Raw genomic sequence first — 57,671 nt, 5'->3', positions numbered from 1 at the left:
TTGTAACCTTCCTTTTGGGTGTGAGTAAGATATTACTGCAGAAACATTTGAAAAAGAAAGCAAGTTTGTAGCCTGTCCTTTGGAGATTGAGAGAGGTAGGAGTTTTCTTTCTGAATTTTTTATAAAAAACGTGGTCACCAAAGCTGCAAAAGGATGTTGCAGCCCTGATGCCACATGCAAAATGAATTATTTGCCCTACTCTAAACTAAAGACATTTTCAAGCTCACACTCTTCTTTTATTGTACACACTCCTTTTGCCCACATTGAAGAGAAATAGTCGCTGATTATGCTTGCAGCTGTTATCCTTCTTTTAAAATACTTTGCAGAGCCAAAACACTGCAAAACTGCTCCGCACTTGAATAAAATCTCAAAACCTTCTTTCTTTTCATCTATTTTAAAAACCTGAGACAAGTTCACATAGCCAAAGATAGGGTCTGTTGCTACTTTTGCCTTTCTGGTCTTGACAGGGATAAATGTAACATCTGGAAGAACAATTGGAAGAAGGTTCTTCTGCCCTATCTTCTTTGAGATGAGCTTTTTTATAGTCAAAGGATCAATTGCATACATAGAATAGAGCTTTTTTGTAAAGCTTCTGATTGACATATGACAGACTTTCTTTTCACCGTTTAAAAGAAGAAGCATAACTCCATCGCCGCTATCAAGATACTGTGGCACAAAGTATATAATATCTCTTGGAATCTTGTCCATTTAAAATCACCATCCTTCTGATACTTCACCAGATTTTACAACTTTTATATTTATTATAACGAACAATTGTTTGCAAGTCAATTGCTTTTAATCTGTATTATTTTTTCTGAGAGCTTGTCTATGGTGTCAGAAAGCTTGTCAATTTTGCTTTCAAACCTTGTTAAAAGATATACGCAAAGTACAATGGGAAAACCTATGTTAGCAATGTTTGTTATAATCTCCTGCACTGATATCACCTCCTGTTAATTTAAATTATCATGTGCTTTTATTAAGACATATCGGGGCTGCCTTCTGTTTAGCTTTTAAGAAGACAGCCCCACCAATTTTTAGCCAATGAGCTGATTTACATTTCTGTCTATAATTCTCGCTGAAACCTTCTCAACAATTGGTGCAGACACTGAAAAAATGTTCTTCTGGATTATCAAATTCATTACATTTTCAACTTCTTGTGCTGTCAAATTGCTCTTGGGGTCTGGGATTGAAAGCCTGAATGTTTTGCCATTTTGAAGCCTGAATGTCAAAACCAAAGTGAGCACTGCTTCTCACCTCCTTTCTTGCTAAAAGACTTTTTAGGCATTAAAGCCTCAAGATCTCAAGTGTATCAGTACACAAGCTCAAAGTTGTTCTGCCTGATGATTGCGTAAAGTGGCTTTGTCTGAAGGCTTGCTATAGCTTGAGCAACCTGATAAACATCCAAATCCTGCGCATCTGGTCGGATGTCATAAGAGAGTGTTTTGACTCTGATTTTGCCAGTTGAAGTTGTTCCATTTTGAAGTTTAATTAAAAGATTTCCTGTAAGTGGATTTGCTGCCATCTTTGCCTCACCTCCTTTCTACAGCTTCTATTTTATCGGGTAGCTGTGCCACTTTCAAAAATTATACGAATGTTTGTTTGGTTATTCTGAGTGAGATTTGCTATCAAATGTCGCTCAGATGACTGCAAATCTCATTTGGATGTGCATAAATCTCAAAAAAACTTAAAATAATATCTTTTTGAAATCCATTTTTTAAGGAGGAATCTATAGAGGTGAACCTTAAAGAAAAGAAGGCAAAAGAGTATCAAGATATGGTAAAAGCCCATGAGCTAAAAACAAACCTTCTCAAAAACTGCATATTTGCCTTTGTTGTCGGTGGAATTATTTGTGATATTGGTCAAGCCTTTTTAAACCTATATTCAATGTACTTTCCAAAAGATGAGGCACAGACACTTACATCCATCACAATGATTTTCCTTGGCGCGTTTTTGACAGGAATTGGCGTGTATGACAAAATAGGCAGGTTTGCAGGGGCTGGCAGCATTGTTCCAATCACCGGGTTTGCAAACTCAATTGTCTCACCTGCTGTTGAGTACAAAAAGGAAGGATTTGTGTTTGGAGTTGGTAGCAAAATGTTTTTGATTGCAGGACCTGTATTGGTCTATGGAATATCTACCTCAATACTAATTGGTCTTGTGTACTATTTTGTCAAAATTTTTCCAAAGATTTAATTGGCCTCAAGGCTGAACTAAGAAGCCAGCAAAGGGGGCTTTGGCAGATTGAAAAAGGTTGGAAAATCTACTTTCAAGTTTGAAAACTGCCCTATAATCTCAGACTGTTTTACCATTGTTGGTAAAAAGGAAGGAGAAGGTCCGCTTGGGCTCTTCTTTGACATGGTAGTTGAAGATGAGTATGCCGGGCAAAAATCTTGGGAGCTTGCGGAAGGAAAGCTTCTGAACATAGCAATTTCAAAACTTATTCAAAAAAGTGGTTTTCCTCCTGATGAGGTTGACCTGATCTTAAGCGGCGACCTTTTGAACCAGCTCACAAGCTCTCACTTTGCCATAAGAGATTTGGATATTCCATTTATAGGGCTTTATGGCGCATGTTCAACTTTTGCACTCTCTGTTGGGCTTGCGTGTGTGTTTGTTGACGCTGGGTTTGCAAAAAACGTAATTGCTGCAACATCATCTCACTTTTGCTCTGCTGAAAAGCAGTTCAGATACCCTTTGGAGCTTGGTTGCCAGCGCCCCCCGACAGCACAGTGGACTGTCACAGGCGCAGCGTCGTTTTTGATAAAGCCTGAGGATGGCACTCAAAAGCCTAAAATCACTCACTTTACAGTTGGAAAAATCTTGGACTATGGTATAAAAGACTCGAACAACATGGGTGCGTGTATGGCACCTGCTGCGTTTGACACAATCACAACGCACCTTGAGGATACAAAAAGAGATTTTACCTACTACGACATAATTGTCACAGGTGATTTAGGATACGTGGGAAGAAAGCTTCTTGAAGAGCTTTTCAAAAAAGAAGGAAAAACCTTGTCATTTGAGCTTTTGGACTGTGGGATTTTGATGTTCGACCAAAAGACACAAGACACAGGAGCTGGAGCAAGCGGCTGTGCCGCCTCTGCGTGCGTATTTGGTGGATACTTTTACAAGCTCATGCTTCAAAAAACTTTCAAAAGAATTCTCATTGTACCAACTGGTGCTCTTTTGTCTTCTTCAACAGTCCAGCTTGGTGAAAGTATCCCTGTGATTGCTCATGCACTTTCAATTGAGATTGAGTAAATCCTTTGATGTATCTGCTTTTGTAGAGGTGATGATGACAAATGGATTATTTAATGGCATTTGTAGTTGGCGGGCTTATCTGTGTTGCTGGTCAGATTTTGATTGACAAGACAAAGCTGACATCCGCAAGAGTGCTTGTGCTCTTTGTAACCCTTGGCGCAATGTTGCAAGGTCTTGGGCTTTACCAAAAGCTTATTGATATTGCAGGTGCTGGGGCAACAGTCCCTCTTCCTGGCTTTGGATATTCTTTAGCAAAAGGTGCTATTGAAGAGGTGAAGAAAATTGGGCTAATAGGAGCCTTCACAGGGGGAGTGTCAAGGACAGCTGGCGGTATTGCCGCAGCTGTGTTTTTTGGGTATGTAATAGCGCTTATTTTTAATCCTAAGAGTAAGTAGAATTTCGGAAATGTAATTCATGGAACACTTGCAGATAAGGTCATGCAAGAGGGAGAAGGCATTCAGAATAATGAGGATTTTGGCAAAAAACGGCTCGGTTTGTAGCCTGCCCTTTGGGGATTGAAATTTTTCCAAATAGTAAGCTACTCAAAAAACAACCCTGAGAAAGAAAAGACAGAAAATTTTCTTTTACATAAATGTCTAAAAAATTCCAAAGCAGACGCAGCCAAATAAAAAAGGCTTGCGGGAAGATTTGCCAAGCTGCCCGCAAGCCTTACAATTTTACTGTGATAAATCAACATATTTCACACTCTTTCTTTCAACCAGCAGTCTATCATGCCCTGTGGAAGTCCCTGAATATATCTAACATACACTTTGAGGCCGTCGTACTTGACTTCTGTGACATTGCCTTCAAGCCCTGAATGTGCAAAGAAATTTCTCTTGTCTGGCTCATCGGCAATTGGTTTTGTTGGGTCGACAATTTTTCTAAGCCTTGTCCACTGCTGAGTCTCACCATACGCCTGTATCTTTTCAGTGTCGTTTGAAATCTCATTGCCAAGCATTGTCCAGTTCATCGGAATACCAAATATTGTATAAATCTCTGCAAAAGTCTTCCCAAGATTCTCCAAATCAAACCCAGTCTCTTGGCAAAACATTGTGATGTTGTATTTCTCTAAAACCTCAACAATGCCCATGTAAAATCCCAAACTCAAAATTGCATCTAAGTATGCTTTTTTGTTGAGCTTTGGAGAGCTTTTAAAGTCTTTTAAAAGCTGGTCTTTTGCATGGCTGATGAGATTTTTAAGTTCATTTTTAATCTCATCTATAGAATGGTATGGATGGTAGTACAAATACAGTGGAACGTTATTTTTGATTGCTGAAAATAAAATGGTAAACATTTCTATCTTTTCTTTCAAAGACTTTCTCTTCTGTCGTATTTGTTGCTTTTGCAAAACTTTATTGTTACCTTTCTGGTCATCTTGTGGCTCTTGATAGATATTTCTCAAAAACGAAAAGTTGTGGTCGCAGGCTTCTTTTTTGCTGATCGGGGATGAGAAAAAAGCTGTATAGCTCTGTGGCTGAATATGTATCTCAAAAGATTCTGCTGTGCTTCCTATAATAGGGTCTGAAAACGTAAGGTATATCTTTGGACGCTTTTCTTCATGAATCCAGTGCATAAGTCTTGTAAAAACCGCAAAATGCCTTGATGCCTCTATCATTGCTGATATGTATATGTTGTGCCCACTTGAGATGTCAAGATAAATCTCATCCACATCTTCATTCATATACCTTTCTATCATGTCAAACAGAATCTCAAGGACTATATCGTCATAGCTACCATCAAGCTCTATATTTTTAAGATATGTCCCAAGCGAATGAATCACAACTGTTTCATCTCTCAGCCTCTCAAGAGGAAGCCTGTCTATTATTCCAAAAGGAGATTTGAGATATTCTGAAGGATTTTCATATATCCTTTCCAGTTCCTCTTTTAATGAGTCATCTTCTACCCAATCTTTGAGCCTTTCATTTAGAACAATGCTGACAGGATAAATCACGGCTGCTTTTGCCTCTTGCCCTTGCTGTCTTAAAAAATCCCTTAAAACAAAGCTGGAAAGCTCTGAAACTTTTGAAAAGTTTACAACCTCATCATTAAATTTGGTTATAAAAAAGTCTTTTAGCGCAGCTTTGGGATTGTCAAATCGCCCAATTTGGTAAATAATCTTCATATAAAAACCCCTTTCTTCAAAAAAGGTTTGCAGACAAAATTTTTTTAGCTGCAAAGGATATATCTTCTGAATCTCTCATGCTTGAAGATCTTTATTAATTCAACAGAACCGTCTGGCTTTATAACTTCTTGAGCTGTTCTTTTAGTTGTGGCATAAATAGGAATAAAACCATTTTTGAAGCACCAGCTGACAAGATATACTGTTGCGCCAAAATCTCCTTGAATGAGGCAGTAGTTGAGGTTTTGGCTTTTGTTTCTACTCAAAAATGAAACAATAGGCTTGAACATTTCCTCATTTAAATCAACATCCGGCGGTATGTTGCTCCAAAAATTCTGCAAATCTTGAGGAAGTGAAATTATCTCCTCAACCCCAAGCACCTCTCTTGCTTCTTTTTCCTGTTCTTCTGTGAGAATGTGACTAAATATCAAAAACAGCCTATTCAAAACTTTTCACTCCTTTAATTCAAATTATATACTACTTTGCCAAAAAGTTGAATATTGATTTCATAAAAAAGGCGGGAAAGAGGAGTAAAAAACAATCCTCTTTTCCTGTTCAAATCTGTATATACTTAGTTTTCTTTATAAAAATCAGTATATCACATTTTAAAGCACCTTGAAGTTCTTTTCTTAATCCCTCTCAAAAGCCCTTTAACAACTAAAGAACAGAACCAAAACTGTTGCAAATACAAGAGGTTTTTTAAAGTATCTTTAAAAACTCTTTCCACCTGTTGACTTTTGATTTATCCATATACTGTCGTCAATAAAATGCAATCTTTTTATCACAACATTTGAAATTTTACCCACAGAAGAATATTTCGACAAATCCCATAATGTCATGTAGTTGTCAAGCGCAGGTATGCAAATGTTTTGTTTTATTCCTGTATACTGCATTGAGCCACTGCTGTCTTTTGCCGGCTGACCAAAAATTGTTAAACACGAAAACGAAAGTTCTATCGCATCAACAGGAGTTAAAGAAAGATTAAAAAGTTCAATTTTAGCAACTGGAAAATTGTAAGTCTTGGTGTCTACTTCGGTGCTATTTACATATATTGGACAGTTGTTGTTAGCCTTTTGATACAATCCAAATATAAATCTTAACTTGTTGATATATTCTTGAGTAGTGTAGTATTTTATCAGGTCAACACAATCTTCAAAAACGTAAACTTGCTTATCATAGTCACTGTCGTAATAAGTACAGCCAAGAACATAGTATTGTAATAGAGTATAATCATTTTTTTCCATTTCATCAAATAACTCGTCGATATCCTCACTTGTTCCTAAATAGCTTTTCCTCTTTTTTGGGTCATAATATGCATAAGCTATTGTATATTCCACTATTTTGGTATCATTCTTTAGTATTTTCAACAAAAAATTTAACTGGTCATAATACTCAGAAGTTTTTTGCTCTCCATCCAAGATTCCTAAAACAATATCTACCCTTTTGCCATTCATTTTTACACCGTTTTTCCTGTAAAGTTCATTTAGAAATATAAAAGGTTGTTTATTCAAATACAATACCGGTACCTGCTGACCATTTAAAATGCACCAGTTTTTAGGTTTGATGTTAACTGTATTAATTTTTTCGTTCCATTTGCTGCGAGGTACACCAACTACTGACTCTCCAAGCTGTCTGAAACAATAAACTCCATTTTCAGAACTTAGAATTTTGTAGCCATAGTAATCTAAATGAAAAACATTGACCATCAAGTTACCATTAACACTGTAAACAGGCAACTGAACGCCATCTATATAAACTTTATAGTCTGAAAGCTTAACCGTCACAGGCGAAGTCAACGCATATGAAATGGTATGACTAAAAAGGCAAATCAAAGCCAATGTTAAAGTTAAACTCAACACCTTTACAAATTTCTTCTTCATTTTCCCAACTCCCCTAAATTTTACCTACAATTTGTATTTTATTTATTATTTTGGTTTTTTCAGTTCAAAAAATATGCGAAGTTGATTTCATGTTAAATTCTTTTACTGGGCTGCTTCAATTAAACTCATACTTGGTTACCTATAACTACTCCGCAAAATCACAAGATGGGTGATTAACAATTTGTATTTTTAAAACACACAAATAGAATATAATTTCATTTTGACCAAAAGTCACATCTGTCGACCTCAGGTAGTAAAATTTTAAGATTTGATCTGTATGCGGTTTCATAAAGATTTGACATGGTTTTTGCAAAGTTTCTGGCAGCAGCTGGATAGACGGAAGACTTTGAGGTGGCTATATAGCTTGATTTTTCTGGCTTGATGTGAGTTTCCCACAGATGTTTTGATATAAAAACATTGACAGGGGTGTATAATCTTGATATAATAAAATCAAGCTTTTTGACGTGTTTGTAGCCTACCCTTTGGGGATTGAAACAGGTCATCAAGCCATTTCTCGCCATATTCAACCGAGTTTGTAGCCTACCCTTTGGGGATTGAAACGCCGCCAACGTGTAACGCTCGCTTTTGGGGAACTGGGTTTGTAGCCTGCCCTTTGGGGATTGAAACGCTGTGGTTGAGATTGCAAAATTCCTGTATCTATAGTATCAATAAAATTAAGTGTTCTTCTTGGTTTGTTTGATTGAACACTTTTTTCCGATATGTTAAAATTTATTGTTAGAAGTAGTTTTATTAAAAGGTGACTAAAATGATAATTAGGAAAATAGTAAATGGCTATCAACTTGAGAAAATAGTGGACATTCCAGAAGCAGCAAAAAATATGCCTGTTGAACTGATAGTCAGAATACCTTCAAATAAAAGAAAAAAAAGTAAAAAAGGTGATGAAATTCTAAACGAATTGTCTGGTGTGTTTGGCAAATATAAAAACCCTAATTTAATCCCCAGTGAAGAAGAAGCATGGAAGAATACTGTGAGGGAAATATATGAGAAAGAACAAGAAGAAAATTTTAAAACTAATTGATGCCAATGTGATTCTGCGTTTTTTACTAAATGACATTGCTGAGCTTAATCAAATTGCCAAGGAAATTATCAAAAACAATGAAGTATTAATTTTGAATGAAGTAGTTGCCGAAATTGTTTACGTGTTAGAAAAAGTTTACAAAGTAGAAAGGAAAGACATTTGCAACACGTTGATAAAATTATTTAATCATCCAAATATCTTTGTTCAAGACTTAGAAGTGTTAACTGAGGCGCTAAAAGTTTATGTAGATAAAAGCATTGATTTTGTTGATGCTATATTAGTTGCCCAAAACAAATGCAAAGGTTATACAGTCTATACATTTGATAAAAGACTCGAAAAACTTTTGTATTCATAATAAAATACACTCCTATGGCAACAAAAATTCTGTAGCCTTTACTTTGGGGATTTAAATGCTCTTTATCCCTCTTGACCGCTATCGAACCTTGTGATTTGTAGCCTGCCCTTTGGGGATTGATGCGGAAGAAGAGGATAAGAAAATATGTTTGATATTTCCCTTCCCATCTGCTATAATGTTTTCAGAATAACTCCTCAGGTGAAAACAATGAATAATAACCAGCTCCCTCATAACATAAACGACCTTGAGTACAAATACATATTCTCTAACAAAAGCATTTTCCTCAGGCTTTTGAAAAGGCTTGATGAGATTGGAATATTCAAAAACCTCACAGAAGACCAGCTTGAAAGAATTGACAAAAGCTATGTGCTACCTGATTTTTCTCAAGAAGAAAGTGATTTGCTTTACAAAGTAAGCCTAAAAGAAAAAGAAATTATCTTTTACATTTTGTTTGAACACCAGTCTTCAGTTGACCATTCAATGCCCTTGAGGCTTTTGTTTTACATCACAGATATATACAGAGACTATATCAAGGATTTTGACAGAGGGGAAATAAAGAAAAAGGGATTTACATTGCCGGCAGTTGTGCCGATAGTATTTTACGACGGGGAAGACAGGTGGACAGCCGCAAGAAGACTTAAGGAAAAGATTTTAGGATTTGAGGAGTTTGGAAATTGCGTAATTGATTTTGAGTATATATTGATTGACTTAAACCAAGCAGAAAGCATTTTGCAGGTAAAAGACATACTGAGCTTAATATTGAAGCTCAGCAGGATAAAAAGGTATGAGGAGTTAGAGAGACTAATTTTAGAGCTTGGAGAATATTTATTGGGTGCAGAGGAGAAGGAGATAGAGGTATTGAAGGTATGTTTGCCAGCTGCTTTGAAGGAGCTTGATGAGATAGAAGTTGAGGCTGCTAAAAGAGCGATTGATGAGAGTGTAAGAGGGGGTGAAAAAGTTATGCCACTATTTCAGAATTTGAGAAAGATAAGAGAAGAGTTGATTTTTGAAGGACTGCAGCAAGGGCTTCAGCAAGGACTTCAGCAAGGTTTTGAGCAGAGCAGAATAGAGACAGCTGAGAGGATGATTTTAAAAGGTTACAAAGATGAGGAGATAGCAGAGATTACAGGGCTTTCGCTTGAGAGAATAAAAGAACTTCGTGCAAAGCATAGAAATTGATTGAAATTTTGAAAAATATCCTTTTGCCACAAGCATTTTTTGGTGCTGCTTGTGGCTTTTATTGTTTTAGCAAGCAGCAGAATAGAGATTTCAACTTTTGAGTTATTATTCGAAAGACAATTTATATTATTTCATTTTGACCAAAAGTCACATCTGTCGACCTCAGGTAGTAAAATTTTAAGGTTTGATTTGTATGCGGTTTCATAAAGATTTGACATGGTTTTTGCAAAGTTTCTGGCAGCAGCTGGATAGACGGAAGACTTTGAGGTGGCTATATAGCTTGATTTTTCTGGCTTGATGTGAGTTTTCCACAGATGTTTTGATATAAAAACATTGACAGGGATGCATAATCTTGATATAATAAAATCAAGCTTTTTTACGTGTTTGTAGCCTGCCCTTTGGGGATTGAAACATATATGAGTTTTCTAACTTCCATGCTGTCAACTGCGTTTGTAGCCTGCCCTTTGGGGATTGAAACCACTCTATCAACAATAAAAAAAGCCCCTCAAATGTGGAGCTTTGTATTCGGTTTTGCTGCTGCACTGCGTCAGCGAATAACATCGCTGCGTGCAACGTAGCATATCAACACACTACTATGATATCATATAAAGCTAAAAAATTTTTCCTGAAATTTTTTAAAAGCCTATTGACACGTGTAATTAACACGTGTTATAATATAGCTGTAAGGAGGAGGTGAATTTGAAACCCAAAGAATTAATAAAAATACTTGAAGAAGACGGATGGTATGAAGTTAGACAAAAAGGTTCACACAAACAGTTTAGGCACCCTGTTAAAAAAGGATTAGTGACAGTTCCATATCACAACAAGGACCTTGACCCAAAGACACTAAACAGTATTCTTAAGCAAGCAGGGTTAAAATAAAACCCTGTTGCTTAAGATATTAACATAGAGTTTAACTTTCTGGAAGTTAACTGTTTTGAGGTACACCATAAAAGAAAGGAGGTTTATTATGGCAGACAAATATATTTTCCCAGCAGTTTTTGAGCCAGGTGAAAACGGTGGATATTGTGTTACTTTCCCTGATTTGCCTGGATGTATAACAGAAGGAGAAACACTTGAAGAAGCTCTATATATGGCTAAAGAGGCATTAGAACTACACCTTTATGGTTTAGAAGAAGATAATGAAGAAATCCCCGAACCCACACCACCAGAAAAATTAGATATTCCGAGAGGAGCTTTTGTCGTTCCAATTATTGTCTATATGCCACCAGTGAGGGAAGAAATGGCAAATAAAAGTGTAAACAAAACTGTAACATTACCAAGGTGGTTAAATAAAGCTGCTGAAGAAGCTCACATTAATTTTTCTCAAGTTCTTCAAGAAGCCTTAAAAGTAAAGCTTGGCATAAAAGAACGTTTACAAGCTTAAAGGGAGAGAATGTTTCCTCTCCCTTTTTATATTTTAATCTCAATTATTTATTTTCTTGCCTCAAATTTTCTTGACTTTGTCAGTTTAAAACCCAAAAAGCTTGAGAGGGCTGGGATTGACAAAATATGGACCTCAATTTTGTCACTACATCATTTCCTTATACCAATAAATTCTAAGCCTTCCTCATATGTGATGAAATTTTTCGGCCCCTTTATCTTCATCACATTCAGTATTTCTCCAGCTTACTTTTATCCTTTGTTTTTTAAAATATTTCTTCCCTTTTATCTCTATTTAAGTACAATTTAATTCAATAAGCTTTTTTCTTGCCCATGCTCATTTTACACAAAACGTTTGACAAAACATTTCCAGAAGTTCTTTTGAGGCAAAAATTTCATACTTACCAAAATACTCAATTCTCGATTCAATCAAATGCTGTTTCTTCAGACCATCTTTTATGACAAAGAAAAACCTCTTATCTTCCGGGTATGCTCCAAACTTTTGAAAGTATATGCTCAAAAGCTGTCTTCTTAGCATCTCTGAAAAAATCTCCGGCTGCCTGTCATATTCTAAGCAAGCACCGTCTTTTTGAGCAAACACACCGCTGAGCAAAATTCCGCTTGCCTTTGGCTGCTTGGTTCTGCATGAAATTTTTTTCAAGCAAATGCTATCAAACAGGCTATTTAAACCATCATAAATCTTTAATATGTTCTGTGTAACCAGCTCTAAAAAAGGTGTGGCAAGGTATATTCTAAAATCTTCGAACACCCATATGCCATCTTCAACCTCTTTTTTGTTTTTTGTTCTAATGGGTGAGATGGTAAATTGCTCTGTAGCAAGAAGACTTTTCAAAGCTTCATACACCTCAGAGTAATAAGAGGATGGCAAAAATACGCCATCCTCCCTTGCCCAGAAATGAAATGTAAAGTATTTTACCACTTTTTCATCACAGCCTGTTTATTTTATAGTTACTTTTATCCACCCGGGGACTGTCCAAACCTGACCGTCCTTAAACAAAAGCCGTCGTGACTTTGGAAAAAGGTTTGGATAAATTTTTGACTGAGTATCAACTTTTGAAAGCTGAGTAAAATGATTACTGTTAAAGAATATTCCTACAGTCTTTGACAAATACCCTGTTGAAAATCCTATCTGGAGCAAAAACTGATTTTTGTCAAGAGAATTCAAAATACTCAAGAGTTTTTGATACTCAGAAACAATCTGATTTTGATTATATTTTGAGTAAAAGCTTATTTCTTTCTGGATATAATCCTTTGCAACAGAACTTAAAATCCGGGCAACAAACTCATGTGGTGAAGATGTTTCTCCACTTGTCAAAAGCTTTTCTTTTAACCCTTTAACTGCGCTGTTGCCTTCAATTAAATCTTCTTCAACTTTGATAGTTCCATAAAGCTTTACACCAGGTTTCAATCCTTCAGCAACAATAGCAGTTGCCTGCCTTGGGTCATCACTATTACCATTTCTCGAAAACCATTTCGCCTGATTTGAACATATGTTCAAAACTTTTATTTCAAAAATCCCTGCGCTCTCTTGATCTGCAAAGCTGCTGTCGCTTACCTTTAGGTATTTGAATGGCGATTCATAAGGAGTTCCAAAAATCCTCTCATCTGCATCACGGCTTACAAACTTGGGATCAACTCTGCTATTGTTCAACGCCTTCTGGTAAGCATTTGAGAGCGCATTCCCATAAAGCTGCAAAAGGTTTTTCGAAAGAGCTTTTGTTATAGAAGATCTCATTGCCCCTTTTAGAGAAGAGCCCGGAATGTAAAACCTGCCCGCACTTTTTACAAAAGCAACTACTTCTCTGTAAGGGCTTGTAACACCCTCAAGTCTAAGCCTGTACTTTACCACCTTTTTAAAATCTATGCTATATTTTTTCAAAATATCTTTTATATTGAAATCTCTTTCACCTGACGAAAGCCCTCTTGAAAGCTCTTCAATAAAGCTATCTTTAAAAAGGTTTTGCTCAAAGAGCTTATCAAAGTTCAAAAAGTACAAGTACTCTCCTTCTCTTACAAACTCAAAACTCTGAATTTTATCCTGTCCGCCTATGATTGTGGGTGTCAGAACTTCAATCTCGTATGTTTTGCTTTCAAAGCTATCTGCTGCCAAAAAGCATCACCCCTTCCGGCAGAGGAACCAAAAAGGCAAGCCCAAAACAGTACACCTTGTGACTTAAAAACTTCTCGGGTGTGACATCAACCACTCTGCCACATATTTTACTGGAAAACACTGTACCCTCGCCAAACACTCTGACAGTTTTTTTCTTTATCCCAAGCCCTGCTTTTGAGTAGACATATCCGCTTCGCGTCAAAATCTCGTAAAACACAACGCTTTTTATCTCATCTTCATCTTTTGGATTAACTAAAGACAAACTCATGTAATATTTTGATTTATTGCTTTTCAACTGCGGCACATCATCTTTAAAATCAACTTCAAAACTTCCAAGCCCGCAGGTTCTATCGCCGCCAAGTCCTTCATCGCCCAAAAGCCTTATTGCTGCTTTGATTTTATTTTCCTGCTCTTCGTTGTTAATCTTAAGATAGAACCACAAACCTGATTCTTTTTCAAACTCATAATGAGAAAAGTAATATATGTTAGAAGATGATGTTTGCCTGTCGATAGAAACTCTTGCCCTTTCCTTTGTCCTGCCAAGAGAAAAAGCCTTTTTGCTACCATTTTCAAACTCACTTTGCGGTATTAGAAAGCTTCCTGCCGGCTTGTATTTGAATGGAAAGCCTTCAAACAAATCCTTTTCTCTTACAAACTTTATTTTCTTGAGCTCCTTTTGATGTTCGGCATTTATTATTTCTTTATTTTTGTACTCCTCCATGTTCAAGCCAAGAGGAACAGGTACAAAATACTGAAAGTTGACATACGGCATTGTAGATGAAACCTCAAAAGGTGGTGTGCCGTTTATGAATTCACCAATCAGCTTTTCAGTTTCATCTTTGCCGTAAAGCAGCGAATATGCATTAATTATGCCAGACATAAGCGTGTCTGAATGCGCAAACGCTCTGGTGATGTTGTATAGTTTTTCCTTTTCGCCAATGTGCACAGGTGCTTTAAAGCTCATAACAGCTCTGCAAATTTTGTTTTTGTCCATTTCTATCACCTTTTAAAGAACAGATTTGTTAAGAAAGCTTTAGCTCATCAAGGCTTTTTGCCGTCGCTATTGGCTGAAGCTTATTTGAGTCTTTTTCATAATCGCTTGAATCCTTGTAGAATATCTCTATATCAACAAATTTTACTTTTCCATTTCCTCTTGAACCCTGCCCGCCAAGGTAATCATCTTCTAATAGCTTCATTGCTTTGATAAACTTTTCAAGGTAGTATTTCTGGTCATCTTTGCTGTCAACTTGAAATCTGTTTATGACAAACTCTGCTGAAAACTGTGCACCTGCAGGAACTCTTTCACTCTGTCTTGGATTTGCCTTTGATGTTATTCTGTCTATATTATTTTCAAACTTCACTTCTGTCCACTCAAGGTCAAGGTTCTCCTTCATCTCTTCTGTGATGGAACTTTCTATCAGCTTTGCATCGCGAACAATGAGCCTTGTGGGGATAACTGCGTCAGAAAAATCTCTTCCTTCTGCGTTAGGGTCTTTCAAAAATTCTTTTTTGGTAACATGCTTACCATGGTTTCGACCAAAAAGTCCACAAACTGGACATTCTTTGTCATCGCACATGTGAAGGCATATCTCTGGTTTGCCTTCCCTTTTGACCGACACAACAAGCAAATTATCTCTTACCTTCCCCTCAGCAAACTCCATCAATGCCCTCATCTTACCCTTGAGAGAAGAACCTGGAATGTAAGGCTTGCCTTCTGCATCTTTTACAACTGCATTGTCAATTCCACCAATCTCAAGGCTGTTGTTGCCCTCACCAATGTGAAGACCTGTTTGAGCTTCTATCTTGCACTTTATGATGTACTTTCCTTTTAAGATTACATCCATGGCAATAGTCTCCTCCTTTTGTGATTATTATTCTCTTCCACCAAAATACTTGTGATATGCAACAGCGCCTTCAAAAAAGTCTTTAAACCTGCTCAAAGCACCAGGGCTTTGCAAAGCCACAGGAATTGCTTTGTTAACTATCTCATGGAAATCTTTTATTTTTGGAAACCTTCCTGCTGTGTATGCAAGCTTTGCTTTCAAAAGATTTAATTTGTATTTATAATTTTCATCATCAGCAGAAAGTCTTTTTACTTCTGTAAACACTTTTCTCAGCTGAGTAACAGTAACACCACAATCTTTCAAAAGCCGACCTGTCTTTTCTGAAACTTCAGCTAAAACAGTACCATCTTTGTCCTTTGAAGGGTCAATCGCAGTTTGGATCTTGCTTAAAATATCATTTTTCAAGCTAACAATCGGATTTACATTCTGTTGCGCTGGCATAACAAATTCACCTCTCCGCAATTTATTTTTACCTTCTCAGTTCAAGCTCAGCCCAGCGTGCTGCAAGGTAAGAGTGTTTGTACAAAGAATTAGATTTTTTATCAATAATTTTTTGCAAAACATCTTCAAGCTCTTTTGAATACTTCTTATACCTCTCTTTTAGCCTTGCCATGAAATATACAAACCTCCACGATTTGAAAAGTTCATCCTGAGAACTTGAGGACGCCTTTTTAAGATTGCAAACGGCATAGACGCCGTTTATAAGCGCTTTTGAAACGTTTTTGTTCCCAATTAAATCTGCAATTGCCTCTTTTAATTTTTCCACATCCCCATAATCTTCCCAGCCGACAAAATTGCCGCCAAATGCAAAGCAGTCTTTCTTCTTACCGTCTTCTCTTTCGTACTCTTTGGCTTTGTCCAGATGCTCTCCACACACAATAGCAACCCTGTAAATTGGATACTTCTTATCTGGTGCTATTTCAAAGCCCATTGAAAGAGTAACATCCGGGTTCCAACAAGAAAAGCTTCTAAACTCTGTATAAATCCTGTGCGCTGTCTGTGGAAGAACATCCCACTGACCAAGTATGCAAAAATCATCCCCACCTGCATAAATAACAACAATATTGCCCTGCTGCTCACTTACAAGCCTGTTGAAATAGTAGCCAAAAAACAGCGAAAACTCCTCAGATAAAGTCATCACTCTTGAAATTGAATTGTCTTTGCCAAGCCCTTCTTTGAAAATTTTCCCCAGATTGTCAACATCGCCGCAAACAATCCCCCATGTCTTTATTCCTTTTGAAGAATCTGATATCTCATCCAGTGTTTTTAGACTAACTTCATCTTTAAAAGGTGCATGTGTCGAAATATCAAGAGCTTCATAAAAATCAATCTCAAATCCAAATTTATTTGATTTATTCCCTTTTTCAATATTTACATTTCTTTCTAACAAGTTCTCAAGCCGATTTCTGTCAATAACAATTGTACTTGCCATGTTTTCATAGTGGTTTGAAAATAAAATCTTTCTTCCAAATGCCTCGAAAATGTCTTCCACCCTGTCAAAATTCGAAAAATCCTTTTCTTTTCCCCATGAATCTATGATAAAATAGCTTTTCATAAGCTTGTCACCAAACTCAACAAAGCTTTCACAAAATTCGCAAAAATCAGAATCATCGTGTTTTAGTTTCAGCTCCCTTGAACAATGAGGACATTTTTGGTCATAGTCCTCATGCGGCTCAAAAAACTTTAATTTTTCCTGTTCAATAATGCTTTTGAACTTAGAAATTTTCTTCCTGTAGATTTTCGATGAAACTCTATCAAAGCAATCTCCAAAATTACCTGCAAAATCGTAAAGGTCAACTATTTCTGCATCAAGAAGTATGCTAATTGAACCTCTGTGTACTTCAAATAACAGCCTATCAATCTTTTTCTGATACTGCTCAAGTTTTTCTGCAAAGTATGCAGGCATCAGAAGATAGAAATGCCCTCCGCCATTGAATATAAGATTACAAACCGGCATTTTCTCTTCTTTTAAAATATATTTTGCAACTGTGTCAAGAAGAAACGAAATATAAAAAGACTTTGCTTTGAGCGCTTTTAAAGCGCCATCCATTTTTGTGTCAAAAACAAAATCCTGTATTCCGGATATATCACCTTTGACAAGACAAAAATATGGATAATCCCCTCGTTTTATTGAATAATCATTGCCAGGCAAAAGTTTTGTGTTCATAGACTCTAAAATTTTTACTCTTTCATTTTCCTGGGAAAACTCTTTTTTCAGCTGCCTGTCCAGACAAAATGCAATTGCAGCAGTTGATTTGCTGTGCGCCCAAAGGGATATGTCAGGCTGCGAATAGTAAAAAGCAGATGGAATGTTGTATGTGTAAATTCTAAGCAAGTTGTAAATGGCAGTTGCAAAATCTTCTAAGTCAAATGAGCTTCCAAAGCCATTTTTTAAAGCATTTACCTTTTTTGAAAACTCTGACCACAGGTTTTGATAGTCATCCTTTGCATCTGTGTTGAAACTTTTGGAAGGTGGTTCAACTTCATACCTTTTTTTCAGAAGCTTATAATAAGGAGTTTTCGTATTTCCCTTTTTTTCATCAAGGCTTATTTGGGACAAAACAGAGATCAAGTACTTTGACTTGTCATCTGCTGCTTCTTCGTCGCTTAAGTCTTTTCTGTCAACTTTTGCCGAAATCTTGTCAGCAACGCTCATCAAAAGCTGCTGGTATGAAGATGGTCTGTGATGATACAGAACAAGAGATGTGACCGTTTTTAAACTTTCTGGCAAAAAATGTTCGACAAAAAACGCACTCCACTCCTGATGACGCGGTGAATATTTGCCTTCTCCCTTGTAAAACATTTCATACTCTTTTGAGATGTTCTTTTTAGCATCTTGGTTTTCTGTTCTCATAAAAAATTTGCCAATATCGTGCAGGATTGCGCCAAGAAAAAGAGTGTAGTCAAAGTTCTTATCTTCTTCTGTTTGATGAGCATTGTAAAAAATCATCTTTCTTGCCCACCTTCTTTTTTGTTGTGTATTCGACAGATTCAGTAATAACAATACACTTTATACCATTATACAACAAAATATCTTTGAAGAAAATATTTACAGGCAAAAATTTTACTTAAGTTCAAACAAATTATTTTCAATAATTGCCCTTGCACATTCAAGAGCCTTTTTCTTGAAATCTTCATAATCGGATATTCCTTTTGCTAATCCAAAATTGATATGACCATTTTTTACATGTGCACCAATAAACATAAAGCCCATAAAGGACTTTTCGAAGTTCACAGAAAACAATATCTCGCCTGTTTCTATATTCTTGCCAATAAGCCTTAAAAAGGATAGTTTATAAACGGCAGGTTCTCTTCTTTTGCTTGCAGGAAAACTCCTTCTATTTGCTCAGTAATTTCTACTTTTTCTACTTCTGAGGCTTGTGAAAGACAATACTCTAAATAAGGGTCCCATATCATTATTATTCACCTTTCTTTTAGAAACTCATTTAAAAATTGCTCATTTAATTTTCTTCAAGACTTCCTCTTATTTCTTGTCTGCCAGTCCATGCGCTGAACTCTCTTATATAAATTGTTTTTAAAACTTCACAATCCATCGAATAATCATACAGGCACTTCAATCGTTCTTTGTTAATGGAAGAGTCATCCAAAACACTTACAACAATCTTATAATTTGCCGTTATTTTTCTGCAAGTTTCATAAAGCTTTTCAAGGTTTTGTTGGTCTATATCTTGATAAAGCATAAGCCTCTCGCTCAAGTCTTTCTTAAAATACTTTTTTGCAAGCTCAACCAAATTTTTGTCTCTGAGAATATAAATCCCTATCATCAAAAGTGCGTCCTCAAACATGTTCTCAACAGTGGGAATCCAGACAATTGTGCTGTCTGTGCTATTCTTCTTGTCGTCTTCAAAGCGGTTTTCCTGTGAAATTTTTCTTAGCACCCATGCAGGTTTATCATTTTCCCAAAGATTCAAGATATACTCTGGAATGATTCCACCGTGGTTCTGGTGAGATGTGCCTACAAGCACAGAACAAGTAACTGTTCCCATTTTACACTCCCCCTTTTTTCTTTTAAACTTTTTTAGAGTAGGCAATTTTCTTGTTCCTCTTTGTAAGTTTAATCATCTTTGTAAGTTTAATCATTTCAAGATTTATTTTATAGCCTTTTTTGGTAGTTGAAAAGTTCAAAAAATATGCGAAAAACAAAATTACAAATATTTTTGTTTTAAACCTCAAATTCACTAATTAACAATACATGAGGATTTTGTTTGGCAAAACTTATTACCTCATCTGTAAAACCACTTTTTGAAAATAAAACATAAAATTTCTTACAGTAGTTGAAAATCATACTCTTTTCTATCAGGTTATTTAAAACAGACATGTCAACCTTTTGGTTTCTCCACTTGCATTCACCAAATAGTATATTATCTTGATTGAATGCTACTATATCAATTTCTTCTTCACGCTTTTTGTAGGGATTATTCCCCCACCATTTACCTATATTTTCAAAAATGAAAGGCAATCTTTTTTCCTTGTTTAAAATTTTAAGGTAATCCATACATATTTGTTCATAAACCTCTCCAATAAACTCATTCATGAAAGGCTTGATCTTATTATCGATAACTTCATCAATCAGTCCCTGTTCAATTAAACTCTTGTTGGTAAAAACAAATCGATACCAGAATCTAAAAAAATTATCCTTAATTTTATAAATACTTTTTCTGCTTTTTGCCTCCGAGAAAAGAGGAGTTACCCTCTCAAGAATTTTTAAATCTATAAGTACAGAAATATATTTTGCACATTTATCAACTTCAACTCCAACCTTTGTAGCTATCTCATTTAATTTGCTGCTTCCTGTTGCGATAGCTTCTATTATCGAATTATACAAAGCAGGTTCTCTTACCTCTTGTCTTAAAAGCAGTTTTGGTTCTTCATAAAGATATGATGATTTGTCCAATATTTTTGTCCTGATATTTTCGTATATGTCTTTTGTATTGTCAAAGATACTCAAATATTGAGGAATTCCTCCTAAAACTCCATATGCAATCACCTGTTCTTCAAAATTATAATTAGGGAAAAATTCTCTGCTCTCAAAAAAATCAAACGGTTCCACTATTAACTGAGCAGTTCTTCGTCCATACAAAGGACTTTTATAGCTTAAAACTTCCTTTTCAATAAAACTTACCGAAGATCCACAGACAATCAAAAAAAGTTTGGTGTTCTTTAAATGATGGTCAATCAAATTTTGCAGAAGTGATGGTATACTTTTGTTTGTATTTACTATATAAGGAAATTCGTCAATTACAACAATCAATCTCTTATCCTTTGCCTGATGTGCCAAAAACATAAATGCCTTCTCCCATGATTCAAACCGACTTATTAACCCACCAAGGTTAAAATAAGACAGTACCTTATCAGAAAAAGATTCAAGGTTAATTTTATCATTGTATTCCTCAGCAACAAAGAATATTGATTGTTTGTTTTTACAAAACTGAGTAAGCAGAGTAGTTTTTCCAACACGCCTTCTTCCATACACAACAACAAAGTGAAATTTGTCTTCGTTATAAAGTCTGTTCAACGTTTCAAGTTCATACTTTCTCCCAACAAACATAAAATCACCTACTTTAAAGTTACTAACTCCAGAGTTACTAACTTTAAAGTTAATAATTTTGAAGTCAATAAATATTATAACACAGTTTTAGTTAGATTTCTATTGTGTTTTTGATTTTTCTGAAGTTCACGCCATCTTATGTTAAAATAAGCACAGGTTACTATTTTAGCCCACGAATAAGAAAATATGTTTGATGTTTTCCTCTCTATTTGCTATAATGTTCTTAAGAAAACATTTAAAGTTATTTTTAGAGTTTGAAGAATACTTGCAGAGTGCTGAAGAGAAGGTGATAGAGGTTTTGAAGGCATGTTTGCCTGCTGCGCTCAGAAAGCTTGCCAAGAAAGAGATTGAGACGGCAAGGCAAGCGATAGAAGAATTAAGAGGATGTGTTAAGGTCATGCCACTTTTTCAGAATTTGCGAAAGATAAGAGAAGAGCTTATTTTTGAAGGAATTCAGCAAGGACTACAGCAAGGTATTCAGCAAGGGCTGCAGCAAGGAATTCAGCAAGGATTTGAACAGGGGAAGATAGAAACAGCAGAGAAGATGATTATGAAAGGATATAGTGACTAAGAGATAGCAGATATAATTGGTCTTTCTCTTAAGAAGATACAAGAGATTCGTGGAAGGTTGAAAAATTAAAAAAGGCTTTTTTTGAGAAAAAGGAAGCTGGCTTTTCTGATTGAGGCTGGCTTCCTTTTTTGTTTTTTCTGCAGGATAAAAACAAATACAAGAAAAGCTGCACAGAGAATTTTGGTTTTGATAATTTATGCAGCAAAATTGTATAAAGTCTACAATTTGACCGAAAGTCAAATCTGTCGACCTGAGGTAGCAAAATTTTGATGTTTGATTTGTATACGGTTTCAGATTTTAAGAATGTGAGTTTGCTTTAATCTCTGGCAGCAGCTGGATAGACGGAAAGGGTTGATAGGGTTTTATTGCTTGATTTTTCTTAGCTGATATTAGTTTTCCACAGATGTTTTGATATAAAAACATTGACAGGTGTGCATAAAGTTGATATAATAAAATCAAGCTCTTCAACGTGTTTGTAGCCTCCCCTTTGGAGATTGAAACTACTTTTTTCACCTTCCTCTTTTTGTGAAATTATTTGTTTGTAGCCTCCCCTTTGGAGATTGAAACATATACATGCGACGCTATGCATGAATTGTTTAATCAGTTTGTAGCCTCCCCTTTGGAGATTGAAACTGTTCTGCTCCATTTGATTTTAAGCTTGTCCTGCTTGTTTATAGCCTCCCCTTTGGGGATTGAAACGCACACAGCTAACGCTATTTCTAGCATCAGAATAACTCAACTCTGTTCAAAATTTTTTCTAACAAAAACTTGCATATTTCAGCTCAAAAGTGCTATTATTTAATAGCCGTTTGCAAAATGCATAAAGGTATAAACAATAAAATAGAAGCAGAGTAATAAAGAACAAGAAAAATGAGAAGTATTCACACCAATAGTTACCAAAAACAACATTATCAACAATAAAAGAGCAGGCTAAAGAACTGGTAAATAATACTAAAAGCAAAGAAGACAAAACTATCTCAAACCCTTTTAGAAAGTAACTTTAAAAGGGCTTTTAGAAGAGGCAATTTATATTGAATAAAAAATGCAAATTTTCAAAAGTTGAAATCAAGTTCAAGCTATGAGTTTTTTAAGTTTTTGAAGTTTTTTATAGGTAATAGATTTTTGAGACTTTAGGATAGCAAAAGAGAGAATAAAAATAAGGAGCATACAAATTGCAGAGAGCAAGAAGTCAGAAAAAAGAGAGATATGGTCGCGGGAGAACAATGTATCATGACCGAGTGAAGATTTAAGCTGGAAGATAGTTTGCTCTATAGTAACTCTTGAATGATAGAGTTTTTCGAACTGGATAGAGTTTCTGTTGATACCGGGGCAAAAGCGCAAGTTGGCATCTGGGTAGGTGTAGAACATTCTGCCCGATTTAGAAGAAGTACAGGGCTCAGGGCAAGAGCAGGTGCGTTTATTATCTTTGGAAAGAGGAGAGAGGGCAGCGCCACTTAATTCTTGGCGAGCGATTTTTACCCCTGCACATACCTTCACATTTGAAAGGTAGATTGAATTTATTACAAATTGGAGTACCATCTGGTGAGATAGAGATATTGGGGTCAGAGGTAGGGGTATTAGAAGTAGATTTAGAGTTTCTGGGATTTAGAGGGATAATAGCTTTTGAGAAATTGAAGTCTTTGAATAAAGTGGAATAGATGGAATATGAGTCGAGTGCACTGTCAGCGATTGATGGTAGAGAAAGAGTCATTTGTGAAGTTATTTTTTAATGATATTAAAGCAGGGACAAGAGCTTTTGAGTCGGAGATAGTTTTAGACAAAGCAGGGTCGAGAGAATTATTGAAAGAATGAGCGGTAGCAGGGGAGATTACAAGAGGTATACCGAAGCCATTTGTGAGGATGGCAAATTTAAAGCCATAGCAGAAGTGACCATTGGCGAACATAAGTGAGAAAACAGGAGAAGCAGAAGCGAACTTGGGGAGGTTAGAATATGTAAGTGAATAGATGACAGATGTTTCGAGGTCAGGGTTTTGAGATTTAGTTTTTTTAAGTTGAGACTGGATAAATTTAGGGTTATTTTCTTTGAGGATAGGTTTAAGTGCAGTAGTATCGAAGATAATGGTAGAAGCGAGTTCAGGATTTAGTTGGGAAGATAGATTTTGAGCGTATTTTGCGATATTGTAGAATAGAGTTTCTATTTCAGAGCAAAAGAATTTTCTGAATCTTGAGAAGGTAGAGATAGAAGGGACTTTAATGAGGTTACAGAAGTTTCTAAGTTCAAAGGAGTTAAGGAGAACAGCACGGAGCTGAGAGAGAGTAGATAGTTTAAGTATTTTTTGGACGAAGAAAGCGCATAGGATAGACTCTAATGAGATTTCTCTATGTTTACCGAAGTAGTGGTAGTAAGCTTTGTAGAAGGATTGAGGGATGAATTGAGAGAGGTCGATGAAGTTATTGAAGAAGCCAAGGAGCGAATGAGGTTTGTTGAGAGCAACGTTTTTAACGTGCTCATAGAGTTCTAAGAAAGAAAGTTGTTTATGATGGTGTTTAAACATTTTAACTTCCTCCTCATAGAAAGTATGTTTTATATAGATAAATTTTACACTATCTATGAGGAGGAAGGAAGACTTTTTTAGAGATTTTAAAAAGCTTGATAACGCTCATTTTGAGCGTTTCTGCAAAAGGCTACTATTATTTAATTGAAGGAGGATGATGAAGATGAGCGATATAAAAACTATTCAAGAGGATATCAAACACGAAGTTGCCATTGACATAATTGCGGGACTTCTTGGCAGTCTAACCAATATAAAATTAAAAACTGTACATTCAGATCTTGATAAAGAAATAAAAGAACAAAAGCTTCAAAAAATAGAAGAAATCAGAAAAACACTGTGTAAAGAAAGAGATTACGTCTATCGTGGTGATAAGGATGCGATTGAAAGGGCACTAACTACTTATGCTCTCCTTTATAGGTTAATTGACAAAGAAGAAGTTATATAAATGCTGAAGTCTTTCAAATCAAGAAGGGGAAAACACAAATGATTAATGAAAATCTTTATAAACTAAATAGAGAAGTTCATGATGAAATCTTGTGTGAAATTAGGAAAAACACTTTTGAAAACAAAAGTCCAGTTGATTACCCTAAAATAGTCATTCTTGGCGGACAACCCGGTGCTGGAAAAAGCAAAATAATAACATTATCAGAAAATGAACTTTTCAAAGACGGCAACGTTGTGGAAATAAACGGTGACGATATTAGAAGATACCACCCAAAAGCTGAAGAAATATTTAAAAATCATGACAAGCTATTCGCTAAATTAACAGACCCAGATGTAAGAGAATGGACACGAAAAATCTTTGAAGAAGCCATGAACAAGAAATTTAACATCATCTTTGAAGGAACTTTGAGAACACCTCAAATCTGTGAAACAATGAAGAAGCTAAAACAATTAGGTTATGAAATAATTCTGAGAGTTGTTGCAGTAAATGAACTTAAAAGCAGAGCTGCAATCTACTCAAGATATATGGAACAATTTGAATCTACAGCTGGAAAAATAGCAAGATTTTCTGAAAAAAGAGCTCACGATGAAGCATCCTCTGGAATGCTAAAAACAATAGAAATTATAGAGAAAGAAAAACTATGTGATAAAATAGAAGTATTTAACAGAGACGGCCAGCTACTATTTAGTAGCGAACCAAATCCAAACAAAAGCTGTATACCTACAATAATTGAAGAACGAAATAAAAAATGGAGTTTAGAAGAATATAAAGAATTCATTGAATGGACTAATAAAATAATAGAAAAGCTTAAGAAATACAACCTTAAAGAAGAATACGAAGGAGAAATTAAAGAGCTACAATTAAAAGCTAAAAAAATGTTAAATGAAAAAGACAGAGCTCTGATTGAAAAAGAAGACAAAAAAGTTGAAAACATAATAAAAAGTGCTATAAAGCAAAGATTTAAAAATAAAAAAAGTAGAAGATAATGCACTCGAAGGAGCATAACATCAAGTCACAAGGGTAGGTGCTAATAATGGCAAAAAATTTTAAGAAGATGGGGAAGCTTCACTTTGTGGCTGAAACAATAAAAAAAGCACCTCAGTGCAGATGCTGGGTGCTTTAACATGTTTTTTGGAGATTGAGAAGATTGTAATTTCAAACATATACTTAAATTTTTCATGTTATAAAATCAACCGGATTTTTCTCAATGCCAATAATTTGCCTTTCTGAATACCATGTATTTTGAAATTTATAGATAATAACCGAATCTTCTGAAAGGTCAAGAACTTTTTCAAGTTCAAGAATAAGCCTTCTTAAGGTTGCTTCTGATATGTTGCCTTCGAAAACAGAGTTTTGAACCCATGTAAGGTATTTTCGACATTTCTTGAGAGCTTTTGCAACCCTCTTTTCATTGACATCATAAACAAGAATCACAAACATAGCTCCTACCACCTTGCAACAAAAGGTTTGTATTCTATATTTTCTAAAAACAACTTCTGAAGCTTATATGCTTCCATCCGAATAAGCCTTTTGTAGCTCACCTGAGTGTTCAATTTTGGATGCATAATGGTTGAGTAAAGCTTTTGGTTGTACTCAGAGATAAACAATTTTTTGCCCTGGTCATTTAGAATAATTCCATTTAGTTCCTTTTCAAAATGTTTTTCGCTCAGCACTTTCTTGTTAACAAGAGAAAAAATTACTCTGTCAACAATTATGGGCTTGAAGATTTCAGAAATATCCAAATTCAAAGAAAACTTACGCTGGTTTGTAGAATGTAGATACCCAATGCGTGGGTCAAGCTGTGTCTGGTAAATCTCTCCAAGAGTTGTAGCATACAAAAGAGAATTTCCAAAGCTAATCAGAGCATTTATCCTGTCAAGAGGTGGATTTTTGCTCCTGCGGACAAATGTAAAATTTTCATCATCCAGTATCTTGTTAAAACACTTATAGTAGATTTCTCTTATATTCCCCTCCAAAGCCATAAGCGTATTTACATCACTGCAGGCGCTTATGTTATGGCGCATTCTTTCGATAGTTTCTATCTCATCTTTTAACATATTTCCACGGGAATTGTAGTACCTCAGAACCACAAGCATGTTCAAAACAGCACCTTCAACAATTGACCTTGCAATGGTTATTCTTTTATTATAGTCGTTGTAAAATTCTACCTGCTTGAGTATCACAATGCCTGAGTTGTAATGTTCTCGCGGGTAGTATGTCCCAACGTAGTACTCATACCTATTAAAAAAGTGTACACATATATTCTTTTCTGTCATGAACTCCAAAAATCTTTTGTTTATGTCAACCTCTCCAAATATAAAAACTGATTCTATCTCTTCAACAGGAAAATACTTTTTGCCCTCATCTGTTTCAAACATGATGGTGTTATCTTTCCTTCTTAAAAATCCTGAATTGAAAACATAAAGGTCTTTTTTCACTTAAAATCACCCCGGAAAATCTTTTTTTTTGCGGACAAAACCTTTTATTTTCAAGCAAAACAATATTCCCTGTAAGCACACTTTGGACAATATCGGCATGTGGCTGCAGGAGGCGGGCTTTCTTTTTCAATTATCGTTTCAATGTCAGCTATCATCTTTTCCAATTTTTCTTCTTCCTCAGCTGTCAGAACAACCTCTTCCTTTTTTCTTTCCTCTGGATAAAAAAGCACTCCTTTTGCTGAAATTCCTGCTTCTTTTAGAAGCTTTATATAAAACAAAAGCTGATACCTCGATGCTTCTTTGAACCTTGAAGATTTCTTTGTTTCACCAATCACTATCTCATCTTTGTCCTGATACAGAATGTCAAACACTGCATTGCCGAATTTTATTTCCTTCTGATCTTTCCTGTAATAATACTCATGAAGAAACCTGCCAAGCACAATGTTATCGTCGTTCTCATCTGGCAAGATGCTATGTGCCATGAGCCACACCTGTCTTTTGCAGATGTTGTAATACCAGATGTAAACACCTGTCATGTAAATATCCATTTTCAAAACACCATCCTGTTTCTTAAACTCAGGCAAAAATAATATGGTCGTTTGGGTCATACACAAATCCTGTCTTAGGGCTATAGTATCGCTGGCAGGATGTGGGTGGCAAAGATAATATTCCTTTCTCTTCATCAAAAATCTGGGCGTATTTTATTGGTACAGAAATTGTGTATTCAAAAAGGATATTTTTAAGTTTAAGATAGATTTCTCTTCTTTCGTAATAATCTTTAATGGAAAAAGAGTCTATATACCTTTGATAAGCATCTTCTATTTCTTCATTGCTTCTTATGATGACGCTGACATACCCACCCCGCTGCTGGATAAGACTAAACCTTGAGATTGTGAGCTCTTCCTTTTCCAGAATACTGTCAAACTTTAAAAGCCTTATTGCCTTCAAAAACTCTTCAGACTTTTTAAATGATTTATTTTCTTTTATCATCCTGAAATAATTATCAATCAGCATACCATAGTCTTTTTCTTCCACCTCAAGATGCTTCAAAAGAAGTCCTCTTGATATTTCAATTGCCGTGTTGCCATAAACTCTTTTTGCAAAGGTTATGCCACTTTCATCTTTCATGTTTACAACCAGCACACTACCCTGGCTTTTTTCATTGTGCCTGTTGCACCTTCCTGCACACTGGATTATTGAATCAATAGGAGCTATGTCTCTTACTACACAATCAAAGTCAATGTCTACCCCTGCCTCAATCACCTGAGTTGAAACAACAATGGGTTTTGCTCCGCTTTCTAACATTTTTTCTATTTTCTTTATAATATCTTTTCTATCTTTTGGTACAAGGCTTGCTGAAAGGTAAATAACCTCTTTATTTTTGAGGTTGTTTTTTATGCCATTGTAGATTTGATGCGACTGATTTATGGTGTTGGCAACAATCAAAAACGATTTTTCGTCTTCATATACCTCTTGTAAGAAGAAATCCACAAATTCAGCTACTTTTAAATCGCTGTGGTGATACATAAGCTTTGTTCTGTTAAAAATTGAATAGTCACAAAACCCTGCAAGCTCACAAGCATCTTCGAATATAAGCGGTTTTGTGGCTGTCATGAGAATAATCTTGCACCTGAAAAGCTGTGTCAGTTTTCTCAAGACCTCTTCAACAAGCGGCAAAAGCTCAACATCAATTGCCTGAATCTCATCAAGGAGAAGTACTGAGTCATAAAAAGTATGAAATTTTTTGAGCATCCTGTTTCTGTTCGAAATTAAAGTTTCAAGCAGCTGGACAAATGTTGTCACTACAAACCCAGATGTCCAGTTTTCTATAAAACACTCTGAAGCAACTTTTTCAAATACAGTAATTTCATCTGTAATTTCTTTTAGCGCTCCTTCTTTACCCTTGAACTCAACATCAGTTAAATGATGGTGTTTTAACAAGTACCTGTCTCTGTTTTTTTCAAAATCTTCTATTGCCTCAAATAGATTTTCGACAACATGGTAGTTTTGGTCTATTATAGAGGTAAACGGAAGAGCATATATTATCCTTCCAGACTTTTTCAAAATCTCTTTCAGTTTTAATGCTGCAAAAACTCCTGCCAAAGTCTTTCCTGTACCAGTTGGTGTTGTGATTGAAAATATATCTTTCTCTTTGTTCTTTTCAATATTTGAAAGCACAGCCTCAAACACACTTTGCCTTATTCTCTGCAGATTTTTGTCCTGAGTTGGTTTGATAACTTTGTCTCTTGCCACAATAAGTCTGTCTGACGAAGCATAGCAAGGAAACAGTAACTTGTAATTTGCAGCCGACATCTTGTCTGCCCATATGAGAAGAGAATACAACTTTTGCTGGGCAAAATAAAGCTCAGTTCCATCTTTGAAAGCCTGCGGTATCATACCAATCAAGCGAATGCCATATTCAATTCTTTTAAGATATCTTAGGATATCCTCTATAAAACCCCTTTGCTGTGCCAAAAACTTTTCAAATTCGTTGCCAAGTCCAATTTTTTCAAGCAAAGGTTTTATATCTTCAGCGTTGCACCTCAAATCCTCAATCTGAACATAGGCATCATCTATTTTCTGAACAAGGTTTATATCTGCCTTGAAATCTCCTTTAAACTTTTCTGGCAGGTTCTTGCTAATATCCTTGACATCTCCGTGATGGTGAAGAATGCAAGCGTAAATCAAAAGAGATATGACTTCATCTAAAGAAGCTGGGGGGTTCATCTGTTGTAAGCACAGTCCTTTCTTTTGCATCCAGCAAAAGACTCCAAAGATGGCTGATAAAAAACCATGCTGTGAATGCTTGCTTGATACACCGCTAAGATGACTTTGAAAAAATGTTGTAAATTTCCCAAAGTCATGACAAAGACATATAATTTGCAGCGCTTCTTTTTCCCAGTTCTTAAGCTCAACATTTGCCTCCATAGCATAGTGATAAACTTCAAGAAGGTGATCATAAAGAAGCTTATCAGGATTTTTGTGAGAATAATACTCCATACAAATCCCACCTTTTTGACAATATATAAAAACTTTTTTGACAAAACAAGAAAAACGCCATCTGGGCTATCCCCCAAATGGCAAAAGATTTTTTACATCACACAAATGCATTCTTTTCTGTCACCTGAAAATTCTTTTATATAATACACCTTGTCCTGCGCACTGCTATCCAAATCTACCCAGATAGGATTGAGATTTTCGTCGTGAATATACGTCTTGACCTTTGTGGCAAACCTATCTTTGTCAAAATCGCACGGCATCCTGTCTTTCATAAGAGCAAGAGAAGAAGTAGACTCTAACTCTAAGCTTAGAGATTTTATTAAGCCTGCATCAAGCACAGTTAAAATACCTGCCCTGCTGTCTTCCCACCTGCAGGCTTCAAATTCACCCAAAAACTCAGTTTTTGCAGCAAACGGAGCACTGCCAAAGTATATCGGAAATTCTGACTTGCCACTTTCAAGCCTTGCCCTCAAGAGAGAATATATCTCCTCATCTTTTGGCATAACAAAAACTCTAAAACCTACAAATCCATTGTAGCCAGCCAAGATCTCAAGCGGCACCTGTGTGTGGGTATTTGGATTTTTTAGTTCATTTACAGTTGTTGCTTTTATATAGTTCACCGTCTGTACAATCTTATATGTCCTTTCTATCTTTTGTACTGCAACTAAAAGGTTTTCTGCTGAGAGCACCCCATAATAACTATCCCTCTCAAAACCCAAGATAGCTGCAACCATACCTTCAATCACAGTCCTCGGTGGCACAAGATACGAAAGCGATGATGAGTTTGTATAAAATTTTCTAAAGTGGGCAAACTTACCTTTGAGGTCAAACACTAAAAATTTCATTTTCTTCTCACCTTGTTTTTCTAAACTTCTTCAAGCTCAAAAGTACCAAATGCATCTTTAAAGTCCACAACATTGCCACCGCAAACAAGGCAAAGCTCTGGGTGTTTGAAATAGTAAATCTTTGAAATTACATTCTTGTTCTTATGCAAAAACTCAGCCAAATCTGTGATGTCAAGCTGAACATCTTCAATTTTTCGCGGTTTTTCGACAACTTCTATAAGCTTGACATAATCTCTGAGGTCTCCAAGCAAGGTCTTATCATCTAAATACTCTACTCTCATGTAAAGCCTCGGATACTGACCTATCTTGCTTCTGGTTGCCTGAAGTGGAATTGCTTCTTTCATTGCTCTATCCAAAAACTTTAGGTCATCTTCTGTAAGTCTAGTCTCTTTTGCTCTTCTTGCGCTCACTATTCCAGAAAAAGCTATGAAAGAGTATTTCACTCTGTAGTCTTTTCCTATAGCACCCTGCTGTTTTTTCTCATCGCTTGCAAAATGGCTTGTGATAGATGCTTCTAAAAGTTCAACCTTGTTAAGTGAATATCCCCAGTTGAACTGTACAGGCCCGATGTAAGTTCTCGTCTCTTTCTTAATAGGTATTGTTGCACCAAAAAGCCTTATGTCAATGAAGGTCTCAAGTTCGTCGATGTCTTCTCCTACGCTTTTGATTACTTCTTCTGGCTTTACGCTCTTGCCTTCAATCTTTCGAACATAAATTGGAATACCCTGGTCGTCTGCATAATCACGGATATACCTTTTTACACGAACATCTGACACAAGGTTTATTTCTTTTTCCCAATCCATCCTTGGTCGATTTTCCTCATCCGGGTCACCGTTTGGATTGCAAAGCTTAGCATCATAGGTAAACAAAATCTCGCTGTTCTTATCAATAATCTTCTTTTCCATCTTTACATCAGCCCTCCTATTTTAATTAGATGTATCCTGAAAGTTTGAAGAAGCATTTAATATAACCTTTTGAGTTTTGTATGCATAACCTGAGAGGATGTAAAAAAGAGTTTCATACTTGTCAAGCTTCCATGAATCTATGTGCTTGTCCAAAAGCCTCTTCATCTCGGCAAAAATCATCTCGGTGTATGGCAAAATCTTTTCCTGCCTCAGCTTGTTGTGAACATCATTGCACAGTCTTATAAGCTTTGGTTTGTCAATCCCATTGTAATTTATCTTGTTCAAAATTGGTTTGTGCCCAGCAGAGTCGTCTTGCCTATCTTTGGTAGCAAGATATTGTTTTGCTCCTATCTCGCCAATCAAAACTCCAAGCAAAAACAGAGCTGTCTTTGGCTCATCATAATTCATTTGTTGGATATAGTTTTTGAGGTCTTCTGACAAGTTCAGCTGCGCAACATCCATCCCTCTTTCCACCTCCAAACAATCCAAAATTTCTAAAAATCTTATAACAAAAACCATTCTGATAACCATTGAAGCAATGTCGTTTCCTATAAACTTTGAAAGGTTATACCCTTCTTTCCCGTAAACAACAACACCTACTGCCTTTATAAAATTTTCTATGAGAACATCTCTTGCTATTCTCTTGCCAGAAAAAATAGCATCGTAGATGTTCAAAAGCCTTTGCGCTTCTTTACTCTCACTTATGTTTTTGAGCCTTATTGGAACGCTGTAATAGATGCTTTCAAGGGAAATCTTAAAAGAAGGGTCATTCCCAATGAGGTCAGTATATTGAGAAAAGACTTTTGATGCTGCATTGTAAATCTTGTCGAAAATTGAAGGATTGATGTCAGGTACAAACCTTATTATCTTTGTACTTGCTTGTGCTTCTCTGTAAAAAATCAGGTTCAGTAAAAAATAGTGATTTTGGTCGAAATATGAAAGAAAGTTGTATATATCATCTCGCAGTTTTTCCAGGCTGTTATAGTTCCATGCAGTGTTCAACGAATTCGTGATATTTTGGGAAAGTTCTTCTAAATAGTTTTTTGTTAACTTTGCACTTGTGTAAACAAAAGTTGGCAGAACATATACATCAAAAGAGCCAAGCTGGGTTTTAAGTTTATTTCTTAAAAATATATCTCCTGCCACAAGCTTTAAAAGACATTTTTCGCATACAGTTATGTTCTTGGCATAGTTCTTTTGGTCAAGATAAGATGCAAATATATTCTGGTTTGTCGTAAAATATTTAAACTTTGTCTTTTTAAATCCTTCGAATGATAAGTTATCTGTGTCCAAACATATATAACATATATTACCTTCTTTTTGCTTCTTTTTAGTCTTTTCTGTGCCTTTTTTGACCTGGCGTTTGTATGCAATAACAGCGTCAATATACTCTGGATAGCTTGTCAAAGGCTTTCCATCAACGCAAAGTACATATAAGCCTATTTGCTGAGGTTTTAGTTCTGTTAATTTTTTTAATCCATTTGTACATTCCTTTGTAAAAACATCTCTCAATTGCTTAAAAATCTTATCTGTTGATTTTGCATTGTTAATTAGTTCTTTGTAAATCTGTGATAGCGGCTTTTCAGTCAGTCTCTTGTTGTCATTTACCACTATATTGTCAGTATCTAAAAAATAAACGTATTTTTTCTCTATTCTCTGCTGCAAATACCTCTTTTCTTCATCGATAAGTTCAGAAGACTTGCTTAGATATTCTTTGACTTTGACAAAATACATATCCAATATTTTTTTACATATGTCAGATACTACAGGTATTTCACATTCAACAAGGTTTGGAATGGTTTCTGTCAGAAAATATGCAAAAGATGTCGTAGAAGCAAACCATTGTGACGAATTTGCCCCTTCTGCCGAACCAACATAAACATATTTTTTAGCAGTTTCATCATCAATTTCTTCAGCACAGTCTATATTAATCTTTTTCTCATTTGTAGAAAAGTCAATTTTTGCAACATATCTCTTTTCATCCCGAGATGGAACCTCAATATCTTCTGTAAGAACAGATAAATGGGCATCATTTCCAGATGCATCACCAATTAGAACATCACCAATCTCAACTATTTCCTCTATCAATAGCATCTCACCTCACTTTTATGTTAATTATACCAATTTTATTTTCAAGATACAACCAAATTTTGAACTTGCAATCCTCGTTACTTAGTACACTTTTTAATTTTACATACCATCATTTAATTATTAAGGTCAAATTTTATGCAAAGTTAATTAGCTTTATATGTCATTTTTTTCATTTTATATTATTTTTGCTTGTGCAAAAATTGCTATTTTTAATTATGTACTCTGAGATTTGTGATGTATTTTGACTTTTGCATTTACCAATTGCTGTCGACCTGTAATCCCCCCAAAAACCCCCGGGGATCGACAGCAAAAGGTAATTTCTGGTATGTGTTGACTTTCAAGAGCTTGTGGAGTATAATAGAAATAACCTACAGCAGCTTGAAAACTTAACCATTTGTTCCTTGTAAGATTTCTCAAGCCATCTACGGGTTTGTAGCCTTCCCTTTGGGGATTGAAACCAAATCCAATAAGTCCATATTTCACTTCTAACAGTTGGTTTGTAGCCTTCCCTTTGGGGATTGAAACAGCTTTAATCCGTCTGTCCCTTTGCCAAAATCTCCAGTTTGTAGCCTTCCCTTTGGGGATTGAAACTGATGAATGCACTAAGTGGTTTAAATATTCCTGTTAGTTTGTAGCCTTCCCTTTGGGGATTGAAACTACCTCCTTTCTTTTCCCCAGCCGCCCCGCCCGCCGGTTTGTAGCCTTCCCTTTGGGGATTGAAACTCATTTTCGCAATATTTTCAGCTTTTTCGTTAAATTGTTTGTAGCCTTCCCTTTGGGGATTGAAACTCCCCCTTTTCTATTTTTAATCCCCAAAGGGGAGGCTAGTTTGTAGCCTTCCCTTTGGGGATTGAAACTTCGCTACGGCAGTTACTGCTTCACCAACTTTCCCTGTTTGTAGCCTTCCCTTTGGGGATTGAAACTGCTTATACAAACTAACAAATATTGCAATAAGCCCTGGTTTGTAGCCTTCCCTTTGGGGATTGAAACCGATGTTTAGGAATATAGTATTTATCTATAGTTTGCTAGTTTGTAGCCTTCCCTTTGGGGATTGAAACATAAATTCAAAGTAAAACGTACTATTTCTTTTAAAAGTTTGTAGCCTTCCCTTTGGGGATTGAAACCAGCCAGGAAAAATCCAGAATCTCGGCCCGCATATCGTTTGTAGCCTTCCCTTTGGGGATTGAAACACGTTTATAACGCATTTATGCGATTGCCTTCTATGGTTTGTAGCCTTCCCTTTGGGGATTGAAACATGTAGACGGTTTTTGAATTCCAACAATTTCTACTATGTTTGTAGCCTTCCCTTTGGGGATTGAAACTATATTCTATCATCTCTTTTGTTTTTCTTACTTCCGTTTGTAGCCTTCCCTTTGGGGATTGAAACTTCTTTTAGCTCTCTCTCTTCTTTTTCTCTCTCTTGGTTTGTAGCCTTCCCTTTGGGGATTGAAACTTGCTCTTTCAAGTAGCCCTACATCATCTTTAGCTAGTTTGTAGCCTTCCCTTTGGGGATTGAAACGTATTGTTGTATAATTCTATTATTTCATTCTCTTGGTTTGTAGCCTTCCCTTTGGGGATTGAAACATGTAAAAGTTAAAGGATTGCCTGCAAGAAGATACGTTTGTAGCCTTCCCTTTGGGGATTGAAACATTTCTCACTTGCTCTTTCATATAATCTAATGTTGGTTTGTAGCCTTCCCTTTGGGGATTGAAACTATCAACCCCAGCTGGTGTGGGCGGGGCGGCTGGGAGTTTGTAGCCTTCCCTTTGGGGATTGAAACCACTTAGCGTATAAAGTGTCCAGTCTGATGGCAATGTTTGTAGCCTTCCCTTTGGGGATTGAAACTAAATTGCCATAATTATCGATCTTTCGGGCACCCAGTTTGTAGCCTTCCCTTTGGGGATTGAAACGCGATAGGCTCGTTCCAAGGATTGTCGGCCCTGTAGTTTGTAGCCTTCCCTTTGGGGATTGAAACTGGCTGTTTAGTTACCGTACCGTCAGGATTTATTATAGTTTGTAGCCTTCCCTTTGGGGATTGAAACCAGGAGCAACGAATGGCAAGGTATATGCTATTGGTTTGTAGCCTTCCCTTTGGGGATTGAAACTCATTTTTTTCTTGCCCCCTTTTTTATTTTCTTTTGAGTTTGTAGCCTTCCCTTTGGGGATTGAAACGTGGACACTACCATGGAAGAGTTTCCACATTTTGAGTTTGTAGCCTTCCCTTTGGGGATTGAAACCTACAATCTGCAATGATTTCTACTTTTTCATACATTGTTTGTAGCCTTCCCTTTGGGGATTGAAACGATAGCACGGGGTTTCAGAACGGAATAAGTCAGCTAGTTTGTAGCCTTCCCTTTGGGGATTGAAACTTTATTTAGCTCCTAAAGAAGAGGTTTATTTTACAGTTTGTAGCCTTCCCTTTGGGGATTGAAACGCAGAGGAGATGAGAGAAGATGACGGACATAATTCGTTTGTAGCCTTCCCTTTGGGGATTGAAACGTATGTTTTGCAGAGCCTACGGGCTTATTTTTTTAGTTTGTAGCCTTCCCTTTGGGGATTGAAACCATACACAAACACGGCAAACTTAGCATTGGCAAGGGTTTGTAGCCTTCCCTTTGGGGATTGAAACCCGTCCCATGTGCCTTGTCCCGGCGGAATAGGTCTTGTTTGTAGCCTTCCCTTTGGGGATTGAAACGAAGGAGGCTTTGAGCCCTCTCTCCTAATCATCGTGTTTGTAGCCTTCCCTTTGGGGATTGAAACTTTATTTAGCTCCTAAAGAAGAGGTTTATTTTACAGTTTGTAGCCTTCCCTTTGGGGATTGAAACTGATGTCCAGACCAATGTTCAGCTTGGCTCCGTTAGTTTGTAGCCTTCCCTTTGGGGATTGAAACTAATTCTTTTAATCATTCCTTCTTCACCATTGATAAGTTTGTAGCCTTCCCTTTGGGGATTGAAACTTATGCTACATCGAAAAATGGTAATGCTTTAGCAAGGTTTGTAGCCTTCCCTTTGGGGATTGAAAATTTGCTCATCACCCATATTTGCATTTGCTTTGATAGTTTGTAGCCTCCCCTTTGGGAATTGAAACTTGATATCAACAAGTGCTTGAATTCTGTGGAAACCATTGGTTTGTAGCCTACCCTTTGAAGATTAAAAAAATGAAACTGTGAGACCGCTTTTGTGGTATAATTAAATTGGACAAAAAATAAAACAAACTCAACATCTTTGGCTACAGAGTGTAGAATTTTGTTCTGAAAAAATCCATAAATCGGAGTGAAATTGCCTTGAGCTCTGAAATTCCACCAATGGAGCGTGATACCACTTTTAAGTTCTTGCTCAAAGACAAAAAAGAGCTACTTGTGCTTGTAAAAGACATTCTCAGATACAGCTGGGCAGATGAAATAGATGAGGAGTCTATAGAATTTGATGACAGCGAATTTGTAACACAGAAGCTATCCCAGCTCAGAGCTGATATTGTTGCAAAAGCAAAGCTAAAAGGAAGAGAAGTATATTTTTATATCCTGATAGAGAACCAGTCGACAGTGAAAAGGGATATGGCACAGAAGATACTGAAGTACATGGTAAGCCTGTGGTGGAAGGAACTTAGCAAAGGGGCAGAGAACCTTCCGCCTGTTATACCCATAGTTGTGTACAACTGAACAAAGGAAAAATGGAATCTTTCTACTGATTTAATGGAAGCATTTGAGACTTTCAAGGATGATGTATTCAGATACAGAGTAGTAGATGTGTCTGAAGTAGATGTCAAAAAGATTCTTCAAGAGGAGAAGGACTTGCTAACGCCGATAATATTTTATTTAGAGCAGGTAAGAGAAGACAGGGATGAGCTTATAAGAAGGCTTTTAGAGGTTGAGAAGAATGTAGAGAAACTGAGCAATGAGAACATAGACAGATTTTTAAGGTGGGCATATTACATAATACGACCGAGGCTGCTGGAAGAGCAAAAAGAGGAGTATGAAAGGGTAGCAGAAAGAGTTAAACAAGGGGGTGGCAAAAATATGGGTGAATTTATATCAAATGTAGCAAGACTTCTTGATGAAGCAAGAGCAAAAGATTTCAACCTTGGACTGCAACAAGGTATTCGTGAAAGTCAAATTAGAATAGCTAAGAAGATGATACAAAAGGGTATAAGAGATGAAGAGATAGCAGAGCTGACCGAACTTGATATTGAGGAGATAAAGAGATTGAGAAAAGAGCTTTTGAATTGACAGCAAGAGAATTTAACCACAAGTGGCTTTAGAGTTAAAAAGTGGCTTGTGGTTTTTGTTTTTTAAAGCAAAAGTAATACAGATTATAGTTTTTGAATATTATTCAAAAGATGACTTATATTATTTCCATTTTGATCAAAAGTCATATCTGTCGACCTCCGGTGGCAAAATTTTAAGATTTAATTTGTATGCGATTTCAGAATTGCAGCACATGGATTTGACAAAACTTCTGGCAGCAGCTGGATAGACGGAAGGGTTCGATAGGTCTTTATCGATTGATTTTTTTTGGCTGATTTGAGTTTTTTACAAATGTTTTGGTATGAAAATATTTACAGGAATGTATAAATTAGATATAATAAAATTAAGCTTTGACGTGTTTGTAGTCTTCCCTTTGGGGATTGAAACCGTCTGCTTCTAAAATTTTTTCTTGATAATCCGATTGTTTGTATCCTGCCCTTTGGAAATTGGTGGTAGTTTGAGTGATTTTGTGATTTTTTGTTTGTGATTGAATAAAAAACCACAGGCATTAACTTGTTTTGCGATGCCTGTGGTTTTAAAGTTTTTAGTTTAATTTTTTCACCATTCCTCAATATCTATTTCCAACTAATTTATTTTTATCCATATCTATTATCTTTTCTCCTTTTACAATTTTCTCACATTCTTCTTCATACTGTTCATGATTAAGCCAAATTTTGTATATTAATAAGATGCTGTTGATATTGTCGAAATCATAGGCGCATCTGAATATAAATTTACCACCCCTCGATGGGTCTTTGTAAATATATGGTTTATTTATTCCCCAATTTTCATTGTGTTGCAGTTCTCCTTTTAAACCCTGATACTCTCTGTAATTGTTGAAATACAGCTTTACCTTTTTTAAAAGTTCCATCAACTGATTATGAATAAAATTTTTATACTGTTTATTTTTGTTTATTAATTCTTTTACCTCTGTACTTACTTTTATTGTTGTATTAATGTAATCTTCAAAAATAAACTGTGCAAAAGCATTTGGGCTTACAATCTCTTGACCGTCAACTACTATTTTTTCGAAGAAATACGGCATTGTGTCTACAACTTCTTTTTCAGCATTACTAAGTTCTTGATAACTCATTGCCCAGTTTTAAGCAAGTTAGCTATAAAATTTTTGTTTTTTGCAATTAAATCAAAATTTATTTCAATAGGAATTGGGGGCACAACAAGCAACTCTTGATCTTTTTCGTACATATACCCAGACGGATAACCAAAAAGAGCACCTGCAACATATCCCAGATAAGTCATGTACTTGTAACCACCAATTGGCGCAAAAAAAGTTGTTTCTTTTGAACCCTTTAACAGTTCTTTTGCAACAACTTGCATAAAATTCCCTAAGGACCTTTGCAACTTCACTTCATTTGAAACATCCACATCTTCTACCTCTGCCATAAAAACTATAGAACCTTCAAAAATAAGTTCTATTACTTTTTTATTAATCAGCGCAGCCATAATGCCATCTGGAGTATCAGAATGTATAATCGAAACACTAAATTTGTCATCCAATAATTCTTTTTCTTTTAGACCATTTAACATTGAAAATTCTGCACTTACTTGGTTGGGTCTTTCTTTGACCAATCTTTTTATTTCCTCATCTGTAAGCCCTTTTTCTTTACATATCTCTGCCAAAACTTTGTTCAAATCTTGTCCCTTGTATGAGTTTTTATTTTTAGAGAATTCTTTAAAATATTCACAAAAAATATTGCTCTTTTTTTCATTTTAGAAAAATACTGAAATTCCACCTGTCATGACAATGTTAGAATACTTTGGCATTAAAATATTCTCCTTTCCTTATCTTAGTGTTTTGACAATCCTTTTTGCCCATATAAACGTTCTTGCTACCTGAGCTATATCTATGGAAACTTTATCAGTATCAAATTCTCTGTCTCTTTCGCAAACTCCAAAAGCCTTTCTGAAAATCCTGTTCTGCTAAAGAGAATATAAAGTTCTTTTTGCTCAGGAAATACTTTTATATTTTCTGCTTTTTTCTTTAAGTTAAAAAATACATCAATATCAACTACTCTTTGCGAATATTTGCATTCACCAAAAACAACATGGCCTGTGTTTTTACTAATTCCTACTATATCAATCTCTGACTTTGAATCCCACCACTTGCCTATTCTGTCTAACTGAATATCAATCTCTTTTGTTTTTATTAAATCCATCAAAATCTGCCTGCAAACTTCTTCATAAATAAAACTTATGTGATTTGTCACAATTTTTGACTTGATATTTTCAATTACATATTCAGTATTGTCAAGTTCTAATTGTTCTCTGTATGGATATACAAACTTAAACCAAAAATCTATGAAATTATCGTTTATAAAATATAACCCTCTTTTGCTCTTTTCTGGATACTCTTCTGTTACTGGAACCTCTCTTCTTACAATATCAAGGTCTATCAAAGTATTTAAATACTTTGTAAGTTTTGTTTGCGCTGTAGAAAGGCTCTGGGCAATCTGGCTGAGTTTATGGTTCCCAAGAGCAATGCTTTTAATTATCGAAAAATAGCTTCCTACCTCATGAACTTCTTTTTCAAGCAAAAACAAAGGCTCTTCATATAAAAAGCTCTGTCTGCTTAGAATATTTTCTTCAATTGCCTTGTAAATATCGCCTTCAAACTTGAACATCTCTAAATATTTTGGAACACCGCCAACGATGGAATATATCCATATAAATTGGTCATCTGATGCTTCAGGGAAAAACTCTTTTGCTTCTTTGAATGAAAACTGCTTCAGCTTTATTTGTCCTGTTCTTCTACCGTACAAAGGACTTGAATAAGAAAGAGCATGTTCTTGCATCATGCCAACCAAAGAACCACTCAAAATAAGCATAAAATTGTGGTTTTTTAGTTTCTCATCCCAGATTCTTTGAACAATCGAAGCAAAGGCTGGGTTTGTTTTGCACAAGTTTTGAAATTCATCAAATACTATCACCGTTTTTTTATTAATTTTTGCGTTTATTATAACATCAAAAATATCATCCCAACCTACGCCAGATAACCTTTCAATCAAAGGATTTTTTAAAAAATTGCCTACAGCTTTTTTATAATACTCTATGTTTTGACTCTCTGCCTCCTCAGAAGCCAAAAAATAAATAGCTGGCTTATCTTCAATAAATTTTTTAATAAGTGCAGTCTTGCCAATTCTCCTTCTCCCATAAATAATAACAAGTGATGAATTTTGCTCTCGGTACTGTTTCTCTAAAAAATCAAGTTCCTGTCTGCGGTTTATAAATCTTTTCATAAAAATCACCTCATGTTTATTATACTCTATTTTATTATACTTTAAAGTATATTTTATGTGCCATCGTGTGGATTATTTTTAATATTATAATCTCTATCTTAATACATTGAAGCTTTTTTTGAATTTTCCCAATTTCCATACATCTGAGAGAGCTTTGACACAGCCAATTATGCCTCTTTACGTATTTTTTATATAATATCTTTCAACATTTCATTGCAAAATCCTCTATTTTTATTAATTTTTTAGATTTTTACGAACTTCTTATATGTACATTTATTGTTATTTATGTTATGTTATATTATTCCATTTTGTCTTGTGTATTTGATAAATGAAAGATAATTTAATTTTTGTATTTACCAATTGCTGTCGAGCTTCAATCCCCCCCCAAAAACCTCCGGAGGTTGACAGCAAAAGCTTTGTAGCCTGCCCTTTGGAGATTGAAGCACAGGTTGCCACTTTAGCCTATGGATAAGAAAATATGTTTGATGCTTTCCATTCTGTTTGCTATAATGTTCTTAAGAAAACTTTTGTGGTGAAAATAATGAAATGAATAATAATCAGCTTCTTCATAATATAAATGACCTTGAGTACAAATATGTATTCTCCAACAAAAGCATTTTCCTCAGGCTTTTGAAAAGGCTTGACGAGATTGAAATATTCAAAAACCTTGACAATGAGACTAAGGTGGTAAGGTCATGCCACTTTTTCAGAATTTGCGAAAGATAAGAGAAGAGCTTATTTTTGAAGGGCTTCAGCAAGGACTACAGCAAGGTATTCAGCAAGGGCTGCAGCAAGGAATTCAGCAAGGATTTGAACAGGGGAAGATAGAAACAGCAGAGAAGATGATTATGAAAGGATATAGTGACTAAGAGATAGCAGATATAATTGGTCTTTCTCTTAAGAAGATACAAGAGATTCGTGGAAGGTTGAAAAATTAAAAAAGGCTTTTTTTGAGAAAAAGGAAGCTGGCTTTTCTGATTGAGGCTGGCTTCCTTTTTTGTTTTTTCTGCAGGATAAAAACAAATACAAGAAAAGCTGCACAGAGAATTTTGGTTTTGAGAATTTATACAGCAAAATTGTATAAAGTCTACAATTTGACCGAAAGTCAAATCTGTCGACCTGCGGTAGTAAAGTTTTGATGTTTGATTTGTATACGGTTTCAGATTTTAAGAATGTGAGTTTGCTTTAATCTCTGGCAGCAGCTGGATAGACGGAAAGGGTTGATAGGGTTTTATTGCTTGATTTTTCTTAGCTGATATTAGTTTTCCACAGATGTTTTGATATAAAAACATTGACAGGTGTGCATAAAGTTGATATAATAAAATCAAGCTCTTCAACGTGTTTGTAGCCTCCCCTTTGGGGACTGAAACAGGAAAGCTCTTGCTGTCTCTTCATCTAACTTTAAGTTTGTAGCCTCCCCTTTGGGGATTGAAACAGCTATTTGCAACCTGGGAAAGTCAGGTGACTCATGTTTGTAGCCTGCCCTTTGGGGATTGAAACTTTATTTTCTGCCTTTCAAACATATTTTTTCACAGTTGTAGCCCGCATTAATGTCTAAATTTCGCAAAAGATTTAACTTCAATTCCTGCTTTTCCAATTTTATTATTACAAGAGGAATATCTCTCTTATAAGAAGGGAGAGATAACATTTATCTTCTATTCCAAAAAGTTCAAAGGAAGTCTATGCCCAGATTTTACTTGAATATCAAGCCTAATTAGAGTTTAAAAAAAGAATAGAAGGAAAGTGTTACCTGCCACACGATCCCGAAAATATCCTTTACCTGTACTGCATTTCCACTTTTAATGAAAAATATGAAAAAATGCTAAAAAGCAAACAGATTGAAAATTATATCGAACCGCAAACCGAAGAAGAAGTGGAAGAACACTTTTTTGAAGAAGATGAATATTTCAAAGAAGAATTGGAAGATGACTTTGACCTTTTCGATGCGGACTATGAGATGTCAAGCGAAATGGACGATATTGTTGACGACCTTGATTTTTGGGATTCCTTTGATTATGAGTGGGACGACTGATTAGGAAAGAAAAGTTATTAAAATAAAAATTTTACGCAAGCAGGCTTTATCACCTGCTTGCGCCACCACCGCCCGAAGAACCTCCTCCAAAGCCGCCAAATCCACCAGAACTTCCTGAGCCTCTGCCAAACCCACCAAATCCGCCAAACCCACCAAAATGGTGGTGGTCATCATCCCCGTCCCATGGGTCCTGTCCCCACCAATAAATTCTCTTTCGTCTTCTACTAATAAATGAAAATATTATTATTAGAACTACAGCAACAAAAATTGCAAAATCCGGAATATCAGACTCTTGGTCTGGGCTCTGGTCGCCCACTTGAATTTCTGTCGACGTAGCATCACCACTTTCATCTACACCATAGCCAGAAAGTCCTTCTATCTTCAGTCCATACTCCTTTGCAACCTCGCTTGCAACAGCAAAGAATGTATCTTTTATCCCCTTTGAATACTCTTTATTCTCAAATGCAGGTATAGCATACTCATCAAGTATCCTTCCCGCCTTGCCATCTGTTATTGCACCTTCTAAACCATATCCAACTTCTATTCTTATTCTCCCTCTTTTGCCAGATAGCAAATTTTCTTTGTTCACCAAAATCAAAACACCATTGTTAAGTTCCTTGTCGCCAATCCCCCAACTATTGAAAAGCTCATTTGCATATTCTTCTATTGTATAGCTGCCAAGAGTTTCTACAGTTACAACCACTATCTCGGCCTTTGATTTGTCTTCTATCTCTTTTGCCAAAGCCCTCATTTCATCTTCATCAGAGCTATCAATCAAGTCTGCATAGTCAAAAATGTAGACATTTTCAACAGGCTTTTTGGGAATTTGTGCAAATGCTTTGGTAAAAGATGTAAATATAATCAAAATTGCCACTACAAATGCCGCTGGAAGTATACAATGGATCAAACCTTGTTTTATTTTCATTGCCTATCTTCTCCTTTTTATTTTGAAAAGTCAACCGATGGCACGCTCTGAGCTTGGCTTGATGCTTGAAAATACTGTCTTTCTTCAAATCCAAACATTCGTGCAATCAAAACGTTCGGAAAAACCTTTATTTTCATGTTGTACTGTTTTACTGCATCGTTGTAATCCTTTCTTGCAACGGCAATTCTATTTTCTGTACCAGCAAGTTCATCCATAAGCTGGACAAATGTTCTGTCTGCTTTGAGATTTGGATAGTTTTCAACTATCATTAAAAGCCTCGAAATTGCAGATGAAAGCTCATCATTTGCTTTTGCCTTATCTTCTATTGTATTTGCATTTAAGAGTTTAGAGCGTGCCTGGGCAAGGGTTTCAAAAATCTCTCTTTCGTGTTTTGCATAGCCTTTTACAGTATTAACTAGGTTTGGAATCAAGTCTGCCCTTCTTTGAAGCTGATTTTCAACTTGGCTCCATTTGTTATCAACATTTTCTGCCATACGAACAAGGCTATTATACGTCGAAAAGGTGTACATGACAGCTACTACAATCAAAACTAAAATAGCTAAAAGGATCTTTGTGCCTTTTTTCAATTTTTCACTTCTCCTCCCTAAATATATTTTTTGTTACAAGAATATATATACCCACTATTTAATTGTACTAAATCTCATACTAAATATTAAATATGTATTTTTTGTACATGGTTGAATTTATTTTAAAATATGATTATAATACCTTATACAGTGATTTATTTTATATTGATTTTTTAGTATAAGCAGATTTAAATGTAAATTAAAAAATATTTTTAATGAAACCTTTCAAAAAAGGAGGAAAATTTTATGAAAAAAGTCAAAATCTTTATTTGCTTTTTACTGGTATTTATTCTTTCAATTAGCATTCTGACTTTAACAAATGCTCAGCAATCCTCTTCTCGAAATTTTGTATATATAAAACCGCAGTTTGAAGATGTAATGTTCTGGGAAAATGGTTGGATTTCTTATCTTCAGGATGAAAAATGGGGAATTTTAAGTTTATCTGGAAATATCCTTTTAAAACCGCAGTTTGATAAAATAGAGCCTATAGTTTATGATGGTGCCTCAATAATGGGCATTGAAGATAAATTCTATAAAGATATCTTCGTTGTCTGGCAAAACGGGAAAGCAGGATTTATTGATACAAATGCAAAAATTATTGTAAAACCAGAGTTAGACTCTCTTGATGTTATAAATCCATGGATAGGTATATATGTTTGCAATAAAGATAACAAATACGGTTTTTTTAATCTGGGTAAAAAAATTTATGTCAGTCCTCAGTTTGAAAAAATGAATTTTGTCTATGCTTTATACGATCCAAGCGTAAAATATCCTAACCCTAAGGAAGTTACTCTTAAAGCTGTTGACTTGAAAGAAGGCGTTTGGCCAAATTCATATTTGGAATATATTCTCGTTTCTAAAGATGGAAAGTGCGGTGCTATTGATACAAATGGAAATGTGGTTGTAGAGTTTAAATATAATTCTTTTAAAGAAGCTTTAGCAGACAGTAAATTTGCAGAGGCAGTGCAGGCTATGTTAGCAAATAAATCAAATTCTGCACCATCTTCAGGTAAAAATAAATCAGACGAATTATCATCCAATCTTGTTTCATACGTAATTGAAAATAATAAATATTACCTTACATTTGAAAAACATATTAATAGACGTTATGTATATATAAAAAGCAAAGAAGTATATGAAAATGCCAAATTTGTTGAGGTAAATAAATTGGTAGCAGTTTGTAAAAATAAAAAATGGGGAATTGTTGATATAAACGGAAAATATGTAGTTAAACCTCAACTTGATGATATAAAAGAACTTAGCGAAGGATTTATAGCTTTTAAACAAAATGGAAAATGGGGATTTATGGACAAAAACTTTAAAGTTGCTATAAAACCTCAATTTGACAAAGCAGAAAACTTCTCTGAGGGATACGCAGCTGTAATGAAGTCAAATTTATGGGGATATATTAATTCTTCTGGAAAAATTGTTATAAGCCCTCAATATATCAAGGCAGGTCCATTTTTTGCTCAGATGGCTGCTGTTGCCACAAAGGATTATGTAGGGCTTATAGATACAAAAGGCAGTTTTGTGGTAAAATTTTCAGCCAAGAACTCTCAATATTCTTTCGTGGACAGTGAAACCTACAGGTTCAGATATTCTCCTGACTCTACACTAAATTCAACAGATTATCAGCTTTATAAACATACATTTAAATTCCCTAAATTCGGCTATGTTGTAATTGACAAAAAATCAAACAAAGTAGGACTTGTATTAAAAGGGCAAGGAAAGTAGCCTTGCCCTCTTAGTTTTTCTGCTGTTTTATGGCAATTTGCTCAATGTCTTTTTAATGTCTTCATCAGAAATCTCAACATCCTCAAGCCTGCCGCTGAGATAATCTTCATATGCAGCAAGGTCAAAGTGACCGTGCCCACTTAACGAAATTAAAATTGTCTTTTTGACACCTTCTTCACGTGCTTTGATTGCTTCATCTATTGCAGCTTTGATAGCGTGAGCAGACTCAGGTGCTGGAATAATGCCTTCTGATCTTGCAAATAAAACGGCTGCTTCAAAAACTTCTCTTTGTTTATATGCTCTTGCCTCAATTATCCCATCTTTATAAAGCCTGCTGACAATTGGCGAATCACCGTGATATCGTAGCCCACCTGCATGAATACTTGGCGGAACGAATTGGCTTCCTACTGTGTACATCTTAAGAAGAGGCGTGAGTCCTGCAACATCTCCATAGTCATATGTATACTTACCTTTTGTTAAAGTCGGACATGCCGCAGGTTCAACTGCTATAGCTCTTATATTCTTTCCATTTCTTAACTTATCCCTCAAGAAGGGAAAGCTAATTCCTGCAAAATTGCTGCCACCACCGCAGCAACCTATAACTATGTCAGGATATTCATCTATCTTTTCCATTTGAAGTTTTGCTTCTTCTCCTATTATGGTTTGATGCAAAATAACATGATTTAAAACACTTCCTAAGGAATAGTTTGTATCAGGATGAGTTGCAGCATCTTCCACTGCCTCGCTTATTGCAATGCCAAGGCTTCCGGGTGAGTTTGGATCTTGTGCAAGAATTTTTCTTCCTGCCTCTGTAAATTCACTTGGACTTGGTATTACCTTTGCACCAAATGTTTCCATTAATATCCTTCTGTAAGGCTTTTGATTGTAGCTTACCTTTACCATGTATACTGTGCAATCAAGTCCAAAGAAGTTGCAGGCAATTGCCAAAGCAGACCCCCATTGGCCCGCACCTGTCTCTGTTGCAAGCCTTTTTATTCCTTCTTTTTTGTTATAATATGCCTGTGGTATAGCAGTATTTAACTTGTGGCTTCCAGATGGAGTTGCACCTTCATACTTATAGAATATTTTGGCAGGAGTATTAAGAATTTTTTCCAATCGCTTTGCTCTGATAAGCGGGGTTGGTCTGTACTGTTTGTAAAACTCTAACACTTCCTCTGGAATTGGTACAAATGCCTCTGTTGCCATCTCTTGCTTTATTAGCTCTTCAGGGAAAATTGCTTTGAGTTTACTTGGGTCAATCAAATCTTTTGTTGATGGGTCAAGCGGCGGGTCAAGTGGAGTTTTTAAGTCAGCAGTAATGTTATACCAGCTATGTGGTATCTCATCTTCAGTTAAAAAGACCTTGTAAAACTCCTCTCTCATCTTATCTTTCTCCTCTCATCTTGAGTTTTTGTTGATAGTTTTATTTTATAATTTTAGTTATGAGAATTGCAAATGTTTTTGGACTATGGCTAAAAATTTTTTCTTTGTGTTTCCAACTTATTTGATTCCATGTAGTTTTAGATTACTCTACTTCTTTCATTGACCAATTTAAGGAAAAGTAATATAATTTTTATAAGCAATCTTAGAATTTTTGTAATCAAATTAAGAAGGAATGACCATTTATGAGATTTGAAAAAGTGCATAAGAAAGAAGAGTACCTCAATCAAGTAGAATTGCACAAAGTGAATTACCACCCACCTGTAGAGGTGGAGGTAATGTAGAGAAGTTTGGCAGCATCTCAAGCTACCCTTATTCTCACAGGTTGGTTCACACATCTACTGCTGGTTATCTGCTTCACCACAGACTCTACCTTATACCTTCACAAGTATACTTATCGCTCCATTTATATCCGCATTTACTACACACCCACACTTTTTGCATACATACAATCCCCTGTATCTTCTGCTACTTTTGCTAATATGCCCACACCTGCTACATCTTTGTGATGTATAGCTCTCATCCACTTCCATATACCTTATACCATAATTCATGCACTTTGATTTTAGCTTCCTCTTGAACTTATCATATGGTATCCCCACAAAATTTTGATTGTTTACAACCCCAAGGTCTATCCCCTGCTTTATACCTTTCATCTTGCCAACAACTACTGCAGATATTTGATTGTTCAAACAGTGCTTGATTATCAAATTCACAGCCTGATTCAAAAAGTTGTCAATTATATGCTGCCTTTTGCGAGAAATCCGAGCAAGTTTTCTGCCACATTTTTATTCCTTGCTTGCTGTAGATTGACTGAAGTCTTGCCCTTTCTTTGTTGTACCATCGGTTGACTGATTTTAAAAACCTGCCATCTATCAAAAAGGCAGTCCCGATGGTATCAACCACCGCCGCAAAATTGTCAAGCCCTAAGTCTACCCCTAAATACCTGCTCAAATCAAAAATATTAAGCTGCTGCTTGTCTTTATACACATACTCAATCTCAAACCATCTACCACCCACCCTTGGCATTATCCTGACTTCCTTAATTTTCTTACCTAAAACCGTAGCTGGCAGGTCAAAATACAAGTACCTTACTCCAAACTCTTTTGCAAAACTCCTGCCAAGACTCAATCGTACTTTTTTCCCCTCTGTCTTGAACTGGTCCTTCGGAAAAACTATCTGATACACCCCATCCTGCGGCAGGTATTTGGGCATTGAAACTCTTTCTTCTACCTTCCCTTCTTTTTTGGCTTTCAAAAGACCCAAAAAAGATTTAAAAGCTTCATCCACTGAGATAAGTGTTTGCTGGGCAACCTGCGATGGCAAAAGTCTATAGTCTTCGCTGTCTTTCACAAGATGATATACACTCTCATATCTCAGATATTGCTGAGTTTTAAAGTAGTGTTGCCTTATATGATACAAAGCATAGTTGTACAAGTTTTTTTGAAAAGTGGCAAAGCTAACGTAGCAGTCTGTATGTTTGTTTATCACATCTTATATGATTTTTCTGTGTTTTGTACATTTTAATCACCTGAGGAATATTATAACATATTATTAACAATTCATTTCCATCTTGTAGAAGATTGGGTCTTCTTGTTTAATTTTTCGATAAAGAAGATGAACTTGAGAGAGCACTGATGATCCACAAAAGAGCTGACTTAATACTCAAAAATTATTTGAAATTTAACTAAAAAAGAACTCTTGCGTTTTGTACTTTACACAATCACGCTGAATTTATGGCTGAGTATTTTAACAAAAATGGGGTAAAATCCTGTGCCGTTTACAGTGGCGAGCAGGGAAAAAACGCAGTTGACTTGGCAAGACACAAAAGTACACAGGGTACAAAGAATGTACAAAAAATGATTGGATGGATCTTTCAAGAAAAAATCCGGAAGAAGCTCTATTAAACAATAATGAATTTTCAAAATTTCTCAAAAGAGATGGCGAACTTTTGTATGTTTCCAAAGACCTTAAACCATTTATTAAAAACCAAGATTTTATTCGACATTTCAAAGACGTCATTGATTATAGAGTAAAACGCTACTACAAGGAGAGAATAGAAAATGGATCAGACGATTAAGTACTACGATGAGAATGCCATTGAGTTTTTCATGAATACAAAGGATGCAAATATGGAAAATTTATGCAAGCTATTTTTAAAATACATTCCTGAAGGCGGTAAAATTCTTGATTTGGGTTGTGGTTCAGGGAGAGACACAAAATATTTTCTTGAAAAAGGTTATGACGTGGTGGCAGTAGACGGTTCAATTGAAATGGTGAAATTATCAACTGAATATACAGGGAAAAGAACTTTGTACATGATATTTTAAGAAATTGATTTTGATGAAGAATTTGACGGTATTTAGGCTTGTGCCTCTTTGCTACATGTCAGAAGAGCTGAAATGAGTGATGTATTATATAAAATCTATCGTGCTTTGAAACCAAATGGTGTTCTGTATGCATCATTTAAATATGGAGATAAAGACAATATGGGAATGGTGCAGAGCATGTCAAGAGTTGGTTGTTGCATGGATAATGGGCCTATGGAGGAATTTTGGGGGATATTGAAATCAGAGATGTATTATTTAAATAGATTTGATGATTATGAAGTTTGAAGAAAGCAGTTGAAGACTATATAGATTATTACAACACGAAGAGGTATCAGAAGCGATTGAAATGCATGTCACCAATGGAGTACCGCAATCATTCCCTTGGTATATTAGGATAATATAGGTAACACCAACCACAGCGGTTGGTGTTATCTGAAAAAAATTTTTATTATTTTCTCTGTCTACTTGACAGGGGGCAGTTCACTGCTGGGCAGCCTTTATTCAGGTTCAGTTTATTCACTTATTCTTCAAAGTCATCAAACAAATCCTTTATATCAATATCCTCAAAATCCTCAAGAGGAATATCATCTTCAGTTGAATAATCAATGTTATAATAGTCGCACAGAAAATCAGAAGTAGCAAGGCTTAAGTCAAGCTCTTCAAACTGGTTTGCTACAGAAAATGGATCAAGTTTTTGCCACACTGTTTTAATGTCTTTTGTCTCGTTCAAGTGCTTTATAAATATCTCAAGCCCAACCTTATCTTTTGGAAGCACCACTGTCTGACCAGGCTTTATTGGCGATCTTTTGCTGGGTTTTGCCAAAAAGAGCTTTACAATAAATTCTATTGCAAAGTTGTCTGCATGAGACATGTATTTCTTTTTGCAGCTATTGCATCTGACATAAGCTATATCAGCAAAGTTAATAAGTCCTATTTTGGCAAGATACCCTTCATCCTGCCACTCAAGTTCAACACTGCTGCTACCACAACTGTAGCAAATACTTGGAGTGATTGTGTCTTTTACAAGATTGTAATAGAAGATATAGTCATTGTCAAAACCATGTGGAAAAAGGGCTGCAAATCTTCTTTCCCAGCAGTTTGCAGGATTGCACATCTTGTCTTTTTTGTTTTTACTATTTGGACACATGCCAAAATAACCTGGGCAAAATTTAAAATACAGAAAGTCTCTTATGCTTGTAAATCTTACAAACTCATCTTTCATAAGCTCTCTTATACTTGCATTTTCTGAAAGCTTTCTTTCAACAAAATCAAGTATTGTCTCTTTATTTGATGTGTTTACAGAAAATTTATCTTTATCTTTTCTTTTTTCCATAAGAATATCAGCCTCTTTTCTGATTCAAACTACACTTTTTAACCAAACAACCCTCGCCAAATCACTTTAAAAATAAATCTCTTAAATCTCTGTATCAAGATGATACCACACCATTGTCTTCTATCCATTCAAGTGCCTTTTTTGTGTATTCAAAATCTTTCTCCAGCATATCTCTTAGCGGAAGGTATTCTAAAACTTCTTTTGCTAATGTCCTCACTGTATCATTATACCTTTGCAAGGGCTTATATTTTACTTCAAGGTTTTTGACAGCAAATGTTGTATCAGCCCTGCTTTTTAAAAATATATTGCATTTTACTATGCACTCCAAAAAATCCCTTTGGTAAAGAAAAGTAAGCTTTCTTAAAACATCTGTAACATTCTTTGAAGAACCCATATAGTGTACCTGCACTTGTTTTATTTCTATTATTATATCATCAACTATCTCTTTTTTGATATTCAAATTTATAGATTTTAATGCTTGTATGAGATTGTCAATAAAAACCTCAAATGTAGGCGAAATCTCTGTAAACATGCCTATCTTTACATCACCAAAAACGGCCTTGAAATTCTCTAAAACAGCTTCGCTAAAAAATGTAATTGTCACTTTTCTAATTGTTGCTCAGCTCCCTTTTTAAAATCAATCTCTACTTTTCTTTGAACCTTTCGTGAATATTGAGCAGTTTGTGGAAATATACAAGCTGCATTTCAAACATCCTCTTCAAAATCTCCCTAATTGGGGCAACAATGTACCTTTTTGAAACAGGACTGAAATAAAGGTCGTAATAACCAGGTCCTTCAAAAAGTATGTCAAAGTCTTTAAAATTCTTGCTAAATTCCCTTTTAAGATCCTCAATAGTTTTTGCATATACAATGTTCATTGCAACATTTTCTTCACTTTCAAAAAGTCTTTTATAAGCCTCACAAATGTCAAGTACAGAAAAGTTCGAAACTGGAAAGTTTTTATACAAATCATCAAAGTACTGATAAAGTGCACATGGCATTATAATTCTCTCTTTATTCTTTTCCACAATTCCATAATAACCTTCGCCAAGCCAGATAATAGGAATCATATCAAGAGTCAAATCTGTAAACATATCAAAATTATTGTTTGCCGCCCAGATCTTCATTGAATTTAGCATGGATATTATGTCAGGAGAATAGACAATATATAAAAACTCTTTGTAAAAGGCATTTGCAATATCAAAGTTTTTTAGCTGCTGTTCAGTTGGTACTGGAATACAGTTTTTCTCTAAAAACTCTTTTGTATATATCCACTTGTTCTTTTGTATGACAGTATTTAGAAAACTTGAAAAGTTTAAAATTTCTCCCACTCCTCTAAAAGTATCTTTAATAAGCATCTTTTTGAATTCTATTTTATCTTATCTCAGCTGAAATTACAAACCTTGATAACAAAATTCTTTCATTTTGACTCTTGCAAAATTATACTTTTTTCCATTAAAATTTATATTGTAAAAGTATATATCTTAAAATTCTTCTTTGTTTTTATCAAAAAAAGAATTTGAAGGGGTGGTTGTATGGAAGTTTTAAAAGTTGCTGCTTCATCAATGCCTCAGAAGGTTGCAAATGCGCTTGCTGCTATTGTAAAAGAACAAGGAGAAGCAGAACTTCAGGCTGTTGGTGCTTCTGCTGTAAATCAAGCTGTTAAAGCTATCGCAATTGCTCGTGGTAAGGTTGCTCCAAACGGAATAGACCTTTATGTAATACCTGCATTTGCAGATATCTTAATAGACGGTGAAAAGAAAACAGCTATCAAATTCATCGTAAAGTCAAGATAAAGTAAAAAGAAACATGCCAAATGGGCTGTCAAATGTCCGTCAAAAAGGTTGGCAGCCCATTTGTTTTTTCATGCTCGCATAATAAAGCATTTTAACCACAGGAAAAATCTATTTTTATCTCTCCGCTGCTGGTAACAAAGACATTCTGAATCTTTATCCCTTTTATATTCTGCAAAAGTAGCTTTTGCAAATCAATTTCTAACCTCTCTTTAAAAAGAGTTATTCCTGGAATTTGCTCATCTTTCAATTTCCCAAGTAAAAATCCGTAGATGATAACACTCTTTGCAGGATCAAATAGAACCACTATCTTTTCAGCCTCTGATGTAATGGTAAATTTTAAAGCTATCTCCGGCAAAATAGTCACAGGTTTTATTTTAACATTTATTTCGCTACCATCAATATCTATTTCTTTTATTAAATCAGGAAGAGAAATATTTTTAAGGACAATATCAGCAATCTCTTGGAGATTAGTAGTTATATATCCCATATTCTGTCTATCCCCTCTTTTCTGACATGATCTTTTGTGTGACAAAAAAGTTCTTCACAACTATTTTTATACCCTCATAGAGTACTTTTTAAAATCCAAATTTCATGTGAAGTTACAGAGAAAAAATAAAGAGCTGCTTTACTTACTTCTTTTCAAAATCTGCAGCTCCTTTTCTTATTCAACTTAAAAACTTACTATACTGAGATTATATTAAAACTTTCTTTTGTAAAAGAAACTTTTCAACTTCTTCTTTGGGAACTGGCTTGCTAAAAAGATATCCTTGTCCAAAATCACAGCCAATCTCTTTTAAAATCTCAAGCTCTTTTTTGTTCTCTATCCCCTCTGCGACAACTTTTAAACCAAGCTTGTGCGCCATCAGGATAATTCCCTCTACAATTGCCCTGCTCTCCTTTGAGAACATAAGCTCAGATATAAAACTTTTGTCAATTTTCACACCACTAATTGGAAGCTTCCTTAAGTATATAAGCGATGAATACCCTGTCCCAAAGTCATCAATTAAAAATTTTATCCCCATCTGGCATAAAAAGCCCAAAATCTTTAAAGACACATCAAAGTTTTCAACAGCACCAGTTTCGGTAATTTCAAAGGACACCTTAACTGGGTCAACAGAGTATTTTTCTAAGAGTTTTGCAACCGTGTTTTCAAAATATTTTGTTTTAAACTGGCGGGCAGAAAGATTTATTGCTATATGAATATCATTTATACCTTTTCGCTCCCAATCTTTGAGGTCTTTCAAGGCTTTTTCAATTACCATCTCTCCAATTCTTACAATAAGTCCGCTTTCCTCTGCAACTGGTATAAATTCAAGTGGTGATACCATTCCTTTATGTGGCAAAAACCACCTTATCAGCGCCTCAACACTGTGTATCTCCATATTTTCAAGGTTTACAACTGGCTGATAGTAAAGTACAAACTCATCATTTTCTATTGCTTTTCTTAAATTCTTTTCTATCTCTATCTTATTTAGATTTTTCAATAGCAAAAATGGCATAAAAATCTGAAAATCGTTTTTTCCATTTTCCTTAGCAAGAGAGAGTGCCATATCTACATTTCGAAGAATCTCTTTGGTATCCCTTCCATCATCAGGGTAGAAGGATATCCCCATACTGACTGTTGTGTAAAGACCTCTTTCTATTTTTTCTAAAAATATTTCATTTTCAAAAATTTTTTGAATCTCTGTGCAAACCTCTATGACAAAGTCTTTCTTTTCAAGACCATTTAGAATTATAGCAAACTCATCACCACCAACTCTGCTAAAGTAGTTCTGAACTTCCAAGCCTTTCAGATACTCAGCTATTTTCTGGGAAATTGTCCTTAGGTATTCATCGCCAACTTCATGACCATACAAGTCATTTATATCCTTGAAATTGTCAATGTCAATTAATATAACAGCTCCAATTTTACCTGTTTGAGCCGCTTTTTTGATTAATTCGCTTAATTTATTTTCAAAAAGTTTTCTATTGGGTAGATTTGTAAGATCATCATAATACGCAAGATACTTCATCCTGTCTTCATATTCTTTTTTAGCTGAATAATCAATATTAATCCCTATTAGTTTTTCTGGCTTTCCTCTATTATCATAGAATACCTTTATGTGTACTGAGACCCACTTATAATTTCCATTTTTGTCTTTTATCCGCGCTTCGTACTCTATTTTCTCGTCTCTTAGCTCAAAAGCTCTTTGAATCTTTTCCATCACAGCTTTTATGTCATCTGGATGGTAAAGCTCAAGCCATGCGTAATAGTCAATTTTTGGGTTAATCTTATCTGTCTCAAAATAGTCCTTGAGATTCCCATAAAACTCAATCCTTTTTTCAGCAACATCAAACTCCCAAATACAATCTGAAATGTTTTCAACTATGAATTTATACCTCTCTTCCTCTTCTTTTAAAAGCTCTGTCTGTTTATTTAGAATTTCTAAGGTATTTACCAGCTCCTGATTTGTCTCCTCAAGCTCTTCATAGCTCTCTTCCAAAAGACGCTGATTCTTTTTAATAGGCGTAATGTCAAGCCCAGTTGAAATAATCAACGGTTCATTTAGATATGGACTTTCAACAACCACATTGTTCCAAATTATCCAGCATACATCTCCGGTCTTTGTGATAATTTCATTTTCAAAGTTATTCAAAACCTTCTTTTCTGCTATTTCTGAAAACAGTTTCTCAATGTACTCTCGCTTATGCTCTGGAATGAATATATCAACCCACCTTTTACCTATTACCTCTTCCCTTTTATAACCTGTAACTTCCTCCGCAAACCTGTTAAAATAGATAATCTCACCCTTTAAATTGAGAGTAAGCACTATAACATTTGCGTTAGATGCTAAAAGCTCTGCATATTTTTCATAAGCTTCTTTTCCCTGCTGAAGCCTTTTGTTTATACCTCTCATTACAAATATTGTAATGCCGGAGGCAAAGATAATTATAAAAAGGATATAAAGTATTGAAAACACTACTTCTCTGTTCTTTTTTTCATAATAGTACGGAGAGTATGTAGAAAAGTAGTTGTAATAAAGCTGATCAAATACACCATTTTTGATAAGCTCTTTTAGTCTTGTATTTACATAGTCAACAAGCTCCGGATGTTTTTTGCTTATACCAAAGCCACTCTCAAGTATAAAAATGTCCTTCAACTTGATCTCAACTTGGTCTGCATAATTGTTCTTCACTAAAAAGTAATTAGCAATTTCTTGAGAGATTATAACTGCATCTACTTTGCCTTCTAAAAGTGCTACAAACTCATCCTCAATGGTTTGAAAGGTAACATAGTTCTTAATTTTCAATCTTTCTTTTAGCAGTGTTTCTGTATAATCACTTTTCATTACACCTATCTTAAAAGAAGCTAAATTATTCACCGTTATAACTTTGTTAAAATCTTTTCTTGTATAAATCCCAACATGTCTTGTAAAAATTGGATCTGTGAAATAGACATCTTTTTTTCTCTCCTCTAATATTACAATAGGGCCAGTGATGTCAATCTCGCCACTTACAAGTCTTTTATAGACATTTTCCCATGTATCGCTACTCACACTCAAAAAATATTTGTCTGGCTCAAAAATCAAGTTTGCCAAATCAACTGAAAATCCATACACTCGCCCATTTATAATATACGAAAAAGGTGGATATTGTTTATCTACTTGAAACTTTATTGTTTTGTGATAGCAATATGCAACCTGGCTTGTAAGAAAAAATAACAGGATTGATATTATAATAACCTGAAAAGCTCTTTTCATAAAAATCAACCTTCGAATTCTATAGATATACTAAATATTCTAACAATGTATATACCCATTTTCAAGAAAACTGAAACAATTTTTAAGCAAACTTTCGAATCCCACCTAATCTATAATCGCAAAAGAAAGAGGTTTTAATTATATTTCAACTTTGAACTTTTCAAAGAAAAATCTCCAAATCCTTTGATTACCTTTTGCATAAATTGGTATATTGCCCGATACAGGCTTATCTGAAAGATTCAGCACTACAAGTACTATCATTCCCATATGTTATGACAAATGCAAAAATTGATTCGTTTGTTTGAATTAATTTGAAATCACCTCTTAGTGAACTACCGTCCACCTAAAGAGGTGGAGGCTTCGCAAGAAGTTTGGCAGCAGTTAAGCTACCCTTATTCTCACAGGGTGGTTCACACACCCACTACTGGTTATCTGCTTCACCACAGACTCACCAGCTACTTTTGCAAGTATGTTTATCGCTCCATTTATATCCGCATTTACTACATACCCACACTTTTTGCATACATACAATCCCCTGTATTTCCTGCTACTTTTGCTAACCTGCCCACACCTGCTACATCTTTGTGATGTATAGCTCTCATCCACTTCCACATACCTTATACCATAATACATGCACTTTGATTTTAGCTTTCTCTTGAACTTGTCATATGGTATTCCCACAAAATTTT

Annotated in this window: 61 protein-coding genes, 2 pseudogenes and 1 CRISPR repeat array (1 of these 64 cut by a window edge); of the genes and pseudogenes, 23 read left to right on the top strand and 40 right to left on the bottom strand. The window is 35.4% G+C overall.

Annotated features, from left to right (window positions below):
* Positions 1-195: 195 nt before the first annotated feature.
* The 4 genes from PGC14_RS12340 to PGC14_RS12325 all read right to left on the bottom strand — a co-directional run bounded on the left by PGC14_RS12340 (position 196) and on the right by PGC14_RS12325 (position 1,522).
* Positions 196-708, bottom strand: a complete 513-nt coding sequence (locus tag PGC14_RS12340) for a hypothetical protein (RefSeq protein WP_039767047.1) — start codon at positions 706-708, stop codon at positions 196-198.
* Between the two features lie 77 nt (positions 709-785).
* Positions 786-935 carry a YvrJ family protein gene (locus PGC14_RS12335; RefSeq protein ID WP_011915711.1) on the bottom strand — a complete coding sequence of 50 codons (150 nt, stop codon included), beginning with the start codon at positions 933-935 and terminating at the stop codon, positions 786-788.
* A gap of 99 nt (positions 936-1,034) precedes the next feature.
* Entirely contained in the window at positions 1,035-1,244 is a 210-nt protein-coding gene (locus tag PGC14_RS12330) for a DUF2922 domain-containing protein (RefSeq protein WP_039767048.1), read from the bottom strand.
* Positions 1,245-1,309: 65 nt separating this feature from the next.
* On the bottom strand, positions 1,310-1,522 hold the full coding sequence (locus tag PGC14_RS12325; RefSeq protein WP_011915709.1) for a DUF1659 domain-containing protein: 213 nt from the start codon (positions 1,520-1,522) through the stop codon (positions 1,310-1,312).
* Positions 1,523-1,734: 212 nt separating this feature from the next.
* Between PGC14_RS12325 and spoVAC the strand changes: the two genes are divergently transcribed.
* Genes spoVAC through spoVAE form a run of 3 tightly spaced genes read left to right on the top strand, consistent with a single transcriptional unit; the run spans position 1,735 to position 3,650 of the window.
* Positions 1,735-2,193 carry a stage V sporulation protein AC gene (spoVAC, locus tag PGC14_RS12320; protein ID WP_039765717.1) on the top strand — a complete coding sequence of 153 codons (459 nt, stop codon included), beginning with the start codon at positions 1,735-1,737 and terminating at the stop codon, positions 2,191-2,193.
* A gap of 48 nt (positions 2,194-2,241) precedes the next feature.
* Positions 2,242-3,255 (top strand): stage V sporulation protein AD, encoded by a 1,014-nt coding sequence (spoVAD, locus tag PGC14_RS12315; protein WP_271629086.1) that lies wholly within the window; start codon positions 2,242-2,244, stop codon positions 3,253-3,255.
* Between the two features lie 41 nt (positions 3,256-3,296).
* A complete protein-coding gene (gene spoVAE / locus PGC14_RS12310) occupies positions 3,297-3,650 on the top strand; it encodes a stage V sporulation protein AE (RefSeq protein ID WP_039765723.1) in 354 nt (117 codons plus the stop codon).
* A 305-nt stretch (positions 3,651-3,955) separates the two neighbouring features.
* Here the strand turns inward: spoVAE and csx1 are convergent, their stop codons facing one another.
* The 3 genes from csx1 to PGC14_RS12295 form a co-directional block, all read right to left on the bottom strand.
* The gene (gene csx1 / locus PGC14_RS12305; RefSeq protein ID WP_271629085.1) at positions 3,956-5,377 is read right to left on the bottom strand and encodes a CRISPR-associated CARF protein Csx1; all 1,422 of its coding nucleotides are present in this window, start codon (positions 5,375-5,377) and stop codon (positions 3,956-3,958) included.
* Between the two features lie 44 nt (positions 5,378-5,421).
* Positions 5,422-5,820, bottom strand: a complete 399-nt coding sequence (gene csx20, locus PGC14_RS12300; RefSeq protein ID WP_039765725.1) for a CRISPR-associated protein Csx20 — start codon at positions 5,818-5,820, stop codon at positions 5,422-5,424.
* Positions 5,821-6,084: 264 nt separating this feature from the next.
* Complete coding sequence (locus PGC14_RS12295) at positions 6,085-7,254, bottom strand: hypothetical protein (RefSeq protein ID WP_039765726.1); 1,170 nt, start codon at positions 7,252-7,254, stop codon at positions 6,085-6,087.
* Between the two features lie 766 nt (positions 7,255-8,020).
* Here PGC14_RS12295 and PGC14_RS12290 point away from each other — a divergent pair.
* The 5 genes from PGC14_RS12290 to PGC14_RS12270 all read left to right on the top strand — a co-directional run bounded on the left by PGC14_RS12290 (position 8,021) and on the right by PGC14_RS12270 (position 11,214).
* The gene (locus PGC14_RS12290; protein ID WP_011915702.1) at positions 8,021-8,293 is read left to right on the top strand and encodes a hypothetical protein; all 273 of its coding nucleotides are present in this window, start codon (positions 8,021-8,023) and stop codon (positions 8,291-8,293) included.
* A complete protein-coding gene (locus tag PGC14_RS12285) occupies positions 8,256-8,648 on the top strand; it encodes a PIN domain-containing protein (protein WP_271629084.1) in 393 nt (130 codons plus the stop codon). The genes PGC14_RS12290 and PGC14_RS12285 overlap by 38 nt, the downstream gene beginning before the upstream one ends.
* A gap of 144 nt (positions 8,649-8,792) precedes the next feature.
* Positions 8,793-9,827: an Rpn family recombination-promoting nuclease/putative transposase gene (locus PGC14_RS12280; RefSeq protein WP_271629083.1), complete on the top strand. Its 1,035-nt coding sequence runs from the start codon at positions 8,793-8,795 to the stop codon at positions 9,825-9,827.
* Between the two features lie 699 nt (positions 9,828-10,526).
* Entirely contained in the window at positions 10,527-10,709 is a 183-nt protein-coding gene (locus tag PGC14_RS12275; protein WP_011915699.1) for a type II toxin-antitoxin system HicA family toxin, read from the top strand.
* Between the two features lie 88 nt (positions 10,710-10,797).
* Positions 10,798-11,214 (top strand): type II toxin-antitoxin system HicB family antitoxin, encoded by a 417-nt coding sequence (locus tag PGC14_RS12270; RefSeq protein ID WP_011915698.1) that lies wholly within the window; start codon positions 10,798-10,800, stop codon positions 11,212-11,214.
* A 333-nt stretch (positions 11,215-11,547) separates the two neighbouring features.
* Here PGC14_RS12270 and PGC14_RS12265 read toward each other — a convergent pair whose 3' ends face one another.
* From PGC14_RS12265 to PGC14_RS12220, 10 genes are all read right to left on the bottom strand, one after another.
* Positions 11,548-12,099, bottom strand: coding sequence for a hypothetical protein (locus PGC14_RS12265; protein ID WP_271629082.1), 552 nt, complete (start codon positions 12,097-12,099; stop codon positions 11,548-11,550).
* A 69-nt stretch (positions 12,100-12,168) separates the two neighbouring features.
* The gene (gene csm5 / locus PGC14_RS12260) at positions 12,169-13,341 is read right to left on the bottom strand and encodes a type III-A CRISPR-associated RAMP protein Csm5 (RefSeq protein ID WP_271629081.1); all 1,173 of its coding nucleotides are present in this window, start codon (positions 13,339-13,341) and stop codon (positions 12,169-12,171) included.
* Complete coding sequence (csm4, locus tag PGC14_RS12255; RefSeq protein WP_271629080.1) at positions 13,328-14,335, bottom strand: type III-A CRISPR-associated RAMP protein Csm4; 1,008 nt, start codon at positions 14,333-14,335, stop codon at positions 13,328-13,330. The genes csm5 and csm4 overlap by 14 nt, the downstream gene beginning before the upstream one ends.
* Before the next feature lie 28 nt (positions 14,336-14,363).
* Positions 14,364-15,185, bottom strand: coding sequence for a type III-A CRISPR-associated RAMP protein Csm3 (gene csm3 / locus PGC14_RS12250; RefSeq protein ID WP_271629079.1), 822 nt, complete (start codon positions 15,183-15,185; stop codon positions 14,364-14,366).
* Between the two features lie 27 nt (positions 15,186-15,212).
* Positions 15,213-15,626, bottom strand: coding sequence for a type III-A CRISPR-associated protein Csm2 (gene csm2, locus PGC14_RS12245; protein ID WP_039765743.1), 414 nt, complete (start codon positions 15,624-15,626; stop codon positions 15,213-15,215).
* Positions 15,627-15,654: 28 nt separating this feature from the next.
* Entirely contained in the window at positions 15,655-18,135 is a 2,481-nt protein-coding gene (gene cas10 / locus PGC14_RS12240; protein ID WP_271629078.1) for a type III-A CRISPR-associated protein Cas10/Csm1, read from the bottom strand.
* A gap of 114 nt (positions 18,136-18,249) precedes the next feature.
* The gene (locus PGC14_RS12235) at positions 18,250-18,420 is read right to left on the bottom strand and encodes a hypothetical protein (protein ID WP_271629077.1); all 171 of its coding nucleotides are present in this window, start codon (positions 18,418-18,420) and stop codon (positions 18,250-18,252) included.
* Between the two features lie 44 nt (positions 18,421-18,464).
* A complete protein-coding gene (locus PGC14_RS12230) occupies positions 18,465-18,602 on the bottom strand; it encodes a hypothetical protein (protein WP_237738225.1) in 138 nt (45 codons plus the stop codon).
* Positions 18,603-18,646: 44 nt separating this feature from the next.
* Complete coding sequence (locus tag PGC14_RS12225; protein WP_011915691.1) at positions 18,647-19,192, bottom strand: hypothetical protein; 546 nt, start codon at positions 19,190-19,192, stop codon at positions 18,647-18,649.
* A 176-nt stretch (positions 19,193-19,368) separates the two neighbouring features.
* A complete protein-coding gene (locus PGC14_RS12220) occupies positions 19,369-20,754 on the bottom strand; it encodes an ATP-binding protein (RefSeq protein ID WP_011915690.1) in 1,386 nt (461 codons plus the stop codon).
* 193 nt (positions 20,755-20,947) lie between these two features.
* Here PGC14_RS12220 and PGC14_RS12215 point away from each other — a divergent pair, with 193 nt between their 5' ends.
* Positions 20,948-21,325, top strand: a complete 378-nt coding sequence (locus PGC14_RS12215) for a hypothetical protein (protein WP_271629076.1) — start codon at positions 20,948-20,950, stop codon at positions 21,323-21,325.
* A 297-nt stretch (positions 21,326-21,622) separates the two neighbouring features.
* Here the strand turns inward: PGC14_RS12215 and PGC14_RS12210 are convergent, their stop codons facing one another.
* Entirely contained in the window at positions 21,623-21,793 is a 171-nt protein-coding gene (locus tag PGC14_RS12210) for a hypothetical protein (protein WP_271629070.1), read from the bottom strand.
* A gap of 603 nt (positions 21,794-22,396) precedes the next feature.
* Positions 22,397-23,841: pseudogene (locus PGC14_RS12205) on the bottom strand (transposase).
* 163 nt (positions 23,842-24,004) lie between these two features.
* On the opposite strand from PGC14_RS12205, the gene PGC14_RS12200 reads away from it, so the two are divergent.
* Complete coding sequence (locus PGC14_RS12200) at positions 24,005-24,286, top strand: hypothetical protein (RefSeq protein ID WP_011915687.1); 282 nt, start codon at positions 24,005-24,007, stop codon at positions 24,284-24,286.
* Between the two features lie 38 nt (positions 24,287-24,324).
* Positions 24,325-25,272, top strand: coding sequence for a zeta toxin family protein (locus PGC14_RS12195; RefSeq protein WP_011915686.1), 948 nt, complete (start codon positions 24,325-24,327; stop codon positions 25,270-25,272).
* Positions 25,273-25,462: 190 nt separating this feature from the next.
* Here the strand turns inward: PGC14_RS12195 and cas2 are convergent, their stop codons facing one another.
* The 7 genes from cas2 to PGC14_RS12160 all read right to left on the bottom strand — a co-directional run bounded on the left by cas2 (position 25,463) and on the right by PGC14_RS12160 (position 33,562).
* On the bottom strand, positions 25,463-25,726 hold the full coding sequence (gene cas2, locus PGC14_RS12190) for a CRISPR-associated endonuclease Cas2 (protein ID WP_011915685.1): 264 nt from the start codon (positions 25,724-25,726) through the stop codon (positions 25,463-25,465).
* A 5-nt stretch (positions 25,727-25,731) separates the two neighbouring features.
* Positions 25,732-26,724 (bottom strand): type I-B CRISPR-associated endonuclease Cas1b, encoded by a 993-nt coding sequence (gene cas1b, locus PGC14_RS12185; RefSeq protein WP_011915684.1) that lies wholly within the window; start codon positions 26,722-26,724, stop codon positions 25,732-25,734.
* 50 nt (positions 26,725-26,774) lie between these two features.
* Positions 26,775-27,272 carry a CRISPR-associated protein Cas4 gene (cas4, locus tag PGC14_RS12180; RefSeq protein WP_011915683.1) on the bottom strand — a complete coding sequence of 166 codons (498 nt, stop codon included), beginning with the start codon at positions 27,270-27,272 and terminating at the stop codon, positions 26,775-26,777.
* Positions 27,273-27,300: 28 nt separating this feature from the next.
* Complete coding sequence (gene cas3 / locus PGC14_RS12175; RefSeq protein ID WP_271629075.1) at positions 27,301-29,724, bottom strand: CRISPR-associated helicase Cas3'; 2,424 nt, start codon at positions 29,722-29,724, stop codon at positions 27,301-27,303.
* Positions 29,725-29,816: 92 nt separating this feature from the next.
* Entirely contained in the window at positions 29,817-30,569 is a 753-nt protein-coding gene (gene cas5, locus PGC14_RS12170) for a CRISPR-associated protein Cas5 (RefSeq protein ID WP_011915679.1), read from the bottom strand.
* Between the two features lie 20 nt (positions 30,570-30,589).
* Positions 30,590-31,474, bottom strand: coding sequence for a type I-B CRISPR-associated protein Cas7/Csh2 (gene cas7b / locus PGC14_RS12165; protein WP_011915678.1), 885 nt, complete (start codon positions 31,472-31,474; stop codon positions 30,590-30,592).
* A gap of 21 nt (positions 31,475-31,495) precedes the next feature.
* Positions 31,496-33,562, bottom strand: coding sequence for a TIGR02556 family CRISPR-associated protein (locus PGC14_RS12160; protein ID WP_307742493.1), 2,067 nt, complete (start codon positions 33,560-33,562; stop codon positions 31,496-31,498).
* 431 nt (positions 33,563-33,993) lie between these two features.
* Positions 33,994-36,721: a CRISPR direct-repeat array (repeat unit 30 nt; unit sequence GTTTGTAGCCTTCCCTTTGGGGATTGAAAC).
* Between the two features lie 127 nt (positions 36,722-36,848).
* On the opposite strand from PGC14_RS12160, the gene PGC14_RS13290 reads away from it, so the two are divergent.
* Genes PGC14_RS13290 through PGC14_RS12150 form a run of 3 tightly spaced genes read left to right on the top strand, consistent with a single transcriptional unit; the run spans position 36,849 to position 38,037 of the window.
* On the top strand, positions 36,849-37,223 hold the full coding sequence (locus tag PGC14_RS13290) for an Rpn family recombination-promoting nuclease/putative transposase (protein ID WP_011915675.1): 375 nt from the start codon (positions 36,849-36,851) through the stop codon (positions 37,221-37,223).
* Positions 37,224-37,256: 33 nt separating this feature from the next.
* Complete coding sequence (locus PGC14_RS13285; protein WP_307189062.1) at positions 37,257-37,790, top strand: hypothetical protein; 534 nt, start codon at positions 37,257-37,259, stop codon at positions 37,788-37,790.
* 55 nt (positions 37,791-37,845) lie between these two features.
* The gene (locus tag PGC14_RS12150; RefSeq protein WP_148203698.1) at positions 37,846-38,037 is read left to right on the top strand and encodes a hypothetical protein; all 192 of its coding nucleotides are present in this window, start codon (positions 37,846-37,848) and stop codon (positions 38,035-38,037) included.
* Positions 38,038-38,376: 339 nt separating this feature from the next.
* On the opposite strand, the gene PGC14_RS12145 is transcribed toward PGC14_RS12150, so the two are convergent.
* The 3 genes from PGC14_RS12145 to PGC14_RS12135 form a co-directional block, all read right to left on the bottom strand.
* Positions 38,377-38,901 (bottom strand): hypothetical protein, encoded by a 525-nt coding sequence (locus PGC14_RS12145; protein WP_271629073.1) that lies wholly within the window; start codon positions 38,899-38,901, stop codon positions 38,377-38,379.
* Positions 38,898-39,461 carry a hypothetical protein gene (locus PGC14_RS12140; RefSeq protein ID WP_011915671.1) on the bottom strand — a complete coding sequence of 188 codons (564 nt, stop codon included), beginning with the start codon at positions 39,459-39,461 and terminating at the stop codon, positions 38,898-38,900. Before PGC14_RS12140 ends, PGC14_RS12145 begins: the two co-directional genes overlap by 4 nt.
* Before the next feature lie 212 nt (positions 39,462-39,673).
* Complete coding sequence (locus PGC14_RS12135; RefSeq protein WP_011915670.1) at positions 39,674-41,065, bottom strand: ATP-binding protein; 1,392 nt, start codon at positions 41,063-41,065, stop codon at positions 39,674-39,676.
* Between the two features lie 546 nt (positions 41,066-41,611).
* On the opposite strand from PGC14_RS12135, the gene PGC14_RS12130 reads away from it, so the two are divergent.
* Both PGC14_RS12130 and PGC14_RS12125 read left to right on the top strand, forming a co-directional pair.
* Complete coding sequence (locus PGC14_RS12130) at positions 41,612-41,791, top strand: hypothetical protein (protein ID WP_271629072.1); 180 nt, start codon at positions 41,612-41,614, stop codon at positions 41,789-41,791.
* Positions 41,761-41,934 (top strand): hypothetical protein, encoded by a 174-nt coding sequence (locus PGC14_RS12125; protein WP_271629071.1) that lies wholly within the window; start codon positions 41,761-41,763, stop codon positions 41,932-41,934. The genes PGC14_RS12130 and PGC14_RS12125 overlap by 31 nt, the downstream gene beginning before the upstream one ends.
* A 297-nt stretch (positions 41,935-42,231) precedes the next feature.
* Here the strand turns inward: PGC14_RS12125 and PGC14_RS12120 are convergent, their stop codons facing one another.
* Positions 42,232-42,402: a hypothetical protein gene (locus PGC14_RS12120; protein ID WP_271629070.1), complete on the bottom strand. Its 171-nt coding sequence runs from the start codon at positions 42,400-42,402 to the stop codon at positions 42,232-42,234.
* A gap of 482 nt (positions 42,403-42,884) precedes the next feature.
* Between PGC14_RS12120 and PGC14_RS12115 the strand changes: the two genes are divergently transcribed.
* Positions 42,885-43,097 carry a hypothetical protein gene (locus PGC14_RS12115; RefSeq protein ID WP_271629069.1) on the top strand — a complete coding sequence of 71 codons (213 nt, stop codon included), beginning with the start codon at positions 42,885-42,887 and terminating at the stop codon, positions 43,095-43,097.
* A gap of 49 nt (positions 43,098-43,146) precedes the next feature.
* On the opposite strand, the gene PGC14_RS12110 is transcribed toward PGC14_RS12115, so the two are convergent.
* Both PGC14_RS12110 and PGC14_RS12105 read right to left on the bottom strand, forming a co-directional pair.
* A complete protein-coding gene (locus PGC14_RS12110; protein ID WP_271629068.1) occupies positions 43,147-44,022 on the bottom strand; it encodes a TPM domain-containing protein in 876 nt (291 codons plus the stop codon).
* A gap of 17 nt (positions 44,023-44,039) precedes the next feature.
* Positions 44,040-44,609 carry a LemA family protein gene (locus PGC14_RS12105; RefSeq protein ID WP_039767632.1) on the bottom strand — a complete coding sequence of 190 codons (570 nt, stop codon included), beginning with the start codon at positions 44,607-44,609 and terminating at the stop codon, positions 44,040-44,042.
* Between the two features lie 246 nt (positions 44,610-44,855).
* Between PGC14_RS12105 and PGC14_RS12100 the strand changes: the two genes are divergently transcribed.
* Positions 44,856-46,343: a WG repeat-containing protein gene (locus tag PGC14_RS12100; protein WP_039767634.1), complete on the top strand. Its 1,488-nt coding sequence runs from the start codon at positions 44,856-44,858 to the stop codon at positions 46,341-46,343.
* A 27-nt stretch (positions 46,344-46,370) separates the two neighbouring features.
* Here PGC14_RS12100 and PGC14_RS12095 read toward each other — a convergent pair whose 3' ends face one another.
* Together PGC14_RS12095 and PGC14_RS12090 are read right to left on the bottom strand one after the other, a co-directional pair.
* Complete coding sequence (locus tag PGC14_RS12095; protein WP_271629067.1) at positions 46,371-47,726, bottom strand: TrpB-like pyridoxal phosphate-dependent enzyme; 1,356 nt, start codon at positions 47,724-47,726, stop codon at positions 46,371-46,373.
* A 358-nt stretch (positions 47,727-48,084) separates the two neighbouring features.
* Positions 48,085-49,305: pseudogene (locus tag PGC14_RS12090) on the bottom strand (RNA-guided endonuclease InsQ/TnpB family protein).
* A 345-nt stretch (positions 49,306-49,650) separates the two neighbouring features.
* Here PGC14_RS12090 and PGC14_RS12085 point away from each other — a divergent pair.
* From PGC14_RS12085 to PGC14_RS13525, 4 genes are all read left to right on the top strand, one after another.
* Positions 49,651-49,863, top strand: a complete 213-nt coding sequence (locus tag PGC14_RS12085) for a hypothetical protein (RefSeq protein WP_039767069.1) — start codon at positions 49,651-49,653, stop codon at positions 49,861-49,863.
* Positions 49,847-50,113 (top strand): class I SAM-dependent methyltransferase, encoded by a 267-nt coding sequence (locus PGC14_RS12080; RefSeq protein WP_237738267.1) that lies wholly within the window; start codon positions 49,847-49,849, stop codon positions 50,111-50,113. The genes PGC14_RS12085 and PGC14_RS12080 overlap by 17 nt, the downstream gene beginning before the upstream one ends.
* A 72-nt stretch (positions 50,114-50,185) precedes the next feature.
* Positions 50,186-50,398, top strand: coding sequence for a hypothetical protein (locus PGC14_RS12075; protein WP_237738268.1), 213 nt, complete (start codon positions 50,186-50,188; stop codon positions 50,396-50,398).
* A complete protein-coding gene (locus tag PGC14_RS13525; RefSeq protein ID WP_083931519.1) occupies positions 50,395-50,511 on the top strand; it encodes an IS3 family transposase in 117 nt (38 codons plus the stop codon). The genes PGC14_RS12075 and PGC14_RS13525 overlap by 4 nt, the downstream gene beginning before the upstream one ends.
* A gap of 122 nt (positions 50,512-50,633) precedes the next feature.
* Here PGC14_RS13525 and PGC14_RS12070 read toward each other — a convergent pair whose 3' ends face one another.
* The 3 genes from PGC14_RS12070 to PGC14_RS12060 all read right to left on the bottom strand — a co-directional run bounded on the left by PGC14_RS12070 (position 50,634) and on the right by PGC14_RS12060 (position 52,804).
* Entirely contained in the window at positions 50,634-51,446 is an 813-nt protein-coding gene (locus PGC14_RS12070) for a hypothetical protein (RefSeq protein ID WP_011915653.1), read from the bottom strand.
* A 94-nt stretch (positions 51,447-51,540) separates the two neighbouring features.
* Entirely contained in the window at positions 51,541-52,050 is a 510-nt protein-coding gene (locus PGC14_RS12065) for a hypothetical protein (RefSeq protein ID WP_011915652.1), read from the bottom strand.
* A gap of 40 nt (positions 52,051-52,090) precedes the next feature.
* Complete coding sequence (locus PGC14_RS12060) at positions 52,091-52,804, bottom strand: hypothetical protein (protein ID WP_271629066.1); 714 nt, start codon at positions 52,802-52,804, stop codon at positions 52,091-52,093.
* A gap of 177 nt (positions 52,805-52,981) precedes the next feature.
* Here PGC14_RS12060 and PGC14_RS12055 point away from each other — a divergent pair, with 177 nt between their 5' ends.
* Positions 52,982-53,242: a stage V sporulation protein S gene (locus tag PGC14_RS12055; protein ID WP_011915650.1), complete on the top strand. Its 261-nt coding sequence runs from the start codon at positions 52,982-52,984 to the stop codon at positions 53,240-53,242.
* A 91-nt stretch (positions 53,243-53,333) separates the two neighbouring features.
* Here PGC14_RS12055 and PGC14_RS12050 read toward each other — a convergent pair whose 3' ends face one another.
* From PGC14_RS12050 to PGC14_RS12040, 3 genes are all read right to left on the bottom strand, one after another.
* Positions 53,334-53,729, bottom strand: coding sequence for a hypothetical protein (locus PGC14_RS12050; RefSeq protein WP_011915649.1), 396 nt, complete (start codon positions 53,727-53,729; stop codon positions 53,334-53,336).
* Between the two features lie 205 nt (positions 53,730-53,934).
* Complete coding sequence (locus PGC14_RS12045; RefSeq protein ID WP_271629065.1) at positions 53,935-56,982, bottom strand: EAL domain-containing protein; 3,048 nt, start codon at positions 56,980-56,982, stop codon at positions 53,935-53,937.
* A 381-nt stretch (positions 56,983-57,363) separates the two neighbouring features.
* A protein-coding gene (locus tag PGC14_RS12040) for an RNA-guided endonuclease InsQ/TnpB family protein (protein ID WP_271629064.1) crosses the window boundary here: on the bottom strand, positions 57,364-57,671 show its 3' end. The gene runs 910 nt beyond the window's last position; 308 of the gene's 1,218 nt are visible here — the last part of the coding sequence; the start codon falls outside the window, past its right edge — the gene reads right to left on this strand; the stop codon is at positions 57,364-57,366.

The sequence above is a fragment of the Caldicellulosiruptor sp. DIB 104C genome, from assembly GCF_028198085.1.
Classification (GTDB): Bacteria; Bacillota; Thermoanaerobacteria; order Caldicellulosiruptorales; family Caldicellulosiruptoraceae; genus Caldicellulosiruptor; species Caldicellulosiruptor saccharolyticus.
Note: the sequence above shows the minus strand (reverse complement) of the source record. Positions and strands in the feature narration are given on the sequence as shown.

Bases quoted from the DNA above. Each gene is read 5' to 3' on its own strand.
- PGC14_RS12340 (WP_039767047.1), bottom strand. From the start codon at position 708: ATGGACAAGATTCCAAGAGATATTATATACTTTGTGCCACAGTATCTT.
- PGC14_RS12325 (WP_011915709.1), bottom strand. From the start codon at position 1,522: ATGGCAGCAAATCCACTTACAGGAAATCTTTTAATTAAACTTCAAAAT.
- spoVAE (WP_039765723.1), top strand. From the start codon at position 3,297: ATGGATTATTTAATGGCATTTGTAGTTGGCGGGCTTATCTGTGTTGCT.
- csx1 (WP_271629085.1), bottom strand. From the start codon at position 5,377: ATGAAGATTATTTACCAAATTGGGCGATTTGACAATCCCAAAGCTGCG.
- PGC14_RS12295 (WP_039765726.1), bottom strand. From the start codon at position 7,254: ATGAAGAAGAAATTTGTAAAGGTGTTGAGTTTAACTTTAACATTGGCT.
- PGC14_RS12290 (WP_011915702.1), top strand. From the start codon at position 8,021: ATGATAATTAGGAAAATAGTAAATGGCTATCAACTTGAGAAAATAGTG.
- PGC14_RS12285 (WP_271629084.1), top strand. From the start codon at position 8,256: ATGAGAAAGAACAAGAAGAAAATTTTAAAACTAATTGATGCCAATGTG.
- PGC14_RS12280 (WP_271629083.1), top strand. From the start codon at position 8,793: ATGTTTGATATTTCCCTTCCCATCTGCTATAATGTTTTCAGAATAACT.
- PGC14_RS12270 (WP_011915698.1), top strand. From the start codon at position 10,798: ATGGCAGACAAATATATTTTCCCAGCAGTTTTTGAGCCAGGTGAAAAC.
- csm4 (WP_271629080.1), bottom strand. From the start codon at position 14,335: ATGGACAAAAACAAAATTTGCAGAGCTGTTATGAGCTTTAAAGCACCT.
- csm3 (WP_271629079.1), bottom strand. From the start codon at position 15,185: ATGGATGTAATCTTAAAAGGAAAGTACATCATAAAGTGCAAGATAGAA.
- csm2 (WP_039765743.1), bottom strand. From the start codon at position 15,626: ATGCCAGCGCAACAGAATGTAAATCCGATTGTTAGCTTGAAAAATGAT.
- cas10 (WP_271629078.1), bottom strand. From the start codon at position 18,135: ATGATTTTTTACAATGCTCATCAAACAGAAGAAGATAAGAACTTTGAC.
- PGC14_RS12230 (WP_237738225.1), bottom strand. From the start codon at position 18,602: ATGATATGGGACCCTTATTTAGAGTATTGTCTTTCACAAGCCTCAGAA.
- PGC14_RS12225 (WP_011915691.1), bottom strand. From the start codon at position 19,192: ATGGGAACAGTTACTTGTTCTGTGCTTGTAGGCACATCTCACCAGAAC.
- PGC14_RS12220 (WP_011915690.1), bottom strand. From the start codon at position 20,754: ATGTTTGTTGGGAGAAAGTATGAACTTGAAACGTTGAACAGACTTTAT.
- PGC14_RS12215 (WP_271629076.1), top strand. From the start codon at position 20,948: ATGTTTTCCTCTCTATTTGCTATAATGTTCTTAAGAAAACATTTAAAG.
- PGC14_RS12200 (WP_011915687.1), top strand. From the start codon at position 24,005: ATGAGCGATATAAAAACTATTCAAGAGGATATCAAACACGAAGTTGCC.
- PGC14_RS12195 (WP_011915686.1), top strand. From the start codon at position 24,325: ATGATTAATGAAAATCTTTATAAACTAAATAGAGAAGTTCATGATGAA.
- cas2 (WP_011915685.1), bottom strand. From the start codon at position 25,726: ATGTTTGTGATTCTTGTTTATGATGTCAATGAAAAGAGGGTTGCAAAA.
- cas4 (WP_011915683.1), bottom strand. From the start codon at position 27,272: ATGGATATTTACATGACAGGTGTTTACATCTGGTATTACAACATCTGC.
- cas3 (WP_271629075.1), bottom strand. From the start codon at position 29,724: ATGGAGTATTATTCTCACAAAAATCCTGATAAGCTTCTTTATGATCAC.
- cas5 (WP_011915679.1), bottom strand. From the start codon at position 30,569: ATGAAATTTTTAGTGTTTGACCTCAAAGGTAAGTTTGCCCACTTTAGA.
- cas7b (WP_011915678.1), bottom strand. From the start codon at position 31,474: ATGGAAAAGAAGATTATTGATAAGAACAGCGAGATTTTGTTTACCTAT.
- PGC14_RS13285 (WP_307189062.1), top strand. From the start codon at position 37,257: ATGGAAGCATTTGAGACTTTCAAGGATGATGTATTCAGATACAGAGTA.
- PGC14_RS12145 (WP_271629073.1), bottom strand. From the start codon at position 38,901: ATGAGTTATCAAGAACTTAGTAATGCTGAAAAAGAAGTTGTAGACACA.
- PGC14_RS12135 (WP_011915670.1), bottom strand. From the start codon at position 41,065: ATGAAAAGATTTATAAACCGCAGACAGGAACTTGATTTTTTAGAGAAA.
- PGC14_RS12130 (WP_271629072.1), top strand. From the start codon at position 41,612: ATGAATAATAATCAGCTTCTTCATAATATAAATGACCTTGAGTACAAA.
- PGC14_RS12125 (WP_271629071.1), top strand. From the start codon at position 41,761: ATGCCACTTTTTCAGAATTTGCGAAAGATAAGAGAAGAGCTTATTTTT.
- PGC14_RS12115 (WP_271629069.1), top strand. From the start codon at position 42,885: ATGCTAAAAAGCAAACAGATTGAAAATTATATCGAACCGCAAACCGAA.
- PGC14_RS12110 (WP_271629068.1), bottom strand. From the start codon at position 44,022: ATGAAAATAAAACAAGGTTTGATCCATTGTATACTTCCAGCGGCATTT.
- PGC14_RS12100 (WP_039767634.1), top strand. From the start codon at position 44,856: ATGAAAAAAGTCAAAATCTTTATTTGCTTTTTACTGGTATTTATTCTT.
- PGC14_RS12095 (WP_271629067.1), bottom strand. From the start codon at position 47,726: ATGAGAGAGGAGTTTTACAAGGTCTTTTTAACTGAAGATGAGATACCA.
- PGC14_RS12085 (WP_039767069.1), top strand. From the start codon at position 49,651: ATGGATCTTTCAAGAAAAAATCCGGAAGAAGCTCTATTAAACAATAAT.
- PGC14_RS12080 (WP_237738267.1), top strand. From the start codon at position 49,847: ATGGATCAGACGATTAAGTACTACGATGAGAATGCCATTGAGTTTTTC.
- PGC14_RS12075 (WP_237738268.1), top strand. From the start codon at position 50,186: ATGAGTGATGTATTATATAAAATCTATCGTGCTTTGAAACCAAATGGT.
- PGC14_RS12070 (WP_011915653.1), bottom strand. From the start codon at position 51,446: ATGGAAAAAAGAAAAGATAAAGATAAATTTTCTGTAAACACATCAAAT.
- PGC14_RS12060 (WP_271629066.1), bottom strand. From the start codon at position 52,804: ATGCTTATTAAAGATACTTTTAGAGGAGTGGGAGAAATTTTAAACTTT.
- PGC14_RS12055 (WP_011915650.1), top strand. From the start codon at position 52,982: ATGGAAGTTTTAAAAGTTGCTGCTTCATCAATGCCTCAGAAGGTTGCA.
- PGC14_RS12050 (WP_011915649.1), bottom strand. From the start codon at position 53,729: ATGGGATATATAACTACTAATCTCCAAGAGATTGCTGATATTGTCCTT.
- PGC14_RS12045 (WP_271629065.1), bottom strand. From the start codon at position 56,982: ATGAAAAGAGCTTTTCAGGTTATTATAATATCAATCCTGTTATTTTTT.